The organism is Brachybacterium phenoliresistens (assembly GCF_039530785.1).
Taxonomy (GTDB): Bacteria; Actinomycetota; Actinomycetes; order Actinomycetales; family Dermabacteraceae; genus Brachybacterium; species Brachybacterium phenoliresistens.
The window spans coordinates 110,945-166,865 of sequence record NZ_BAAAOW010000004.1; the positions used below are offsets into that span (position 1 = coordinate 110,945).

The window sequence follows — 55,921 nt, forward strand, 5'->3', positions numbered from 1 at the left end:
CCTCGGGTGCGCCGCTGGGCGACCCGGTGGTCGTCACGACCGATGCCGACGGCAACGTGCCCGAGGGCACCGTCGTCCCCGTCCCCGAGGACGCGGCGCCCGGCACCGACTACTCGATCGTGGGCACGGACCCGCAGGGCGCGACCGCCCAGGCTCCTCTCGAGGTGACCGAGGCCGGCACCATCGCCCCGGTCCTCGAGGCGACGTCCCCGGTCCCGGCCGGCGGCGAGACGGAGCTGACCTCCAGCGGCTGGGCCCCCGGCTCCGAGGTCTCCTTCCAGCTGGTCGACCCCTCGGGCGCCCCGCTGGGCGACCCGATCCCGGTCACGACCGACGACGCGGGCGCCGTTCCGGCCGGCACGATGCTGCCGGTCCCGGCCGATGCCCCGGCGGGTGCCTACACCGTCACGGGCACCGATGCCGACGGCAACTCCGCCGAGGCCGCTGTGGACGTCTACGCCCCCGTGCTGGAGGCCGGCTCGCCGGTCGCCGCGGGCGATGACACCCCGGTGACCTCCTCCGGCTGGCTGCCCAGCTCCGAGGTGTCGCTGCAGCTCACGGCCCCCGACGGCTCGCCCGTCGGCGACCCGGTCGCGGTGACCACCGACGAGGCCGGCAACGTCCCCGACGGCACCGTCATCCCGGTCCCCGAGGATGCGACCCCCGGCCCGGACTACTCCGTGGTCGGCACCGACGCCAACGGCGCCACCGCCCAGGCACCCCTCGAGGTGACCGAGGCCGGCACCATCGCCCCGGTGATCGAGGCGACGTCCCCGGTCCCGGCCGGTGGCGAGACGGAGGTGACCTCGAGCGGCTGGGCTCCGGCCTCCGAGGTGTCCGTCCAGCTGGTCGATCCCTCCGGTGCTCCGGTGGGCGATCCGGTGGCGGTCACGACCGATGACACCGGCGCGATCCCGGCAGGCACCATGCTGCCGGTCCCGGCCGATGCCCCGGCCGGCGCGTACACGGTCACCGGCACCGACGCCGACGGCAACTCCGCCGAGGCCCCTGTGGATGTCTACGCTCCCGTGCTGGAGGCCGGTTCGCCGGTCGCGGCCGGTGGCGAGACCCCGGTGACGTCCTCCGGCTGGCTGCCCAGCTCCGAGGTGTCGCTGCAGCTCACCGATCCCTCCGGTGCACCCCTGGGTGACCCGGTCGCGGTGACCACCGACGAGGCCGGCAACGTCCCCGACGGGACGCTGCTGCCGGTTCCCGAGGATGCGACGCCGGGCCCGGACTACTCCGTGGTCGGCACCGACGCCAACGGCGCCACCGCCCAGGCACCTCTCGAGGTGCTCGAGGCCGGCACCATCGCCCCGCAGGTCGACGCCTCCTCGCCGGTTCCTGCCGGTGGCGAGTCCACGCTGACCTCCGGCGGCTGGGCCCCCGGCTCCGAGGTGACGGTTCAGCTGGCCGACGCCGAGGGCAACCCGGTGGGCGACCCGGTCACGGTCACGACCGACGAGAACGGCGACGTCCCGGCGGGCACGGTCGTGCCGGTCCCGGCGGACGCCCCCGCGGGCCAGTACACCGTCACCGCGTCGGATGCCGACGGCAACTCCGGTGAGGACACCATCGACGTCTACGCTCCCGTGCTGGAGGCCGGTTCGCCGGTCGCGGCCGGTGGCGAGACCCCGGTGACCTCCTCCGGCTGGCTGCCCAGCTCCGAGGTGTCGCTGCAGCTCACCGATCCCTCCGGTGCACCCCTGGGTGACCCGGTGACGGTGACGACCGACGAGGCCGGCAACGTCCCCGACGGGACGCTGCTGCCGGTCCCCGAGGACGCGACCCCCGGTCCGGACTACTCCGTGGTCGGCACCGACGCCAACGGCGCCACCGCCCAGGCACCTCTCGAGGTGCTCGAGGCCGGCACCATCGCCCCGCAGCTCCAGGTCGAGTCCCCGGTCCCGGCCGGTGGCGACTCGGACGTGACCTCCGGCGGCTGGGCCCCCGGCTCCGAGGTCACGATCCAGCTGACCGATCCCGAGGGGAACCCGGTGGGCGACCCGGTCACGGTCACGACCGACGAGAACGGCGACGTCCCGGCCGGCACCGTGGTGCCGATCCCGGCCGACGCCGCGCCCGGCGAGTACACGGTCACGGCCTCGGATCCCGACGGCAACACCGGCGAGGACACCATCGAGGTCTACGCTCCCCAGCTCGAGGCCGGCTCGGCCCCGGCGGGCGGCGAGTCCCCGGTGACCTCGACCGGCTGGCTGCCGGACTCCGAGGTGACGCTGCAGCTCACCGATCCTGACGGCAACCCCCTGGGCGACCCGGTCACCGTGACCGCCGACCCCGAGGGCAACCTGCCCGAGGGCACCGTCGTGCCGATCCCGGCCGATGCCGCACCCGGCACCGACTACGCGATCGTCGGCACCGATGCGAACGGCGCGAACGTCACCGCACCGCTCGAGGTCACCGAGGCGAGCACCGTCGACCCGACCGTCGAGGTCGAGTCCCCGGTCCCGGCCGGCAGCGATGCCGACGTGGACTCCGGCGGCTGGGAGCCCGGCACCGAGGTCACGATCGTGGTGACCGACCCCGAGGGCAACCCCGTGGGCGACCCGGTCACCGTGATCGCCGACGAGAACGGCGACATCCCGGCCGACACCGTGGTGCACATCCCCGAGGACGCGATCCCCGGCGACTACACCGTGGTGGTGACCGATCCCGACGGCAACGGCGGCGAGGACACCATCGAGGTCTACGCCCCGCAGCTCGAGGCGCAGTCCCCGGTCGCGGCCGGTGGCGAGTCCCCGGTGACCTCGACCGGCTGGCTGCCGGAGTCCGAGGTGACGCTGCAGCTGACCAGCCCCGAGGGTGATCCGGTGGGCGACCCGGTCGTGGTCACGACTGACGCCGAGGGCCGCATCCCCGACGGCACCGCCGTGGCGGTCCCCGAGGACGCCGCTCCCGCAGCGGACTACGCCATCGTGGGCACCGATGCGAACGGCGCGAACGCCAGCGCCCCGCTCGAGGTCCTCGAGGCCGGGTCCGTGGCACCGGTCGTCGACGCCTCCTCGCCGGTTCCTGCCGGCGGTGAGTCCGAGGTGACCTCCGGCGGCTGGGCCCCCGGCACCGAGGTGACCGTGCAGCTGGTCGACCCCGAGGGCAACCCCGTGGGCGACCCGGTCGTGGTGACCACCGACGAGAACGGCGACGTCCCGGCCGGCACCTCGGTGCCCGTCCCGGCCGATGCCGGACCCGGCGAGTACACCGTGACGGTGACCGACCCCGACGGCAACGGCGGCGAGGACACCATCGAGGTCTACGCTCCCTCGATCGAGGCCGGCTCGCCGGTCGCGGCCGGTGGGCAGACCCCGGTGACCTCCTCCGGCTGGCTGCCGAACTCCGAGGTCTCGCTGCAGCTGACCGATCCCTCGGGCGAGCCCCTGGGCGACGCGGTCGCGGTGACCACCGATGCCGACGGCAACGTCCCGATGGGCACCATGGTGTCCGTGCCGGAGGACGCGGCCCCGGGCACCGACTACTCCGTGGTCGGCACCGATGCGAACGGCGCGCGGGTCAGCGCACCGCTCGAGGTCGTCGAGGCCGGGACCATCGCTCCGGTGGTCCAGGTCGAGTCCCCGGTCCCCGCGGGTGGTGAGTCCGATGTGGTCTCCACCGGCTGGAACCCGGGCAGCGAGGTGACCGTGCAGCTGGTCGACCCCGAGGGCAACCCCGTGGGCGACCCGATCGTGGTGACCACCGACGAGGACGGCTCCATCCCGGCCGGCACCGCGGTGCCGATCCCGGCGGATGCCGCAGCGGGTCAGTACACCGTGACGGTGACCGACGCCGACGGCAACGCCGGCGAGGACACCATCGAGGTGTACGCACCGACCATCGAGGCCGGCTCGCCGGTCAAGGCCGGTGACGACTCCGCGGTGACCTCCGGCGGCTGGCTGCCGAACACCGAGGTCTCGCTCCAGCTGGTCGATCCTGACGGCAACGCCCTGGGCGCTGCGGTCACGGTGACCACCGACGCCGACGGCAACATCCCCGACGGCACCGTGGTGACCGTCCCGGGCGGTGCCGCAGCCGGCACCGGCTACGCGATCGTCGCCACGGACGCCAACGGCGCCCAGGTCAGCGCTCCGCTCGAGGTCACCGCCGGTGACGACGATGGCGATGGCGATGGCGATGGCGATGGCGATGGCGATGGCAACGGGAACGGCGGAAACGGCGGGAACGGCGGGAACGGCGGGAACGGCGGGAACGGCGGAAACGGCGGGAACGGCGGGAACGGCGGCAATGGCGGGAACGGCGGTGACGGCGGGAACGGCAACGGGAACGGCGGCAACGGCGGGAACGGCAACGGCTCCGGCAACGGCAACGGGAACGGATCCGGCAACGGCTCCGGGAACGGCTCGGACAACAAGGGCGGGTGGGGCAAGCTCCCCCGCACCGGTGCTGAGCTCCTTCCGCTCGCAGGCGTCGGCGCGATCTTCATGATCGTCGGCTCCCTGTTCCTCATCGCCCGCAACCGCGGCATGGGAACGGACGAGAGCTGATCGTTCAGTAGCCCCAGGAAAGGTGGCGGCCCGCGAGAGCGGGTCGCCACCTTTCTCTGTGAGGACCCCCGGGACCACGCGCCGCTGCCGGCCCGTCCCACCCTCCGGCCCGGATTCCCGCGAAGGACATCGGGCCAGGTCAACCGCCCCTCGGCCGCGACGCTGACAGCAATGCCCGGCACGGCGGGTGATAGCGTGGCACGGGCCGCCGAGAATGCTTCGCAGGCCCTCGCCATCGCTTCGCGGCATGGTGGATCCCTATCGGACGAAGAATTCTGGTGACATGACACGATTCGTGACCTGGCCGAGGATCGCGATCGCCGGTGCGGTCGTCCTCGCCCTGTGCATCACCCTCGGTCTCACGCGTCCCTGGGAGCGCCCGCAGCAGGGGCCCGCCGCACCCACCGGGACCGCATCGGCCGCCCCCGCGGACATCACCTGCGAGGACGGCGCGCAGCGCCTGGACCAGGTGCTCTCCAGCGGGGCCACCTGGTCCCTGTGCTCGTCGATCGACCCCGACCTCGGTCTGGTCCTCTCGAACATCCACATCACGCCGCCCGGCGCCGAGCCAATCAGCCTCATCGACACGCTGTCGATCTCCCAGCTCGAGGTGCCCTACGACGACGGCGGCCGCAACACGTACGACATCACCGAGGCCGGCTTCGGCGGCATCAAGATGAAGACCCTCGGCGCGGACGTCTGCCCGGGGGACAGGCTGTCCTTCGACATCCCCAACATCGGCGACGGCACCTACGGCAAGACCGAGCGGCGCGAGGTGCTGTGCTCGAGCGTCGTCGACGGCGGAGTCGCCTACCACTCGAGCGACCGGGTGGCGCCGGCGGCGGCCCGCCGCACCGACCTGCAGCTGTTCACGGTCTCGCGGGTCGGCTGGTACGAGTACCTCACCGAGTACACCTTCGGCGCGGACGGCTCCATCGACGTGCAGCTGGGCGCCACCGGCGACCTCTCGCCGGTGGACTACAGCGACGCGGACCACGGATCCGACATCGGTCAGGACGAGCACGCCACCAGCCACTCCCACAACGCCGTGTGGCGGGTCGACTGGGCGCTCGGCGGCCCGAGCGGCATGCAGGTCGAGCAGTACGACGCCGAGCCCACCGGCGAGATGGGGGAGAACGCCCCCATCATCGCGGGATCCCTGACCCGTCTCGAGCATCCCACCACCGCCGACTGGCAGGAGAGGCGCTGGTGGCGGGTGCTGAACCCGGAGGTCCTGAACGAGGACGGGCGCCCGATCTCCTACGAGATCGATCTGGCCGGCACGGACTCGTTCACGTTCGTCGACGAGCAGACGCAGGACGGGGCGCATGTGCACGATGCCGGCGCCGGCTACGACGTCGCGTTCACCAACGCCGATGACTGCCAGATCTACGCGGTGAAGAACGACGGCCCCTGCGGCGACGGGGTCCCCGACTTCGTCGCCGACGGCCAGGGCGAGCCGCTGGACGACGTCGTCTCCTGGGTCGCGGTCGGCTTCCACCACGTGCCCCGGGACGAGGACCAGTCGCCCATGGAGATGCACTGGCAGGGGTTCGGCCTGGTGCCCCGCGGCCTCACCGCGCAGCGCTTCGACCTCCCGGAGGGCCACGAAGAGGTCAACGGGGTCCCCGACAGCGAGTGGCACGAGGAGCCGACCTGAGCCAGTGCCATCGCCTCGGAGCAGCAGGACGCCCCGCCACGGGATGGCGGGGCGTCCTGCTGCTCCGAGGGGAGGGCGGTCGGGACCATCGGACCCCGGGGCACCGGGACCCGGGCATCGGCCCCGGGAACATCGGGACCCGGGCATCGGCCCCCGGGGCTCACCAGTCGTGCATGGTCCCGTCGGACAGGCGGTTGACCGGCAGGTATGCCGGCGAGTACTCGTAGGAGGCGCCGGCGTCCTCGTGGTACTCGACGCCGAGGCCGGGGGTGTCGCCCGGGTGCAGCAGGCCGTCCTGCCAGGTGTACGAGGTCTCGAAGACGGAGAGCGTCTCGTCGCTGTGGCGCATGTACTCCTGGATGCCGAAGTTGTGGATCGCCAGCCCCAGGTGCAGCGCCGCCGCCTGGCCGACGGGGGAGATGTCGGTCGGGCCGTGGAAGCCGGACTTGATCTGGTAGACCGAGGCGAAGTCCATGATCTTCTTCAGGTGCGTGATGCCGCCGGTGTGCGTCACGGCCGAGCGCACGTAGTCGATCAGCTGCTCGGAGATGATGGTCTGGTAGTCCCAGATGGTGTTGAAGATCTCGCCGATCGCGAGCGGCTGGGTGGTCATCGAGCGCACCCGGCGCAGGCCCTCCTGGTTCTCCGCCGGGGTGCAGTCCTCCAGCCAGAACAGGTCGTAGGGCTCCAGCGCCCGGCCCAGCTGGCCCGCCTGGTTCGGCGTCATGCGGTGATGGCCGTCGTGCAACAGCGGGATCTCCGGGCCGAACTCCGCCCGGACGGCCTCGAACACCGTCGGCAGGTGGCGCATGTAGGCGCGGGTGTCCCAGGTCTCCTCCGTCGGCCGCAGGCCGGGGCGGGCGGGCTCGTAGTCGTAGCGGCCCGCCGCGGTCGCCCCGGCGGCGGCGACGCCGTACACCTGGCCCAGGCCGGGCACCGCCGTCTGCACGCGGATCGCCCGGTAGCCCTCCTCCTGGTGCTCGCGGATCGAGTCGAAGATCTGCGGCAGCTCCGCACCCGAGGCGTGGCCGTAGGCGAGCAGGCCGCGCCGCACCGCGCCGCCCAGCAGCTGGTAGACCGGCTTGCCGGCGGTCTTGCCCTTGATGTCCCAGAGGGCGACGTCGACCGCGGCGATCGCGGCCATGGTGATCGGTCCGCGGCGCCAGTACGCGCCCCGGTACAGGTACTGCCAGGTGTCCTCGATCTGCTCGGGGTCCCGGCCGATGAGGATCGGGGCGACGTGATCGCGCAGGTAGGAGGCGACCGACAGCTCGCGCCCGTTCACCGTCGCATCCCCCAGGCCCGTGACCCCGTCCGAGGTCGTCACCTTGAGGGTGACGAAGTTCCGGGTGGGGTTGGTGATGAGGACGTCGACCTTCTCGATCGTGGCCATGGCGGGGGCGCTCCTTCCGAGCGGGGATGACAGGCAGCATCGGCTGATAGCGGGATTGTGTCCGCCTGGTGCCCCGCGCACCACGGGTTGCCAGCAGTTGCATATCCTTCTGGGGGTGTTCGCCCAGGCGGCGGGCGCGAGCGCAGGGAGGCGGAGCGGATGGCGGAGCATCGGGTGACGATCTACGACGTCGCCGCGCACGCGGGCGTGGCCCCCAGCACCGTCTCGCGCGCCTTCTCCCGCCCCGGCCGGGTCAGCGCCGCGACCCACGCGAAGGTGATGGCCTCCGCGAAGACCCTCGGCTACCGCACCGAGGTCCCGGATCTCCAGGAGCGCGAGGGGCAGCAGCATCGGCTCGCGATCGAGATCCCCGACATCACCAACCCCTTCTTCGCCGAGCTCGTCGCCGGCATGCGCGAGGCCGCCCACGACCTCGACTACCTGCTGCTGCTCGTGGACTCCTCGGAGGACGAGACCCGTGAGCGCCGCGGCCTGGAGCGGGCGCTGGAGATCGTCGACGGGTTCATCCTCGCCGGCTCCCGGCTGTCCGATGCGGCGCTCGCGCAGATGACCAAGCGCCTGCCGGTGCTGGTCCTGAACCGCCGGGTGGCCGGGCTGGACTCCCTGACCCCGGACTACGAGCACGGGATGGCGCAGGTCATCGCGCACCTGGACGAGCAGGGCGTGCGCGAGGTCGTCTACGTCGCCGGTCCCGTGAACTCGTGGTCGGACAGCGAGCGCTGGCGGGCGGCACGCCTCGAGGCGCGGGCGCGGGGCATGAGCATCCGGCGGCGGGGCCCGTTCATCCCCACAGCCAGCGGCGGCGAGGAGGCCTTCGACGAGCTGCGCGGCGAGCTGCCCCACGCCGTCATCTGCTACAACGACCTGATCGCCCTGGGGTTCCTGGTCTCCGCGCTGCGGGCCGGGGTGCAGGTCCCGCAGGAGCTGTCGGTGATCGGCCACGACGACATCCCGCTGGCGCGGCTGGTGGGCGGGGGCCTGACCACCGTCGTCTCGCCCAAGCGCGCGCAGGGCCGTGCCGCGGTGGAGCGCCTGACCCGCCGGATCGAGAACCCCTCCTCGATCCGGCTGCCGGTGGAGGGCGCGCTGCCGGTGCGGCTGGTGCCGCGCGGCTCCTCGGGCCCGCGGCAGGTCTGAGCCGCCGCGGCGGCGCTGCGGGACGGCGCACCGTCCGGGCAGTCCTCGCCGCCGCTCAGCGGCCGGGGCTCTCCCCGGCGGCGAGGGAGCGGGCGTCCTCGATGGCGTCGAGGCAGGCCAGGAAGTGCCCGTGGCTGGCGAAGTGCGGGCTGCGCAGGCGCACCGTCCTGCCCCGATGCGTGATGATCGCGGAGTGCACGCCCTGGGAGGACCGCATCGTGATCCGGCGGATGGCGGCGGGGTCGATCTCCACCAGGCGGCGCGAGGACTCCGAGGCCGGAGCCGTGATGCGCTGCGCGGAGACGACGACCTCCCGTCGGCCGGCGAGCACCAGGCGCAGGAACCCGAGCAGGAGCACCAGGCCCAGCACCATCCCCCCGAGATAGAACCAGCGGGCCACGTCCGCGCCGAAGTGCGCCAGGTACAGCGAGATCCCCCAGCCGTGCACGAGCCCCCATCCGCTCGCGCCGAGGAACACCAGCCCCAGCAGGAGACCGCCCACCGCCGTGCGCGCGCTCACCGCATACGCGAATCGCTGCTCCTGCATGATGCTCCTGCCTCGTCTCCGGACCTGCGCGGGACACGGGCGCCGGACCGCCCGGGCCTCGTCGATCGCTGCGGGCCTGCCCCGAACCTACCGAGATGTCCGGTTCCCGGCACGGGCCGCCCGGACCCCGGGACGACCGGCCGCCGGCCCGGCAACCTGCGGCAACACGATGCCCGGCCCGTCCGCCGTCCGGATGATGAGGCCCATGAGCAACGACGCCTTCGTCCCCCATCCGGACCGCCTGCTGCCCCGCGACCCGGCGGTCCGCGACATCGCGCGCGAACTGTACGGACGCATGGCGTCGCAGCCGATCGTCTCCCCGCACGGCCACGTCGACCCCGCCATGCTGGTCGAGGACACGCCCTTCCGGGACCCCACGAGCCTGTTCATCACCCCCGACCACTACGTCACCCGCCTGCTGCATGCGCGCGGCGTCTCCCTCGCGGATCTCGGCGTGGGCCGCGGCCCGCTCGAGGAGGCCGATGCCCGGCGGGCCTGGCGCCTGCTGGCCGAGCACTGGCACGCCTACGCCGGCACGCCCTCGCGCCTGTGGATGGAGCACGAGTTCCATGACGTCTTCGGCATCGAGAAGGTGCTGACCCCGGGCACGGCCGACGAGCTGTACGACTACATCGCCGCGCGGCTGGCACGCCCCGAGTTCCGCCCCCGCGCCCTGTTCGACCAGTTCCGCATCGAGGTCCTCGCCACGACCGACGACCCCGCGGACGATCTGGCGGCGCACCGGGCCCTGGCCGACGACCCGGACTTCGCCGGGCTGGTCGTCCCGACGTTCCGCCCGGACAAGTACCTCGAGCCGGCCCGCGAGGACTTCGCGCAGCTCGCCGACGCGCTCGGCGAGGCCGCCGGCGTGGACACCGGGGACTACGCCGGCTTCACCGCGGCGATGCGGGCGCGCCGCCTGTACTTCCGGGACCACGGGGCCGTGTCCTCGGACCACTCCCATGCCGACGTGGGCACCGCGCGCCTGGACGAGGCCGATGCGGCCCGCCTGTTCGCCCGGGCCCGCGGCGGGTCCATCGACCCGGCCGACGCCCTCGCCCTGCGCCGTCACCTGCTGGCCGACCAGGCCCGCATGGCCGCCGACGACGGCCTGGTCATGACCCTGCACCCCGCCGTGCACCGGAACCATCACCGGGGCACCTTCGAGCGGTACGGCGCCGATGTGGGCGCCGACATCCCCACCGCGGTCACCTTCGTCGACGGCCTCGCGCCGCTGCTGAACGACGTGGGCCTCGCCGAGGGGTTCCGGCTGGTCCTGTTCACCATCGACGAGACCGTCTTCTCCCGGGAGATCGCCCCGCTGGCCGGGTTCTACCCGAGCGTCTACGCGGGGGCGCCGTGGTGGTTCATCGACGCCCCGGACGCGATCCTGCGCTACCGCAGGGCCGTCTCGGAGACCATCGGCTACACCCGCACCAGCGGGTTCATCGACGACACCCGCGCCTTCTGCTCGATCCCGGCGCGCCACGACATGTCCCGCCGCCTGGACGCGCACCATCTCGCGAGCCTCGTCGCGGAGCACCGCATGCGGATCGAGGACGCCGCCGCGCTCGCGGAGACCCTGCCCTCCCAGCACCCCCGCGAGGTCTTCACGCTGCCCGGCGGCGCCCGATGAGCCCCGCCGGCCCGGCGCCGCGTCCGCGCCTGGTCCACCTCGGCATCGGCGCCTTCGCCCGCGCCCACACCCTGGCCTACACCGCCCGCGCCGGTGGCTGGGACGTCACCGCGTTCACCGGCCGCACCCCGACCATCGCGCAGACCCTCACGGCGCAGGGCGGCCGGTACGGCCTGGTGGTGCGCGGCCCCGAGGCCGACGAGGTCGAGGAGATCGGTGTGATCGACGAGGCCTTCCCGGCCGAGGACCTGCGCGCCCTGCGCCGGGTGATCGCCGATCCCGCCACCGCGGTGGTCACCCTGACCATCACCGAGAAGGGCTACGCGGCCGGCACCGACCCGGCGGCATCGGCCCCGGCCCGCCTGGCGCTCGCCCTGCGGGCCCGCCGCGAGGCCGGCGTCGAGGAGCCGATCGCCCTGGTCTCCTGCGACAACCTCGTCGGCAACGGCGAGGTGCTGCGCCAGGCCGTGCTCGCCGCGCTGGATGCCGGGACCCGGGACTGGTTCGACGCCCACGTGGACGTCGTCTCCACCATGGTCGACCGGATCACCCCGGTCGCCGGGGAGGAGGAGATGGCCCTGGCGAGCGCGGAGCTGGGCTTCCACGACCGCGCCACCGTCGTGACCGAGCCCTTCCACGAATGGGTCCTCGAGGACTCCTTCCGCGGCCGTCGCCCCTGCTGGGAGGCCGCGGGCGCGCAGCTGACCGGCGACGTGGCCCTGCACGAGCGGCGCAAGCTGCGGCTGCTCAACGGCGCCCACACCTTCCTCGCCTACGCGGGCCAGCTCGCCGGGCACGAGCGGGTCGACCAGGCCGTCGCGGACCCGGCGGTGCGCACGGCGATGGAGGAGGTCTGGGCCGAGGCCCGCGCGACCCTCGACCTGCCGGAGGCCGAGCTCGACGAGTACACCTCGGCCCTGCTCACCCGCTTCCGGAACCCGCGGCTGGCCGATGCGCTGCTGCGCATCGCGGCCGACGGCTCCGAGAAGCTGCGCGTGCGGATCCTGCCGGTGATCGCCGAGCGCGGCGGTCCCGGGCGCTCCCCGGCGGGCGTCGCCGCCGTGCGCGCCTGGACCGACTGGGTCACCGCCCGCTCCCGGGCGGGCCACCGGATCGCCGACCCGCGCGCCGAGGAGATCGCCGCCGCGGCGGCGCTCGCCGAGGACGGAGCCCGGGTGCGGGCCCTGGTCGCCCAGCTGGGCGAGGAGACCGACCCGGAGGCCCTGACGGCCGCGGTGCTCTCCGCCGGCGCCTGAGCCGCAGCGGGCGCCTGGACTGCAGCAGGCGCCCGAGCCGCAGCAGGCGGCTGAACGGCAGAGGGCGCCGCCGCAGGAGCCCTCCCTCTATCCGGGCACCGCCCCCGGGGCATCTCGTCCCGGGGCGGTGGCCTCCGTCATGTCCGGAGCGTCCGATTCGTCAGGAGAGGGCAAGCCGAGTGCGGCCGATCACCTGCCAGGACCGAAAAATGTCAACGCGACTAAAGCGTTGGTCAAGAACCCTGCACGGTCGGTTCACAGCGGTTGGCACGGCGCTCGCGGGCTCATAGCGTTGTCGAACGACAGCGGACGCCCCGTCCCTCCGACGCGAGGCACCGCCCCAGGACCAGACGCATACGTGACGCAGGACTGCCCGCCTCCCCGCGGACGACAGAGAAGGAACACCGCAGACATGACCAAGCACAACACCCACCGAGCCGCCGGCCGCGCCCGCAACGGTGCCACCCGCTTCGCCTACAAGGGCATCGGTGGCGCAGCCATGCTGGGCACCGTCGTCGTCGGCTCCGCCTTCGCCGCGCAGAGCGCCTCCGCCGCCCCCGCGGCGCCGGCCGCCCCGGCCCCCGCCGAGCTCACCGCGACCGAGGTCTCGACCACCGCGCCCGACCAGGCGCAGGTCTCCACCCTCCTGTCCTCGACCAAGACCCTCTACAAGGGCAAGAGCGGCGAGCGTGTCGAGGCGCTGCAGTCCCTGCTGAACGACGAGGGCGCCAACCTCGAGGTCGACGGCAAGTTCGGCCCGAAGACCGACGCCGCCGTCCGCGCCTACCAGGACGAGAACGACCTGCAGGTCGACGGCCGTGTCGGTCCCGAGACCCGCGGCTCCCTCTCCGGCGGCGTGTCCGTGAGCTCCTCGGACTCCTCCGCGAAGGCCGAGGTCTCCTCCTCGAAGTCCACCAGCGGCGGCTCCATCGTCGACGCGGCCCGCCAGTACATCGGCGTGGACTACGACTGGGCCGGCAGCTCGCCCAGCGGCTTCGACTGCTCCGGCCTGGTGAAGTACGTGTACGGCCAGTTCGGCATCGACCTGCCCCACAGCTCCAGCAAGCAGGCCCACGGCGGCACCCGGATCTCGCAGTCCCAGGCCCAGCCCGGCGACCTCGTCGTGTGGCCCGGCCACATCGGCATCTACGCCGGCAACAACAAGGTCGTCGACGCGGGCTCTTCCAAGGGCTCCGTCTCCGAGCGCACCATCTGGGGCAACCCCTCCTTCGTGACCTACCGCTGATCGGCCGCTGCCCGCGCAGCACCGCCAGCACCACGCACAGGGCGTCCTTCCTCCGGGAAGGGCGCCCTTCGCGCATCCCAGGCCCCGTCGCCGGGACCCGGGCCCCGGATTCCCGTCAGCGAGACCTCTTCGACGGAACCGCGTCCGCCAGCACCTGGCGGCGGGACCCCGTCAGCAGAACTCGGCGGCGCCGCTGCGCGCGAACCACCCCTCACCCTCGCCCTCGACGTCCTCGCCCTCCTCCGGCATCGGCGCCGATCCCAGCAGGCGCCGGGTCAGTGCGGCCCGGGATTCGAGCAGATCCTCGAGGGAGCGCTCGAGGTCCGCGTCCGAGACCTGCACGGAGGTCGCGTCGGCCCCCGCACCCTCCCGCCCGCCGCGCAGGGCGGCGGCGAGGACCGTCCGTCGCATCAGCTCCTTGGCGAAGGACCCGGTCGTCTGCTCAGCACGGTCAGCGGCGGCGTCGAGCGCCGCCTCCGACAGCGGGAGATCCCGCGCGTAGCGACGGAACAGTGCTCGTCGGGTCGCGGCGTCGGGCAGGGGGATCTCCACGGCCAGGTCGACGCGTCCGGGACGCTCCGCGAGCGCCCTCTCGAGCACCTCCACGCGGTTCGTGGTCATCACGAAGGCGACATCGGCATCGGCGTCGAGCCCGTCGAGCGCATCGAGGACCTCGAACAGCAGCGGCTGCGGGGTGAAGCTCCGCTCCATGGCGACCAGGTCCACGTCCTCCAGCACCACCAGGGACGGCTGGAAGGTGCGGGCCAGCTCTGCGGCCTGCGTGATCGCGGCGATGCTGGATCCGGTGAGCACGATGGCCGTGGTCCCGGGGGTGCGGGCGAGGAGGTGGCGCACGGTCAGGGTCTTCCCCGTCCCGGGCGGCCCGTAGAGCAGGACCCCGCGCTTGAGGTGCTGCCCGGCCGCGAGGAGGGCGCGGCGGTGCTCCCCGATCCCGACGACGTGGTCGACCACGCCGTCCAGGATCCCCGGCTCGAGCACGATCTCCTCGGCGGGCACGTCAGGCCGGGGGAGGAAGGTCGCCCCCGCCTGATCGCCGAACTGGGTGGCCTGCAGGGAGAGGACCTTCCCTCGCAGCACGCTGCGCTCGATCATCAGCCGGCGCAGCGCGGAGAGGAACCGGGACGAGGCGTCCTGGTCGGCGCTGATGACCTCGAGCGCCGCCTTCTCCCGGCCGTACTGCGGCGCGGCACCCCGCTGGGCGATGGCCAGCGGGATCCCGTCGAACTCCAGCAGGCGGATCCCGAAGGACACCGCGCGGCGTTCCTCGCCCGGCCCCGTCGCCCGCGGCTCGTAGGCGACAGGACCCTCCGCGAAGCGGGTGTGCGGGTTCGCGATGAGCTCGGAGAGCGAGCAATGATGGCGCTGCTCCCCGCCGCCGACGCCGACCACCCTCCCTCCGTCCCGGACCGTGATCTCGTCGAGAGCGATGTCCGCATCGACGAATCGGTGATCGTCGATCTGCTCCGTCGTGACGGCGAGGGTGCTCGCGTCGGCGCCGAGGTGCTCGCTGAGCAGGAGGCCGAGCGGCGTGCGCGCGCCCTCGGCCTCCCGTTCGGCGGCCTTCTCGGCCCGCTTCAGATACGCGGCGACCGCGAGCAGCAGTTCCTTGTCGATGTCCTCGGGCATGAAGCGTCCTCCCCATCGGGCGCGGGCGCGTCCCCCGCGCCCGTCCGGTCCATCGTAGGCACCGGACGGGACGGCCGACGCCTCAGGGCAGGCGGTTCGCCGTCGCGAGGTTCGCGCGCAGCTCCTCGGCGTCCTGCCGCACCACGTAGGCCGGGCGATCGCGCTCGACCCGCCAGGACTCGCTGAGCGGGCTCACGTCCACCGCGTCGAAGCCCAGCTCGTCGTACAGACGCGTCACAAGCTCCACGGCCTCGGGGCTGTCGCTCGAGACCGCGAGAGCGCGCCGGCCCGGGGTCCCCGCGGGCGCGGTGTCGGTGAGGATCTCCGCAGCGGCGATGTGGTTGAACGCCTTGACCACGGTGGACTCGGGCAGGTGCTCCTGCAGCATCTGCGAGGTGGTGGTCTCCCCGGCGTCCAGCGCCGGGATGCGCCCGTCCCGCTCGTAGTAGTAGTTGTTGGTGTCCAGCACGATCTTCCCGGCCAGCGGCTCGACCGGGATCTTCGAGATGGCGTGCAGGGGCACCGTCACCACGACGATGTCCCCGGCCGCGCCGGCCTCCTCCGCCGTGGCGGCGCGGGCCTTCGGCCCCAGCTCCGCCACGAGCTCCGCGAGCGTCTCCGGCCCCCGCGAGTTCGCGATGACCACGTCGTACCCGGCGCCGATGACGGCCTTCGCGACCGCACTGCCGATGTTGCCTGCTCCGATGATTCCCACTGTCGTCATGTCCGCTGCAACGACGCATCGGGGCAGAGGCTTCCCGTGTGACGGCGGATGACGGGCCGGCGCAGGTCAGCAGGCGTGTCGTCGCTGCCGGGGGCACCGCCGCGGCGGGGCCGTCAGCGGGCGTCCAGCGGCCTCGAGAGGTCGATGGTGACGCCCGAAACCTCGTCCACGCGGACGCAGGCGGAGCGCTCGCCGAAGTCCATGTCGGTGGGCGGACGCACCTCCCGGGCACCGCGGCCGGTCGCTGCGGCGAAGTCCGCGTCGACATCGTCCGAGGCCAGGTGGATCACGAGACCCTGGGTCGTCGGCTCCCCGGCGGCGGGACGGTTGATCCACAGGGGGATCCCGGCGGGAAGGCGCAGGGCCGCGAAGGCCCCGTAGTCGCTCTCGATCTCCCACCCGAAGATCCGCTGCAGCGCCTGCGCCGCGGCGGACGGGGCCTCCAGGGCGATGGTCAGGGCACGGATGGAGGTCATGCGGCGTCTCCTTCGACGAGGCGTTCTATCCGGGCCGGTCCCCACCGGAGCGGCCCGTCCCCACGGGAGCGGCCCTGCCCGCCGGACGGCCGATGGTCGCAGCGCCCGAGGAACGGGCCCTGCTGCCGGTTTCGGGCCGCCGGCCCCGGCGTCGCCGCACGTCCCCGCGATGCCACGCGTCTCGGCACGGCCGCGCCTCGCGGCACACCGGGATCGCATCCCGGCATGCCACAGCTCAGACGGGCGGGACCCGCTCGAACACGAGGCGATGCACCGCGCCGCTGCTGGACGGCGAGGACTCCGAGACCAGCCGGTAGCCGCGCTCGCGCGCTCCCTGCTCGACGACCTCCCGCGGGGCGGAGGTGTGGTGCACGGTGATCTCCGCCTTCTCCCGACCGTCGAACACCTCGTCGAAGAGGGCCGGCGCCTCCCGCAGGGCCTGGCGGCGGGCCCGGTCCGTCATCAGGACGACGAGGACGACGACCGCTGCCCCGACGGGGGAGAGCGGGATGGCGATCAGCGCCAACAGCACCAGCAGCGACTCCATGGGGTGAGCGTGCCACGAGATGCCCCCGGCCCGGCAGGGCCTCAGGCCGGTCGCGGGCCCGGCCCCCCGGCCGGTCGCGGGGCGGCCCCGCGGGGCATCGGCGCGCCGGGCAGCGGGCGGCGGCGCGGGATCCAGCAGCGCACCTGCGAGCGGTACATCTCGTAGGGGGCGCCGAAGCGCTCGGAGAGGTCGCGCTCCTCGTGCGGGCGCACCAGCAGATGCCAGATCGCCCCGCCGGCGAGGGCGTAGGCGACCACCATCCACGACCCGGCGACCATGCCGACGGCCACGGCCTGGCCGACCCCGGACACGGCCATCGGGTTGCGCACCCAGCGGTAGGGGCCGGCGATCACGAGCGCGCGCGGCATCGCCGAGGGCAGCGGGGTGCCGCGGCCCAGGGTGGACATGACATAGGCGGCCCACAGCCCCAGCGCGCTCGCGCCGATCAGCACCAGCGCGCCGGCGGCCGTGATCGACCAGGAGGCGATCGACCAGGCCAGAGCCGCCCCGTCGGTCGAGCCGTCGGGGAGGGTGAGATCCAGGCGCCATCGGCGCTCGAGCAGCACCACCGGCAGGGGGATGATCGCGAGGAACAGCGGCCAGAACACGAGGATCTGGGCGAACGTCGCGGCGAGATGCTCGCGCCGATCCCGTCGCGGCGCGGAACGGAAGGCCAGGGGGCCGATGAGCACGCGCTCCGCGGGGAGGCGCCCGTGGAGCACCACCACGCCCGCGAGGACGCTCGCCACGGTCGCCGCGATCATGAGCACGGCGCCCGCCCCGGCCGAGGTCGTCACCGTCGCGTACACGGCCATGCCCAGCGCGACCAGCGCGGTCCAGCCGAGGACGACGGGCACGGCCCGCCGCACGTCCAGCGCCACCAGCGCCGAGCCGAGCACGAAGAGCAGGACGTCCGCGATGGCGATCGGCAGGGCGGGCAGCTCGCCGAGGGTCGCGGTGCGGACGCCGGGGACGGTCGCGACGCCGAGCCACCACAGGGCACCGGCCACGGACTGCAGGGCGAAGTAGGCGCGGGCCGTCCGGCGCGGGGTCATCGGCCCCACGAGCGGAACCTCGTGCACCGTGCGGCTGGCCCTGCTGGTCATCTCATCGCCCTCCCGATGGTGCCATCGTACGACCGCGGGACCGGTGCGGAGGGCCGGATCGCCGTGGCGGCCCGGCGTGTCCCGGCCGCAGCCCGGACCGGCGGCGGACCGGGCGCCTGCGCCGTCGTCAGAACTCGGGGATCGCCACGGGCGCCTCCGTGCGTGCCGACTCGTACAGCCCGTTGATCACCGCGAGGGCGGTGCGGGCCTCTCGGGTGCCGACCCGCACCGCGCCGCCGGTGCGGATCGCCCGGACCAGGTCCTCGTACTGGAGGCGGTGCGCGTGGGTGAAGTCCGGGGCGGGGGCGGCGGCCTCGGCGGTGCCGCCGGTCCCGATCGTGCCGCCGGTGCCGTCCGATGTCCCCGCATCGGCCCCGGCGTCGTCGGCGTCGCGGCAGGTCAGGGCGATGAGACGGTCGGATTCGATGGTCGCCCCGCCCTGGTCGCCGTGCACCTGCAGGCGCACGCCGGAGCCGGGGAAGGAGGCGGTGGTCGCGTGGATGAGCCCCAGGGCGCCGCCGTCGAAGCGGATCACGCCCGCGGCGGTGTCCTCGACCTCGATGCCCTCGTGGGCCAGCAGAGCCGTGTAGCCGAACACCTCGACCGGCCGGCCCAGGAAGGCGCACAGCAGGTCGACGGTGTGCACGCCCTGGTTCATGAGGGCGCCGCCGCCGTCCAGGGCGAGGGTGCCGCGCCACTGGCCGGAGTCGTAGTACTCCTGGGACCGCCACCACGGCACCGAGGCGACGGCGCTGGTGACGCGGCCCAGGCGGCCGGCGGCGATCGCGGCGGCGACCTGCTCGGTGGACTCGTCGAAGCGGTGCTGGCTGATCACGGCGGCCTGCACCCCGGCGGCCCGGCGGGCCTCGTCGATGCGGGCGGCCCGCTCGTCGACCACGTCGATGGGCTTCTCGATGAGCACGTGGCGCCCGGCCTCCATCGCCTCGATCGCGAGGACGGCGTGCAGCCCCGAGGGCGTGCACACGGCGACGATGTCGATGGCGTGCTCCGGGGCGAGGGCCTCGGCGAGGGAGCCGACGGCAGGGGCGTCGTGCTCGGCCGCGAGGGCCCCGGCCCGCTCGAGGTCGACGTCCACGACGGCGCCCAGCTCGATCCCGTCGGTGGTGGCGATGACCCGGCAGTGGTGGGCGCCGATCACCCCGGCGCCCACCACGGCGACCCGCAGCGGATGGTCGGGGCGGGGGACGGCAGGGGAGGGGGAGGTCATGCGGGGTGTCTCCTTCGACAGGCGGGGCGCGCGGGACGGGTCATCGGGCGCGAGGGGAGGAGTGGTCCGGTGCGCGGCGGCGGCCTCAGGCGAGGTCGCCGAAGGCCTCGAAGCGCGCGAGGCGCTCGCGGTAGTAGGCGGCGTGCGCGGCGACCGGCTCCACCCGGCGCAGCACCGGCACCTCGGCGCGGGGCACGTCGGGGGCGACCTGCTCGAGCGCCAGCAGCGTGCCGCGCATGGTGGAGCGGGAGATCGCCACGTGGTCCACGGGCATGCCCAGCGCATCGGCCAGCAGATGCAGCCAGCCGGGCACCACGTCGGTCATGCCGCCGGAGAGCACGATCCGCTCGGGCTCGCCGCTGATCTCGCGCAGCTGGTCGGCGATCCGCAGGAAGGACAGCGCCAGGCCCTCGAGCGCCCCGCGCAGCAGGTCCTCCGCGGTGGTGGAGGCGGAGACGTTCGCGATCACGGCCCGTGCGCCGTCGCGCCACTTCGTGCCGCGCTCGCCGGAGAGGAACGGCACCACCAGCGGCGTCCCGGCGCTCGGCGGGGAGGACAGGAGCGTGTCGGTGTCCAGCTGCGAGAGATCCCCGGGCAGGGACGTCTGCGTGCGGATCCAGTCCAGCAGGCGCCCGCAGTCGCTCATCGCGGAGCCGACCAGGGTGCGCCCGGCGTCGACGCGGTACGCCCACAGGCCGCTGGGGAGGGTGCCGATCTCGGTGTCGACGAGCTGGCGGATCGCCCCGGACGTCGCCGTGGAGATGCCCCAGGTGGTGGCGCCCAGCGCGCCGATGCCGAGGTTCGCGGTGAGCCCGTCGCCGACCACCGGCACCCAGCGGGCGCCCTCGAGCTGCGGGAACTCGCGGGCCAGCGGCGTGCCGGCGACGTCCACCGTGTCCTGCGGGTCGCGCGGGGCGCCCAGCAGATCGGCCGAGGCGCCCGCGGCCTCCAGAAGCTCCGGCACGTACTGCCCGGTGCGGCGGTCGATCATCCCCGACCAGGCGGCCGATGCGGTGCCCAGCGCCGCCGTGCCCAGCAGGCGCAGGGCCACGTACTCGCCCAGGGCCATCACGCGGTGGGCGCGCTCGAGGATCTCGCCGTGCTGCTCGCGCAGCCACAGCAGCCGCGGCGCCAGGTAGGAGGAGTGCAGCCGCGCGCCGGTGCGGTCGTGCAGGGCGGCGGTGTCCAGCTGCTCGCGCAGCCGCGCCACCTGGTCGCGGCAGCGGGTGTCGGCGTAGGTGATGCAGGGGGTGATGGCGCGGCCGGCCTCGTCCACGACCACCAGGGAGGAGGCGAAGGTGTCGATGCCGATCCCGGCCACCGGCCCGGGCGCGCCGTCCAGGACGGCGGCGATGCCGGTGCGCAGCTCCTCGACTACCTGGTCCGCGTCGATGGTGGAGGTGCCGTCGTCCGCCGTGGTGAAGTCGTGGGGGACCTTGTGCTTGCGCCGGTCCACCTCGCGGCCGCTCGCGTCGTACAGCGCCGCCCGGGAGCCGCCGGACCCCACGTCCAGCCCGATCACGTACGGCGCGCGGGCCTCGTCGGCGGGGGTGTGGAAGCGAGGGGTCACGGGATCCTCCGGGTCGACGGCGTCGTACGTGCGATCCCCCAGCCTACGGAGCTTCGCCGCGGCCGGGAATGCGCTGGCCGCTTGTTGCCACGGCGCGTCGGGACGCCCGACCCGCCCCGGGGGCGGCCAGGCCGCTCCTGCTCGACGGGTCCGCGGCGCGGCAGAGGTCACGGCCCGCCCCGGGGGCGGCCGGGCCGCTCCTGCTCGACGGGTCCGCGGCGCGGCAGAGGTCACGGCCCGGCCGGAGCTCCCGCCCGGCCGGGCCGCGTGCCCTCACTCCAGCACGGACTGCCCCAGCATCTCGCCCTCGGCCGCGCCCGGCGGGATCGCGAAGACCGCCGAGCCGATGGGCGTGGTCCACTGGTTCAACAGGTCCAGCTCCGCCAGGCGCTCCTGGATGGGCAGGAACTGGGCCCGCGGATCGGCCTGGTAGGACGCGAAGATCAGGCCCGACTCCGAGATCTCGGCCCCGCCCGGATCCGGGGCGACGTCGTAGTTGTAGGCCCGGCGGAAGATCACCTGGCCGCCGTCGGCCGCATCGACGCCGCGGGCCCGCCGCACGTGGGAGAACTCGGCGATCACGGGGAACCCGTTCTCCGTCCGCGCCGCGAAGTCCGGCGCGTCGTGCTCGCCGCCGCCGGTCAGCGGGGCGCCGTCGGCGAGGCGGCGGCCCATGGCCTCCTCCCGCCCGGTGCGGTCCAGCTCGTCCCAGGTGTCCACGTCCATCCGGATCCGGCGCAGCACCAGGGAGGTGCCGCCGGCGAAGGGACCCTCCGGGATCCACACGGCCCGATCGAAGGCCGGCGTCCCCGGCTGCGGGTTCGCGGTGCCGTCGACCTGCCCGAACAGGTTGCGCATGGTCGTCCCCGGGCGGACGGTGCCGTGGGCGCGCCGGAATCCCTGCTGGCGCCAGCGCACCGTCGCGGCGCCGCGCAGGCCCTTCAGCAGCATTCGGGCGGCATGGGCGAGGGCGAGCGGATCCTCGGCTCCGACCTGCAGCATCAGATCCCCGTCGCCGAGCTCCGGGCGCAGCGCGTCGATCGCGAAGGCGGGCAGCGGCGCCAGCCAGGCCGGCGCCTCCCGCCCCGCCCGCTGCAGCAGGCCCGGGCCGAAGCCGACGGTCACCGTGAGCCGGGCCGGGGCGGCGGCGAGCTCCGGCTCGGTGTCGGCCAGCGGCGCGGTGCCCGCCGTGAGCCGGGCCGCGTCGTCGGTGAGCACCCGCAGCATGCGCAGCACGGCGTCGCGGTCCGTCTCCGGGCGCAGGTCCAGACCCAGGAAGACGGCATGCGCCGGGGCAGGCGTCGCGATGCCCGCCTGGTGGGTGCCGTGGAAGGGGATCGTCTCCTCGCCGATGAGGGCGGTCGGCGCCGCCTCCGCGTCCGCCGCGGAGCCGGCCGCCGTGCGCCCGAGGGCGTCCTCGCGGGTCCGGACGGCGCCGGCGCCGAGGACTCCCGCCCCCGCGCCGATCCCCGCCCCGACCCCGGCGATCGCGCCGGCCCGCAGCAGGCGGCGACGGTCGGCGTCGTGGTCGCCGCGGCTCATCGGCCCATGCCCTCGTGGCCGGCGTGCTCGCCGCCGCCGTCGGAGGCGCCGCCCATGCCCTCCATGTCGCCCATGCCGTCCATGTCGCTGGCGTACTCCTCCTGGGCGCCCGCGAAGTCGCGGATCTGCGCCGTGCACGGCACCTCGGCGCCGTCCTCGAACAGCAGCACGATCTCGACGGCGTCCCCGGCCAGCAGCGGCTCGGCGAGGTCGAGGAGCATGATGTGGTCGCCGCCGGGCTCGAGCACCAGGGTGCCGCCGGCGGGGATCTCGAACCCGCCCTCCTTCTCCTGCATGGACATGCCGCCGGAGCCGTCGGACGCGGTCTCGTGCAGCTGGATGGTGGGCGCGGCCTCGCTGCGGGCGCCGACCAGGCGCATCGGCGCATCGGCCGTGCTGGTCAGGGTCGCGAAGGCGGCGGTCATGCCGGACTCGGCGGCCTTGACCCAGGCGTCGGCCACGGCGATCGGGGCATCGGCCGGGGCGGAGCCCGCCCCGGAGGAGTCGGCGGCGCCCCCGCCGTCCGAGGCGGCGGAGCCCGGGGCAGGGGTCGGATCGGAGTCGTCGGGGCCCGTGCAGGCGGCCAGGCCCAGCAGGCCCAGGGCGAGCAGGACGGGACGGCGGGCAGGAACGGATGCAGTCATCAGAGGGGTCCTTCGCAGGATCGTCGGATGGCGCCGGGACAGGATGTCCGGGCGCCGCTTCAGGAACCGACGAGCTGCGGGGGACCGCGCCGCAGCAGCGGGCGCAGCAGGGCGCGACGGCGCCGCGGCAGATGCGAGACCGGCGCGGACGGGCGGCGTCGCGCCGGGAGATGGAGATCGGGAACGCGCAGCGGCGTCAGCACGCGGGCGAGGATCGCGCCCACCAGCGTGGCCAGCTCGAGGGCGCGCAGCAGCACGCTCTCGCCGCGATGCAGGACGGCGACGGTCGCCGCGGTGGCGGCGAGGTGCCCCAGCAGCATCGGCCCGCTGAGCTGGGCGGCATGGGCGAGATGCTCCGCCCCCAGCGATCCGGCGGGCTGGGAGGCGACGGGGAGGGAGGCGCCGAGGTGCAGGTGCACGCCCGGGGCGTCGGAGAGGGCCGCGGCGCCGCGGCTCGGCGTGCCGACCACGAACAGCAGGTGGAAGAGCCCCTGGCTGGCCGCGACCGCCATGGCCAGGCGCGCCACCGAGAACCGCGAGCCGGCCAGCACCGTGCAGACGGTGATCGACAGCCACCAGGGCAGGGCGATCCCGGCCCAGGCGGGCACATCCCCGCCGCCGAGCACATGGCCCAGCAGCGCGACGGCGGTCGCGAGGGTGGCCGCGAGCGCTCCGCGCACGAGGCGCAGCGGCTCCCGTCCGGTGCTCATGCCCCCAGTGTGGCCCCTTCGCGCGGAGCTGTCAGATCCAGGACGTCCGGCACGGACCTCACGTAGTCCCGGGCCATCTCCCGGGTGCGGCGGATGATGTGCTGCGCGGCGGGGTTGTGCTGGACGCCCTCGTGGACGATCACGCGCAGGCGGCGGCGCGGGCCCATGCCGTCGAGCGGGATCGCGACGACGTCCGGGCGCAGCCCCAGGGTGATCAGCGTGGGCTGCACGCTCACGAAGTCCCCGGAGGCGACGAAGCCCAGCACCACGGAGAAGTCCGGCGGGTTGACCTCGATGTTCGGCGAGAAGCCCGCGGCGCGGCAGGCGGAGCCGATCCGGTCGAACCACACCGAGTCCGGCGGGTCGTCGGTCGCCCACGCGTACTCCGCCAGGGCGGAGATCGGCACGCTGGAGCGGCCCGCCAGCGGGTGGTCGAGCCCCACCAGGGCGCTGTACCCCTCCTCGATGAGGTCGATGACCTGGTAGCGCGGGGTGGGCAGGTCCGTCGAGTCGTCGCAGATGACGACGTCCGGCACGTACCCCGGCGGCCAGCCGCGGGTGCAGTCGCGCAGCGTCAGCTCGAGGGCGAGATCCGGGAAGCGGGAGCGGACGTCCTGCGCGATCACCGGCACCCACTGCGCCGCGACGGAGCTCGCATAGGCGAAGCTGAGGCTGCCGGTGCGCCCCTCCCGCAGGTTCCGGGCGGTGCGGGCCAGGGCGTCCAGCGCCTCCAGCGCCGCGCCCGCCTCCTCGGCGAGCACCCGGCCGGCGGGGGTGACGACGATGCCGCGCCCGGAGCGCTCGATGAGCTCCAGGCCGGTCTCGCGCTTGAGCGCGGACAGGTGCTGGCTCACCGCCGACGGGGTGTACCCCAGCGCCTCGGCGCTCGCGCGGATGCTGCCGGTCTCCACGACGGAGCGCAGCACGCGGAGCTTGAGCGGGTCGATCATCGCCCCATGCTACGTCCGATGGGACCCGAGACTGTTCATGATCGCTGAACGGAGGGGTAGGAACGTTCGCTTGTCCTTCCGCATCGGCGGGCCCAGGATCGAGACATGACCTCCTTCGCCATCGGCCTCGCCCTCATCCTCCTCATCGCCGTCGTGACCGTGGCCCTCGGCGCCCTCTCCCACCGCATCGCCGCCCGGATCGACGGAGGCCGGCCCGGTCGGATCGCCGCTGAGCTGCGGCCCGACGCCCTCCAGCCCCGCTCGCGCCTGGTCGGCGAGGACGGTCGGGCCCGCGAGCCCATGCCGCGCCTGTCCGACCTCGAGCGCGACGGCCTCCCGCACCACACCATCACCTTCGTCGGCCTCCGCTGACCCCCTCGGCCGGTGCCACGGCCCGACGCGCGGCCCGCCCCGCGGCCCGCCGCCACGATCGCCGCGCGGCCCGCAGTGGCGACCGCCGCCTGACGAGCCAAATCCGGCCGAATCTGGCTCGTCAACCGGCGGTCGGCGGCAGGAACCGGGGGAGCGGGGAGGAGGAGGATCGGTCCTGGCGTGCGAGTGCCGGGGAGCTCTCCTCGGTATCGTGCGGCGATGAGCCGCGATCAGCCGACCACCTCCGATCAGCCGACCACCCGCGTGTTCCTGGCCCGCCACGGCGAGGCCGCCCCCGCGAGCAGCGCCGGGGACGAGGCTGACGGCGGCATCCTGACAGAGCTCGGCCAGGACCAGGCGCGCGCCCTGGGCCATGAGCTGCGGGACCAGGGAGTCTCCAGGGTCGTGAGCTCGGGCCTGTCGCGCGCGGAGCAGACAGGTCGGATCGCCGCGGACATCCTGGGCCTGGAGGTCGACGTCCGGAGCGGACTGCACGAGTACGTCGCGGGAGAGGAGCCCTACAGCACCCGCGCGGTCGGCGCGGCCCTGCTGAGCTGGCTGGCCGGCGACCTGCAGGTGCGGGTCCTCGGTGGAGAGAGCGGCGCCGAGGTGGCTCAGCGGGTCTTCCGCGTTCTCGACGACCTCGTGCCGCGCCGCGCCGGCGAGGCGGTGCTCGTCGTCGCGCACGGGGGCGTCATCATCTCGGTCCTCGGAAGCATCGTGCCCGGCCGGGCCGGGCCGCCGAGCGGCAACAACCCCGACCATCTCGATCGTGACATCGCCGGCGGTGTCTACTTCGCCCTGGAGCACGGTCCGGGCGGATGGCGCATGAGCCCGTCGCCGCATCTCGGCTGATCCTCCTTCGCAGCACGGCCGACGGAGCGGCGCGTCCCCTCGGGCCGCCGCACGCACCGCGCGGGCTCCCGCCGGACCCGGGCGCCACCGTCGCCGAGGTCCCCGGTCGGATGCTCGAAGGGGAACGGTCGTCCGCCGCCTGACGAGCCAGATTCGACGGTGGTCTCAACCGGTCGCCCCCGTACCCTCGAGGGGTGAAGATGAGTCGTGGTCGCGCAGTGGGGAGTGCTTTCTCCGCGAAGGAGAAGGCGTTGCTGGATCTTCTGTGCAGCGGGGATCACCCGTACCGTGAACTGGCCCGGGAGCAGCTCCGCGTCGCGTCTTGGGGTGGGTACCAGCTCGACGAGTGCGACTGCTTCCTCATCTCGGTTCCCCAGCTGCCAAAGGCAGCCCGAATCCGGCACGGTGGCGGCCCGTTCTCCACCGTGGATGTTTCGCGCGCCGGAGAGGGGCTCGGCCAGCTCGATCTGTGGGTCGTCGACGGTTACCTGCACTCCGTGGACTACATGACCTACGACGATCACGAGATGCTCCCTGACCTCGAGGACGACACTCTCGAGCCGCTCTCCTGAGCCCCTCGGGCTCCCGCCGGACCCGGGCACCATCGTCGCCGAGGTCCCCGGTCGGATGCCCGACAAGGAACGGTCGAGTGCCGCCTGACGAGCCAAATCCGGCCGAATTCGGCCGGATTTGGCTCGTCAGGCGGCACTCGGCGGGCTGGTCGTCAGCCGTCAGCCGCCTGCCGTCGCCCCGCCTGCTCGCGGCCGCCCGCCCGGGTCAGCTCCGGCCGAAGCGGGCCGGGGGCAGCGGGGGTGCGACGGCGGCCGGGCGCTCCTGGAGGAGGGCCAGGGTCTCGGCGACGCCCCGTTCCAGCTGCGGATCGGTGCCCGCGACCCAGGCGTTCGGCGGGAAGGGCACCTCGATGTCCGGCTCGACGCCGTAGTTCTCGATCGACCAGTCCACGCCCTCGAACCAGCTGGCGTACTTCGGCTGGGTGACGCCGGTGCCGTCCACCAGGTCGAAGCGGCCGTCGATGCCGATCACGCCGCCCCAGGTGCGGGTGCCGATCACCGGGCCGATCCGCATGGCCTGCGCGACGGCGTTGACGATGTCGCCGTCGGAGCCGGACTCCTGGTTGGTCACCAGCACCACCGGGCCGCGCGGGGCGAAGGACGGATAGGTGTCGGGGCGCTCGTGGCGGGGATAGCCCCAGGACAGCACCCGGCGGGCCAGCCGGTCGGTGACCAGCTGCGAGGTGTGGCCGCCGTTGTTGTAGCGCACGTCCACGACGATTCCCTCGCAGGCGGTCGCCTCGCGCAGGTCCCGGTGCATCTGCGCCCAGCCGCCGGAGACCATGTCGGGGATGTGGAGGTAGCCCAGGCGCCCGCCGGACAGCTCGCGCACCGCCTCGCGGCGGGAGGCGACCCATGCCTGGTAGCGCAGCTGGGTGTCATCGGCCAGCGGCACCACGACCACGCGGCGCTGCGTCCCCTCGCGCTCGAGGACGATCTCGGTGGGCCGGCCGGCGGAGCCGATCAGCAGCTCCTCCACGCCGCGGCGCGGATCCACCGGGCGCCCGTCCACGCGGACGACCGCGTCGCCGACCTGCGCGGCGACGCCCGGGGCCAGCAGGGGGCTGCGGGCCTCGGGGTCCGTCGACTCGCCGGGGAGGATCCGGGCGATCACCCAGCGCTCGCCGTCGCGGCGCAGGTCCGCCCCCAGGTGGGCGGGGGTCTCGGGCAGGTCGGTGTGCAGGGCGCGAGGCATGACGTAGGCGTGGGAGGTGCCGAGCTCGCCGACGGTCTCCCAGAGCATGTCGGCGAAGTCGTCGTCGGTGACCACCCGATCCACGGTCTCGTCGTACCAGCTGGTCATGGCGTGCCAGTCCTGGCCGTCCATGTCCTCGCGCCAGTACTGCTGCGCCATGATCCGGTAGTTGTCCCACAGCATGCCGCGGCGCTCGGCGACCGGATCCACCGTCAGGCGCAGGCGGTCGGTGCCGATGGCGATGCGCGCCGGGTCCTCGTCCTCGACCTTGCGGTCGGAGGGGACCGCGGCCCAGGAGCCGCCCTGCCGGATCACGAGCACGTCGCCGCTGCCGGAGACCTCGAGGTCGTCCACGCCCTCGGCGAGCACCGTGAGCTTGCGGTCGGCGAGGTTCCAGTGCTCGAGGACGGGCCGCGGGGGCTCCGCCTCGACCCCGGCCCGGGCGGTGCCCAGCACGCCCTCGGCGGGATGCCGGAGCCAGACGAATCCGCTGGTCACGGCCCGCAGGTGGCTCATGTGCCCGGACTCGACGGGGAAGGGGACCACGCGCTGCTCGGCGTCCTCGGGGTCGATCACCGTGCGCGGCGGGGTGTGGGCGTCGCGGGCCCCGGCGGCGCGGCCGGCGCTCGCGGCGGCGCGCGTGTCCTCCCCGCTGCCGGGGATCGGGTGCTCGAGGTCGTGGGATCCGCCGGCGGGCGAGGCGGAGGCGGCCTCGGCCGCCGCGCCCTCGGGGGCCGCGGCGCCGCCGTCAGGGCCTCCGCTCCCGGCGTCGCCGCCGGAGCCGGCATCGGCCGCGGTGGTCCAGCCGTCCGCATCGGGGCCGAAGGGGTCCCGGGTGGTGCGCTCCAGCGGCAGCAGGAACGGGCGCTCGGAGGCGATGAAGGACAGGTCGAAGACCATGTCGTCGTACTGCGTCTCGAAGGTGCGGGCCGAGAGGAACGCCAGGTGGCGGCCGTCGGCGCTGAAGGCGGGGGCGAAGTCCGAGGTGCGGCCGCTGGTCAGCGGGCGCACCGCCGTCTCCGCATCGGCCTCCGTGTCCAGCAGCATCAGCCGGCCCAGCTGCCAGCTGTTGGGCTCAGTCCACACCAGGTGGCGGCCGTCCGGCGACCAGGCCAGGTGGCGGATCTCGCCGCCCTCGCTGCGCGAGACCTCGCGCACGGAGGCGAGCACCGGAGGCGTCGGCTCTGCGGTGCCCGGCGCGGGCGCGGTGTCCGCCGCCGGCGCGCCCGACGTCTCCGCGGCCGATGCTCCGGACCCCGATGCCCCGGAGTCCGATGCCCCGGCTGCCGTCGTTCCGGCAGCCGATGCCCCGGAGTCCGGCGCCCCGGCTGTCGTCGTTCCGGTGGCCGATGCCCCGGCGGGGTCGGCCACGCCGGTGAGCTCGGCGAGCCAGAGACGGTTGTCGTGCGTGGACAGGGCGACGCGGGACCCGTCGGGGGAGGGCACGGCATGCAGGATCCGGCCGATCCCGCCGTCGGCGAGATCGGCGATGCCGAGGGCGATCTCCTCGCCGCCGGCGTCCAGGCGCCGCACGTGCAGGTCATCGGAGCCGACGCCGCCGTCGGTGCGATCGGACTGCGCCGCCGCATCGGAGACCAGCAGGGCGAAGGGCGACCGGCCCAGCGGGCGCACCTCGCGGATGCGCAGGCCGGAGCGCCCGGCCAGCAGCCGCGCCGGGCCCCCGCGGTGGGTCAGCAGGTGCGCGGTGCCGCGCCATTCGACGAGGCTCGCGCGGGCGTCGTGCGTGGGCCGCATCGCCAGCAGCGTGTCCGAGGGGTCGATGCGGCGCGGCCGGCGGTGGGCGGCGACGCCGGCGGTGCGCACCTCGACCTCGCGGGGAGCGGCGTCCAGGGAGTCCATCGCGAAGAGCCGGCCGCGGGAGGTGAACACGATGGTGCGGCCATCGGTCGCGGGCTCGCGCAGGTAGCCCTGCGCGCTGGTGAGGTCGGTGTGCCGGCGCAGGTCGGTGCCGGAGGCGTCGACCGACCACAGGTTCCCGCTCGCGCGGTCGGTGCGCTCCGCGCCGGGGCCGGGGGTGTCGGAGGCGAAGATCAGGCGGTCCCCGTACCAGGCCACGCGGGTCTTCCCGGCGAGGATCTCGTCCAGCAGCGGCTCCCAGCGGCGCGCGGCATGCTGCTCGCGCGGGGCGTCCAGGGCCAGCGGCTCGCGGGAGATCCACAGCTTGGGGGCGGTGCCGCCCTGGTAGTGCTTCCAGGCTGCGGGCTCGCGGCGCCACATCGTCACCACCACGGTGGTGCCGTCCTCGTGGATCGCGGCCTCGCTCGAGCGGCCCAGGGGCAGCAGCTCCGCGGTGCCCTCGAGGTCGATCGCCCACAGCTGGGCGTCGCGCAGGGACAGCGGGGCGCCGTGCGGGGTGGTCACCAGCACCCGGCCGTCGTCCAGCCAGCCGGCGACGCGGGTGTTGCGGTTGCCGGTGACGGTCAGCCGCACGGGGGAGCCGGAGCCGTCGGTGCGCACGACGAACACCTCCGGGCTGCCGGTGCTCAGCGAGACGTATGCGACGTGCTCGCCGTCGGGGGAGAAGCGCGGGTAGCGGACGGGGGCGCCGTCGTCCGTGAGGCGCCAGCCCTGGCCGCCGGCCAGCGGGGCGAGCCAGATGTCGTCCGCGGCGGTGAACACCACCAGGTCGCCGTGCACGTCGGGGTGGCGCAGGTAGCTGAGGGCCGGGGCGGTTGCAGGGGTCGCGGAAGGCAGCGATGTCATGCGCCTCACCCTAGGACGTGAGGCGGACAGCGCTCACCCGCTTTTCCCAGAAGGCGGCCGATGCTCAGGAGCGCAGCGGCTCTCGGGAGCGCAGCTGCTCTCAGGAGCGCAGCAGCTCCTGCATCGCGTGCAGCGCCACCGCGAGCTCGGCGCGGGTCGTGCCGCGCTGGGGGACGAGCAGGTTCTCGCCCGGGCCTGTCGCGTCGGCCAGCGCCGTGCCGTCGGCGGCGACGGTGCTGCGCTCCAGCGCCCCGGCGGCGGTGGCCCAGCGCAGCGGGACGGTCGAGGCGGCCGCGTCGTCGACGTCGGAGAACGGCGTCGAGGCCGCCGGCTGCACGGCGCGGCCGGTGGCGGCCAGGCCCCCCGCGAAGGCGGCCATCAGCGCGGCGGCCAGGTCCGAGCGGGTGAGCGGAGCCCCCGCTCGCACGGCCATGTCCCCGTCGCCCCACAGGATCCCTCGGGCCCCGGCCCACTGCAGGGCGGCGGCGAGGTCCGCGTCCCCGGGCAGGTCGGTGAAGACGGGGGAGTCCGTCGCGGTCTCGGGCGCGCCGGCGTAGCGGTGCAGGGCCAGCGCGAACCCGCCGCGGGACATGGTCTCGTCCGGGCCGAAGGTGCCGTCCTCGCGGCCGGGGAGCACCCCGGCCCCGGCCGCCCATTCGACCGCGTCGCGGGCGGGGTGGGCGGCGCCGACGTCGGAGAACATCGGCGGATCGGGTGTGGGCACCGGGGAGGACGCCGCCGGGGCGGCCGAGGGCGCCCGGCCGGTGCTCGGCGCGGCGTCGGGGGCGCGGGAGGTGCCGTTCAGGGCGGCGGCGACCATGCCTCCCAGGGGCACGAGCGCCACCGCGCCGATGCCGGCGGCGGCCACGCGGCGGCTGATGCGGCGTCCGCCGCGCCCCGTGCTGCGGACGGCCGGGGCGGCGGCATCGGTCGCGATGCCGCGGGCGCCCGGGGCGGCGACATCGGTCGCGATATCGCGGGGGCCCGGGGCGACATCGGCCGCGATGCCGCGGGGGCCCGGGCCGCGGACGCCGGGGATCCGCGGCGGGACGGGCCGGCGCATCACAGCCACCTCAGCTCCTTCATCCGCTGCAGCAGCAGGTCCAGCACGAACAGGTTCCCCCACCCGTTGAGGTGGATGTCGTCGGAGCCCATCAGCTCCGGGGGCGCGATGCCCTGGGCGATGGCGTCGTGCGTGCCGCCCTGCTCCATGAGCCGCAGCGCGGCGACGGGGCCGCGGGAGAGGGCCTCCGGATCGGCCAGGGCGCCGGCGATGTCGAGGAAGCGGTCGCCGTAGCGGGAGGCCTGCTCCGCGTTGACCGCGCGCAGGGCGTCGCCGGTGTCCGAGCCGTGCGGGTCCGAGGGGGTGGGCCACTGGCCGAGGACCAGCGAGTCCTCCGCCGGGGAGTCGGCCGCGTCCCACATGGCCTGGGTGTGGGCGAGGACGCCCTGCACGTCGCGGATGTTGTTCTTCCCGATCCACAGCAGGTGGCGGCTGCCGGCGGATTCCGCCCCGAGGTGCGAGGTGAGGATGCCGGTCGGCGTGGCGGCCGCGGGATCCTCCGGGGTGAAGGACCAGGCCGATGCCGAGCAGGTGACGCGCCCGGCGACACCGGCGATGTCCGCCGGGAACTCGATCCCCGCGCGCGGCGGGATCTCGGGGTCCAGGGCGATGCGCACGGTGCCGGCCCCGCTGCTGGCCGGCGTGGCCGTCGGCGTCTCCAGGCCGCGCTGCAGCAGGGAGTGGATGCTCAGCGTGGCGCCCACGGCGTGGTTGGCCACCGGCGCGGGGGCGAGGGCCAGGGCGAGGCGGTCCGAGAGCCGCGCCGTCAGCGGCGTGCCCTCGTCGGCGCGGCCGAAGGCCATCGAGGAGGAGCCCCAGCAGGTCAGGGCGCGGGTGTCGCGCGGGAGGGAGAAGAAGTCCGATGCCGCCGAGGTCCCGATCGAGGTGCCGCCCTCCGAGGGGACGGGACCCGCGGGGTTGGGCGGCATGCTCTTCCTTCGACGTGGGGAGGGGCGGGGCGGGAGCGCCGGGGTGCGGCGTCTCGACGGTGCCACCGTACGGAATCGGCCCCCGCCGATCGCGGTGCCACGCCGCATCCACCGGGAAGTTCACCGAGATCACACGCCTGCGTCGCCCTCGCGCCGCCAGGCCCCGCGGGGGCAGGCGCCGCGGCTCCGCGAGCCCCGGCGGATCGGGCCCCGGCGGGCGCGGGTCGCTGCCGACCGCGGGCTCAGGCGCCCAGCAGGCGTCGCAGCAGCCGAGCCACCTCCGCCGCGTCCAGGGGGACGGGCCCGGCCTGGGCCAGGGCCCATTCGTCCAGCCCCCGCAGCAGGCCCATCGCCGCAGCCGCCTGGACCGCCGGGTCGGGCCGATCCTCCACAGCGCCGGCCCGGCGGCCCGCCGCGATGACCGCGGCGATCCATCGGCCCACGTCGTCGAGGACCGCGGAGCGGGCGTCGTCACCCTCCGCGGCGGGCAGGTAGAGGATCCGTCCCAGCAGCGCGGCCTCCCGCGAGCCCGCCACGAGGCCGGCGAAGCCCTCCAGCACGTCCTGGACCTGCTGCCAGAAGTCGCCGTCGGCGAAGCTCTCCGCGGGAGGCGGGGACCACTGCGCCCGGATCTCGTCGACGAGCGCGCGGACCACGACGTCCAGGAGCTCGGCCTTCGAGCCCGCCGCGTGGTAGAAGCTGCTCTTGCTGATCCCCGCGGCCCGGATGATCCGGTTCAGGGACGCGCCCTGATAGCCGGCGGCCGCGAACTCGTCGACGGTCGCCTCGAGGAGTGCCCGGCGATGGGGGCCGGCGAGGTCGCGGGATGCCATGGACCGAGTCTACTGGACCAGGTGGTCCACACGGCGTACGGTGGAGTGGACCAGGTGGTCCACACGGCGTACGGTGGAGTAGACCAGGTGGTCCACTCCGGAGGTTCCCATGATCCACGACGTCCCGCTCGACACCCAGCTCGCCGCCCAGGCCGGTGATCGACTGCGGGTCCTCGTAGTGGGGGCCGGGATCGCGGGGCTCACCATCGCCCAGATGCTGCGACGCGACGGACTGCACCCCGTGCTCATCGACCGCTCGCCGATCCAGGAGCATCCCGGCTACATGCTCGCGCTGATGCCCGCCGTCGACCAGGCCTTCGAGGACCTCGGGGTGCGCGCGCAGTACCGCGCCGCCGGCGTCCCGCTGACGCGCTTCCGGTTCCGCTCCCACCGCGGGGCGGTGCTGCGCACCGACGACGTGGGCGAGCTGATGCGCGTGCACGGCGACTACCAGGGCATCTCCCGCGGAGCGCTGATGGACGTGCTCGCCGCGCCGGGCTGCCCGATGACCACCGGGCTGACCGTCGCCGCGGTGGCCCGCACCGCGACCGGCTCCCGGGCCGAGCTGGTGACCCGGGACGGCGAGGCGGTCGCCCAGGAGACCTTCGACCTGGTCATCGGGGCTGACGGCATCGGCTCGCGGATGCGCGGCCTCCTGGATGCGCCGCAGGCGCAGACCCTCCGCACCGGATGGTCGGGCTGGGTGGCCTGGGCGCCCCTGCACGGCGACCCGGGCCTGGCCGAGGAGACCTGGGGAGACGGGTTCTTCCTGGGCGCCTACCCCGTCCGGGACCGGCTCGGCGTCTTCCTCGGCGGGCCCGATGCGGATCTCGACTCCGGGCGCGAGGAGTTCTGCCGCACGGTGCGCGCGCGACTGCCCTGGATCGACGCGCGGCTGACCGGCGCCCTCGACGCCATCGCCGCGCAGGAGGACCCCTACCGGTGGCGGCTGGACGATGCCCGCTGCCCCCGCTGGGTGATGCCGGCCGGGATCCTGCTGGGCGACTCCGCCGCCGGATTCCTGCCCACGGCCGGCATCGGCGCGGGCATGGCCCTCGAATCCGCGTGGATGCTGGGGCGGATCCTCGCCCACGCCGACCGCGAGGAGCTGCCCGCGCTGCTGGAGGCGTGGGAGGCCGTCCAGCGCCCCCGCGTCGAGGCCGCGCACGGCAACTCCCGATCCCTGGCCCGTCTGATGTTCCGGCGCAGCCGGCTGGTGGCCCTGGCGCGTGAGGAGATCACCCGGAGGCTGAGCGTGCGCGCGGCGCTCGGGCCGATCCTGGGCCTGCTGGAGTCGCGTCCGGACCCGGACGAGGTCGCCCGCGCGGCCCTGGCGCGGCGGGACCTGCCTGCCGCCCGCCCTTGACCTCAAGCTCGCCTGAGGTCCTAGCGTCGGCGCCATGACCCTCGATCCTGCCGGACCTCCCGAGCAGACCCCCGGCGCCGCCGTGCGCACCGATCCCTCCCGGGCCGCGGAGCCCACCGGCAGCTGGCGCGAGCTGCTGGGCCCCGAGCACCTGGCCGCCTCCCTCGTCCTCGCCGGCGGCGTCGCCGTCTACGCCATGAGCGCCTTCGTGACGGCGGCGCTGCTGCCCTCGGTGATCGCGGACATCGGCGGCAGCGCCTACTTCGCGTGGGTGACCACCTCCTACATGGTCGCCAGCGTGCTGACCTCGACGCTCGTCGCCCGCACGGCCGCGCTGCTGGGCCCCTCCCGCGCCTACCTGCTGGCGTTCCTCCTGTTCGCCGCCGGATCCGTCGGCGCGGCGCTGGCCCCGTCGATGGCGGCGCTGCTGGGCGGTCGCGTGATCCAGGGGATGGGCGGCGGCCTGCTGGCGGGCCTGGGCTACGCGGTGATTCGCGACGCCCTCCCGACGCACCTGTGGACCCGCGCCACCGGGCTCGTCTCCGCGATGTGGGGCGTGAGCACCCTGGTGGGGCCCGTCCTCGGCGGGGCGTTCGCGCAGCTGCAGATCTGGCGCGGGGCGTTCTGGCTGCTCGCCCTCGTGGCCCTCGCCCTGGGCCTGACGTCCCTGCGCAGCCTCCCCGGACGCGGTGACCGCACGCGCAGCGTCGGCCCGCTCCCGGTGCCGTCCCTGATCACGATCGTCCTGGCCGCCGCGGCGTTCAGCATCGCCGCGGTGGCGCCGTCGGGCGGGCCGATGCTGCTGTGGCTGCTGGCCGGGGTGCTGCTGCTGGGCGGCTTCGTCGTGGTGGAGCGGGCGGCGCCCTCCTCCGTGCTGCCGCGCATGACCTACCGGCGCGGCAACCCCCTGAAGTGGCTGTACATCCTGCTGGGGATCCTCAGCGCCACCGCGATGGTCGAGATCTTCCTGCCCCGCTTCGGCCAGGAGCTCGCGGGGATGACGCCGCTGCTGGCCGGGATCTTCGGCGCCACCGTGTCCATCGGCTGGAGCTTCTCGCAGATCTTCAGCGTCGGCGCGGAGCGCGAGCGCAGCCGCCGGATCCTCATGATCCTGGGGCCGGTGCTGGTGACCGGCGGGCTGCTCGTGTTCACCGCGACCCAGCACGCCGCGCCCGCGGGATGGGCGATCGGCCTGTGGGTGGTGGGCCTGGTGCTGGCCGGCACTGGCGTGGGGCTCGCCTTCCCCCACCTCAGCGTCGCCGCGATGCGCAGCAGCGACGACCCGGTCGAGGGGGCCAAGGCCGCGGCCGGCGTGAACACCGCCGAGCTGATCGCCACCACGATCGCCTCCGCGCTCGTGGGGCTGCTGGTCGCCGTCGGCGGCTCGGCGCTGATGGGTGCGGGCATCGCGGCGCTCGGCGCGGTGGGCATCGGCGTCGCCGTGCTCGCCCTGCGACGCCGGCGGTCGTGAGGACGGGATGCGGGGGCCGTGGATGGTCCTCAGGTCTCGGTGCGTGGGGCGGGAGTCCCGCCCGTGGTCCTCGGGTCCCGAAGAATGCCCGAGAAGCTCGTTTCTCCGTGGAATTCTTCCTCGATCGAGCCGATGCTCACGACCTCTATGGCTTCAGCCTGCGGCTCGTCGTCGACGACGGCGGGTCCATCTCGAGAGTCCCCCTGCCCCCGATCCTCGTCGGGTACATGGACATGTCGATGGACGTCGCGCGTCGAATCCTGGATCGTCGATAGTCCGGCCGATGATCCGCGCAGAGATCACCATCGGAAACCGCAGCACGACCGTGGGAGATAGGCACATATGGTCACAGAGGGAGTAGGAGAGGTCAGGGACGGGGAGCGTGGATCGCCGCCGCCCGGGTGGGCGGTCCAGGCGAACCGATCGACGCCCTGGCTGCTCATCATGCTCGGCGTATGGATGATCGTGACGAACTTCCTCAGCGCCGGGTCCCGGTTCGAGGCGAGCGCGATCATTCCCTTCCTCCTCAGCGCGGGACTGTATGCGGCGTCTGCCGTCGTGCTGCGGCGACATCGAGGAGAAGGGCCGGGCTGACGCGATCCGGCTTCTCCGGCGGCCCGCACCCGTGGAGGGACCGCATCGATGACCGCTGGGGCGGTCATCCCCAGTCGTAGTCGACGACCACCGGCGCATGATCCGACAGCCGCTGCCCGCGGAACTCCCGGTCCACCTCGGCGCGCACGGCGGTGCGGGCGAGGCGGGGCGTGGCGAGGTGGTAGTCCAGGCGCCATCCCGCGTCCTTGGCGAAGGCCTGCCCCAGCCACGACCACCACGAGTAGGGGCCGTCCAGATCGGGGTGCAGGTGCCGCACCACGTCCACGAGCGTGCGCGGGGAGAGCTGCTGCCCGAACCATTCGCGCTCCTCGGGCAGGAAGCCGTCGCTGCCCTGGTTGCGGCGCCATGCCGCGAGGTCCTGGCGCGTATGGGCGATGTTGAGGTCGCCCATCAGCAGGTACTCTCGGCCGGCCGCCGCGGCGGCCCGGCGGGTGCGGGTGAGGTAGCGGGAGAACGCCGCCATGAACGCCATCTTCCGCAGGTACCGGGCGCCGCCGTCGGGCGCCTCGCGCATCCGCTCGGGGCGCTGCATCTCCGCCGGCAGGCCGCCCTTGGGCAGGTAGAGGCAGGCGATGGTCAGCGGAGCCTCGGCGAGGTCGACCTCGAGATAGCGGCCCTGGGCGGCGAAGGGCCCCAGGCCCCGCGCGAGAGGGATCCGATCGGGCGCCGGGACCGCGGCGAGCTCGCCGGCACCCGGCCGGCCCGTCGCCTCGGGCGGGCCGCCCACCAGCGCCGTCCCGCTCCACGTGCGCACCGCGGCGGGCGGCGTGCGGGTCAGCACCGCGACGCCGTTGCGCCCGGGGAGGGTGCCGGTGTCCAGGGCGACGTGCAGGTGCCCGAAGGCGCCCTCGGGGAGCTTGTCCGCCTGCGCTCGCACCTCCTGCAGCGCGACCACGTCCGCGTCGCGCCCCGCCAGCCAGTCGCCGAAGCCCCGGCGGTGCGCGGCGCGGATCCCGTTGACGTTCGCGGTGGCGATGCGGAGCATGCCCTGAGGTTATGCGCTCGCGCCGCCGATCGGGTCCGGGTCCGGGCCCTCTCCCGGGGCGGGACGGCTCAGGCGCGGATCTCGAGATGCAGGAGCGGATAGGGGCGGCCGTCCCCGTCGAGCGCGCTCCGGCCCACCTGCACGAACCCGCGGCGGAGGTAGAAGCCGAGCGCAGCCGGATTCTGCTCGTTGACATCCACCCGGGTCACGCCGTGCCGGGTGACGGCCTCCTCGAGCAGCGCCGTCCCCACGCCGGTGCCGCGGGCCGCGTCCGCGACGAAGAGCATCTCCAGGCACCCCTCGGCGACCCCCGCGAAGCCCACCGGGTCTCCCCGGCTCTCGGCGACGAGCATCGAGACGGCCGGGAAGTACACGGGGATCAGGCTGGCCTCGATGCGCTCGAGATCGGACTCCTCGAGGAAGTCGTGGGTCGCGTGCACGGCGCTGCGCCAGATCTCGACGAGCTGCGGATGCTCCGCCGCGCCGCCCGATGGACGGATGACGACAGAAGGAGCAGGCTTGTTCACCGGTCCATCATCGCATCGCGCTCAGGAGACCGGCTGCCCTGCGACCGGCCCTTCCGTGTTCGGCTTCCAGCCCAGGGCCGGGGCGACGTGCTCGGCCACGTTCTGCAGGATGCGCAGGTTCAGCTCGACGCCCATCTGCGAGGGGATCGTGAGCATGACCGTGTCCGCGGCCTGCACGGCGGCATCGGCCTGCAGCTGGGCGATGAGCTCGTCGGGCTCGCCGGTGTAGGTGCGGCCGAAGGTCGAGCGGAGCCCGTCGATGATGCCGATCTGGTCCGAGCCCTCGCCGGGGCGCATGCCGAACAGCATGCGGTCCTCGCCCGTGACCACGGGGAAGATGCTGCGGGAGACCGAGACGCGCGGCGCACCGGTGTGGCCGGCCTCGCGGTAGGCGGCGCGGAAGCGGTCGATCTGCTCGCGCTGGAGGTCGCCGAAGGACTCGCCGGTGGCCTCGGTGAGCAGGGTCGAGCTCATGAGGTTCAGGCCCTGGCGGCCCACCGACTCCGCGCTCTCGCGCGAGCCGGCGCCCCACCAGATCCGGTCGATGAGGCCGGGGGAGTGCGGCTCCACCCGCAGGCCGGCGCCGGGGGCGACCGGAGCGCCGTAGGGGGACTGCGCCGCCCGGGCCATCGGCCGGCCCCGGACCGCGTCGAGGAAGATCTCGAACTTCTCGCGGGCGATGTCCGCGCCGCGCGGGTCGGTCGAGCCGGTGTACCCGAAGGCCTCCCAGCCGCGCTCGGCGGGCTCGGGGCTGCCCCGGGAGACGCCGAGCGCCACCCGGCCGTCGGCGATGAGGTCCAGTGCGGCGGCCTCCTCGGCGAGGTAGAGGGGGTTCTCGTAGCGCATGTCGATGACGCCGGTGCCGACCTCGATGTGCCGGGTGCGGGCGGCGACGGCCGCGAGCAGGGGCATCGGCGAGGCGGACTGGGTGGCGAAGTGGTGGACGCGGAAGTAGGCGCCGTTGACACCGAGGTCGTCCGCCCCCTGGGCGATGTCGATGGCGTCGTGCAGCATGCGGCGGGCGTCGACGCCGTGCACGCCGCCGCCGTTGCCGTAATGGCCGAAGCTGAGGAATCCGAAGGCTCTCATGATGGGTCCAACCCTAGCCGGTCGTTGAATATTCCACCAGTGACTGCGGCGGAGTCGGCGCGCGGAGCCGAGGTGGGGCCGATGCCCGAGAGGACGCGGCCCCGCGCCCACACGATGTCGTCCCGGCCGGCGCGCTCCCGGCTGGTGCCCGCGGCACGGATCTCGCCGGGCAGATGGTCCGCGACGCCGAAGGCGGTCATGGAGGTGGCCTCCCAATGGGTCGGGACGGCGAACTCCGCCTCGATCGCCTGCCGGTCGAAGGCACGGAACTGGTGCGCATCCAGGCCGATGGACAGTCCCTGCACGGTCATGTGCGCGACGGCCTGGCCCAGGTCGTAGCGGGCGAACTCCGAGTACTCCCATTCCGGCTCCCCCTCGACCTGGACCTGGGCGAGGTTCACCATCAGCAGCGAGGCCGACGGCGCCCACTGCGAGGAGCTGCGGGCGAGGTGCGGCAGGAGCCGTGCGTGGACATCGTCGCCGCGGATGCCGGCGATGAACATCCACGGCTGGGAACTGCCGGCCGAGGGTGCCCTCCGTGCCGCCTCCAGGAGCGTGTCGACATGCTCGGAGGTCACCGCCGCTTCGAGGTCGAAGCGGACCGGGCTGAATCTGCGCTCCAGGGCGGGATGCAGCTCGGGCACGGCAGGAACCTCGCAGGTCGACATGGGCTCACCATAGATCCCGCAGGAGATCGCGAGAATCGCTCCAGGGGGCGCGGTGCCTGCCCCTTGACGCGTGCCCCGGCCCGCCGGATAGTCGAGGTGCGCGCTGGGCGCGACGCGCCGCCGCGGCCGCGGCAGGCGCCCCGATCGGGAGAGGCCGCCCCATGGGACTTCTGACCTTCAGCATCAACGTCACCCTGGACGGATGCGTCGACCACCGGGAGGGCGTCGCCGATGACGAGTCGCACGCCTTCTACACCCGCCTGATCGAGGCGGCCGGCGCGATGCTCTGGGGTCGCGTGACCTACGAGATGATGGAGAGCTACTGGCCCCTGGTCGCCCGCGGCGAGGTCGAGGCCCCGCAGGCGATGCGCGACTGGGCGCTGACGCTCGAGGACATGCCGAAGTACGTCGTCTCCTCGACGCGGTCCGACTTCCCGTGGACCGGGAGCCACCACCTCCAGGGGGACCTGCGCACGGCGGTGCAGGAGCTCAAGGACCGCACGCCGGAGGGCGTGCTCCTGGGCAGCGGGGCGCTGGCGACGCAGCTGGACCGGATGGACCTCATCGACGAGTACCGGCTCATGGTCCACCCGATGATCGCCGGCCACGGCCCCACCCTGTACGGCGCCGGGCTGCCCTCGACGCGGCGCCTGGAGCTGATCTCGGCGCAGCCGCTGAGCAGCGGGGCGGTCGCCCTGCACTACCGACGGGCGCGGTGACCGGAGCGGCGGGCCCCGCAGGATCACCCGTCGATCGGTGAGAAGCCGTGCCCGGCGTCCGTGCCGCCGGCGATGCGGGCGGCGACCTCCGCCGCGCGGTCCAGGCTCTCCGGGTCGCCGCCGATCGCCGCGCACATCTGCGCCCCCTCGTACAGCTGATGGACCAGCTCGCCGCGCCGCGCATCCCCGGCGAGGGCGACGAACAGGCGGCGCATCCACGCCTTCTCCGCCTGCACGACCTGCGCGGCCTCACCCGGCAGCGCGCTGACCTCCGCCCACGCGCCCAGGAAGGTGCAGCCGCGCCGCGGATCCCGCGTCCACTCCCGGGCCGCGGCGAACACGAGACGCACGGCCTGGTCGGGAGGCACGGCCGGGGCGGCGTCGAGCTCCTCGAGGAGGTGGACCTGCCAGTCGTGCGCCCGCTGCGCCAGGCAGGCCGCGACGAGCGCCTCCTTCGCCCCGAAGCGCTGGTACAGGGTCCGCTTCGTGATCCCGGCGTGCTGGGCGATGAGGTCGACCCCGGTCGCCGTGATCCCGCGCTGGGCGAACAGGGACGAGGCCGCCTCCAGCAGCGCCGCGCCGGCCGGGGTGGTGCGCGGGGCGGGCAGCGGCATCAGGTCCTCGAGAGCAGCGGGCATCGCGCTCCTGCCTTCCCAGTCCTTACGCCGGTATACCGATCGGTGAGTATACGTCAGATGGGACGCAAGGGTGCAGGTCAGCGCACGACGAGCGCCCCATGTCCCGAGCGTCGGGACATGGGGCGCTGCGATGCGGGCCGATGGGGCCCGGGACGGCTCAGGCCTCCTGGCCGGGCGCGCCCTCCGGGCCGGAGCCGCCGACGACGAGGGCCCAGAGCACGCCGTAGCGGTCCTTGACCTGGCCGTAGTGGTCGCCCCAGGGGGCGAGCTCGAAGGGCATGGCCACCTCGGCGCCGGAGGAGGTCATCGCCTCGATGAGGGCCTCGGCCTGCTCGACCGTGTCCAGACCGATGAGGTAGGAGTACACGTCGCTCTCCAGGCCCGGCAGCGCCTGGCCCTCCATGGCCATGCCGTCACCGCCGGCGAGCGTGACCAGCCCGCCGTGCAGCTGGGCGTGGGCCACCGATCCGGGCGGCGGGGTGAAGGGGAACCCGGACATGTCGGGGAAGTCGTCGTACTTCGAGAGCTCGAGCTCGCCGCCGAAGATCTCGGCGTAGTAGGCGAAGGCCTCAGCGGCGTTGCCGGGGAAGCTGATGTAGGGGCTGAACTGCGGAGCGGGCATGGTCGTCTCCCTCGGGATCGGTGCAGGGTCCCGGGCCTGTCCCCGGGGTCGGCACCTCGTCGCACGCGGCGGGTCGCCGCGCGCCCAGTGTGGCACGGGCCACCCCCGGACGGAACCGTCCCCCGAGGATCTCCCGGGGCGGCGGGGCCCGGAGCCGCGCGCCGCTCCGGGCCCGGCCCGCGACGGATCAGGCCTCGTGCAGGCCCGGCTCCCCGGCGGGCACGAGGTAGCTGCGGTCGATGCTCACCTCCGCATCGGGAACGGTCACCGCGGAGACGGTCTTGTAGTCCACGCGCAGCGCGTCGGTCGAGTACTCCGAGAGGACGTAGCCGCGCCGACCGCGGATGTACCGGATGTGCGGGTTCTCGGCGTAGACCGTCTCCTCGCCGCGCACCACGTCGGAGCCGTCCCCGCCGGAGGTGATCGAGCTGGTCACCAGCTCGACGCCGACGGTGGGGGAGTCCGGCTCCCAGAAGTCGGCCTTGAGCTCGTTGGCGAAGTGGACGTGGACGTCGCCGGTGAGGACCACCGGGTTGGCGATGCCGCGCTCGCTCCAGGCGCTGACGAGGGCGTCCCGGGAGGCGCGGTAGCCGTCCCAGCCGTCGGAGCTGAGCGTCGTGGTCGGGCCGTCGGCGTTGTCCCGCTTGGCGAAGAAGACGCTCTGCGCGAGCAGCTGCCAGGTCGCCGAGGACTGCGTCATGCCGTCGATCAGCCACTGCTGCTGGGCCTGCCCCAGGAGCGTGCGGGACGGGTCGGCCTGCTCGGCGCAGTCCGTGAACCACCAGGTCTTCCCGCCGTCGTGGCAGGCCTGCAGGTCCCGGTACTGGCGGGTGTCCAGGACATGGAAGGTCGCCAGGTCGCCCCAGCTCAGGCGGCGGAACAGCTGGATGCTGCCGCCGGAGGGCGCACTGCTGCGGCGCAGCGGCATGTTCTCGTAGTAGGCCTGCTCCGCCGCGATCTTCCGGGCGACCCAGGCGTCGGTGGGCACGCCGTCCTTGGGGTACACGCCGGCCCAGTTGTCCTGGATCTCGTGGTCGTCCCAGGTGACGATCCACGGGGCGGTCGCGTGCAGCAGCTGCAGGTCGGGGTCGGTCTTGTAGGTCGCGTAGCGCAGCCGGTAGTCCTCGAGGGTCGTGCAGGTGGACCCGGGGTGCCGGCGCACGCGCCCGTCGACGCCGCGGCCCTCGTAGATGTAGTCGCCCAGCCCGAACACCAGGTCGGGCCGGTCCTCGGCGGCGCGGCGGTAGGCGGTGAAGTAGCCGCCCTCCCAGTGCGAGCAGGACACGTGGATCATGCGCAGGCTGCGGGTGTCGCCGTCGGCCGGGGTGGTCAGGGTGCGGCCGACGGCCGAGACGTGCTTGCCCGTGCGGAAGCGGTAGTACAGCTCGGTGCCCGCGGGCAGTCCCTCGAGCTCGACGTGGACGCTGTGCGCGGCCTCGGGCAGCGCCTGCTCGGTGCCGCGACGGAGGATCACCGCGAACCGCTCGTCGCGCGAGAGCTCCCAGTGCACGGGGATCACCTGGTCGGGCATGCCGCCGCGGCCGTCGGTCGCGTGCGGGTCCACGGCCAGACGCGTCCACAGCACCACGGAGCTGCTGGTCGGGTCGCCGGAGGCGATGCCGAGGGTGAAGGGGTCCTTCGCCTTCCAGGTGGCATCGGCCGCCGCGGGCAGGACGCCCAGCACGCCCGAGGCGGCGAGGGTGGTGAGGCCCGCGGCCGTGAAGTGCCGTCGGGTCAGGCGACGCTGCGCGGCGAGGTTCGCGCGGCGGTCGGGGGCGATGAAGCGGGTGGGCTCGTGCGGGTCGTGGCCGAGGAGGCCGCCGGAGAGGTCGCTCATGGGGGGGGTCCTGTCTGCGATGCGGGGGAGGGGGCGGGACCCCAGCCTGGACGCGACCGCGCCGTCGCGGGGTGCGCCGCCCGGCGCCGCCCGCGCATCGTCATCGGATGTTCACCCCGAGGTGGGGTGCTCCTCCCGCGCTCGTCATGGGCGTCCGGGCACGAGGAAGGGCCCCGGAACCGTCCGCACGGTTCCGGGGCCCTTCGCGATGGTGGGGGAGGTCAGTCCTCCTCGCCCTCCCCGCGGCTGCCGAGCTCGGCGTCGATCCGCAGGAGGCCGGAGCCGTCCTCGCCGACCAGCCGCAGGCGGCCGATGATCTCGGAGACGGTGGACTCCTCCTCGACCTGCTCGTCGACGAACCAGTTCAGCAGCGGGCGGGAGTCGTAGTCGCCCTCCTTGTCGGCGCTGCGGTACAGCTCGCGGATCGACTCGGAGACCTTCTGCTCGTGCGCGAGCGCGGCCTCGAAGATCTCGAGGACGGTCAGGCCCGGGGCGACGTGCGGGGCGTTGATGGTGCCGATCGCGGCGTGGTTGCCGCGGTCGATCACGTGCTGGATGAACTTGTCGGCGTGCTCGAGCTCCTCCGCCGCCTGGTTGCGCAGCCACGCGGCGATGCCGGTGAGGTCCTGCTCCTCCGCTTCGATGGCGAGCTGGCGGTAGGTCACGGAGGCCGCGTACTCGAGGGTGATCTGGTCCTGGAACTTCTTCTCAAGGTCGTTGCTGAGCTTCATGACCTCGACAGTAGACCCGCTTCCGCGCGCTGTCACCCATGGTGAGGCTTCCCTGGTTCTCGCAGGTCACGCAAGGAAAGCCTTCCCTGGGCGGGGCGCGGGGCGCGGGGCGCGGTGAGGGGGATTCATTCCCCGGCGGCTCCCGGCTCCCCGCGGGCCCTGGTCTCCTCGCGGGCCCCGGTCTCCTCGGCGGCCTCCGGCTCCCCGGCGGCCTCCGGCTCCCCGGCGCTCCCGGCGGCCTCCGGGTCTCCGGCGGCCTCCGGGTCTCGGGCGGCCTCCGGCCCTCCGGCGGGGATCGACTGGCGCACGCCCGCGTAGTGGGCCGAGAGCCGGCGGTACTGCGGGGAGGCGAAGGCGACCAGCACCGCCCCGAGCATCACCACCGAGCCGCCCAGGAAGATCAGCGCGATGCCGCGGGCGGAGCCCTCGCCCAGCAGCCAGCCGAGGGTCTCCTGCCCGGAGCCCTCGCGCATCCACGGGATCACCCAGAACTCCGCGAGCGGGGCGACGACGAAGGCGGAGACCGGTGTCGCCGCGGATTCGATGCTCTGCGCGAAGCCGAACACGCGGCCCTGCCGGGAGAAGGGGACCACGCGCTGGAGGATCGTCTGCTCGGCGGCCTCCGCGGCGGGCATCATCGTCATGAACACGAGGATGCCCACCGCGAACAGGACCCACGACTCGCGGATCGCGAAGGTCCCGCCGATCACGGCCACCCCCACGTTCACCAGCAGCAGGGTGCGCACGGGATTGCGGCCCAGGCCCGTCCTCGCGATGATCGCGCCGCCGATGAGGAATCCCGTGCTCGTCACCCCCAGGACGATGCCCCAGGCCTGCGGGCTCAGCAGCTCCAGGCCGTAGGGGTCCATCAGCGCCATGTAGATGCCGCCGACCAGGTTGTTGAAGCAGGTGAAGGCGATCAGGGCGGTCAGCCCGGGCACGCTGCGCACCACCGCGACCGACCCGGCCAGGTCCACGCGGCCGCGCAGGGCCGCGAGCATCGAGACCTGCGCGGGCGCCGCGGCCGCGGCCTCCGCGCCGACCGGCGCCCCCGGAGCCGCAGGCGTCCCGCCGGCACCCGGAGCCGCAGGCGTCCCGCCGGCACCCGGAGCCGCGGGCGTCCCGCCGGCCGCCGAGGCCGCGGCGCCGTGGGGCTGCTCGGCGGCGGCGGCGACCCGGTCCTCGGGGATGCGCACCGAGGTCAGGTGGATCAGCGCCCCGCCGGTGGCGAGGATCGCGATGAGCAGCGTCGGCCCCATGCCCAGCAGGCCGATCGCGAGCCCCGAGAACACGGAGGTCACCATGAAGGCGATGCCCTGCACCGCGCCGACCAGGCCGTTGGCTCGGTCGCGCTCGCCGTCGGGCACCAGCAGCGTGACCGTGGTCGACAGCGCGATGTTGCGCATGTTCTCGACCACGCTGCCGCCGAGGATCACCAGGATGAACAGCCAGAAGGCGGGGGAGTCCACGCGCAGCAGCGACTCGCGGGGCAGGGCGACGAAGATCCCGCCCGCCAGCAGGTAGGCGCCGAAGGTGATGACGGAGCTCAGCATCATCACGTTCTTCTTGCGCATGTGGTCGACCACCACGCCGAAGCCCAGCGAGCACAGCGCGACCAGCGCCATGTACGAGCCGCCGATGATGCCGGTGGCCAGCACCGAGCGCGTCTCGATGTAGATCCAGAAGGTCAGTGCGAACCACAGGAAGCTCGTGGTCACGTTGGCGAGGAGAGTGTTGACAAGGACGTGATGGAAGGACTTCACGGCGGCCTCGGCTGTCGGGTCGGAGGGGTCCGATGCGCCCGCCCCGGGATGACGGTGCGGACGGACAGTGTCCCGCGAGATGCGGACGGATCCCGTCCGCAGGGCGAGGGGTGGAGGCGGCCGATCGCGCGGCCGCCGGACGCTCAGGGCGGCGGCGCGTCCCAGGCGCGGGCGACGAGCTCGCGCAGGACGGTCTCGTCGACGTCCTTCAGGCCGTTGACGTAGACGCAGCCCGCGCCGAGGCGATGCTTCCCCAGCCTCGCGAGCAGCTCCCCTGCGGCGGGGGAGTCCTGCAGGCCGTAGAAGGAGAGGGCGGCCCTGCGCGGGCTGAAGCCGACGCGGAACCAGGTGCCGCCGTGGCCGGAGGCGTACCGGTACTCGTGGCTGCCGTAGCCGATCATGCTGGGTCCCCACATCACGGGCGCCTCGCCGGTGACCTCGCCGAACAGGGCCAGCAGCCGCGCTCCCTCCTCGCGCCGGCGGGCGGTGGGCAGGGCGGCGCAGTACGCGGCCGGGTCCTCCCCGGTGGGGGCGGTCTTCACCTCGTGGGCCATGGCAGGAGCCTACGGCGCCGGGTCCCGCGCGTCACCGTCGATTAATCCCTTGCCCCGGCCGCGGGGACGGTCCTAGCGTGGAGGCACACAGAGAGGAGGTGATCCGAGGAATGATTTCCCATCGGACGCGTGAGGTGGCTCGCCGCTGAGGCGACCATCGGTTCTGAAGAATCGACGGACGCGCAGCGAATACCACCGAGCTGCCCGGACCCGCAGGCGTCGGCCTCGTCCTCCGACACGCGCATCGCGCAGCCTGCGGGTCTGCCCATGCCCGGGCCCCGGTCCTGCGCGGTCAGGCGGTGCCGAGGGTGCGCCCGGGCACGAAGGTCCCCGCGTGCAGCGCGTGGCGCACCGGCAGCGGCGCCGGGGCCGCGAGGATCTCGCCCATCCGCCCCATGGCATCGGCCGCGAGCGCGGCCACGGGAAGGCGCACGGTCGCCAGGCCGATGATGTCCAGGCCGTCGGCCAGCCCGTCGAAGCTCACCACGCTCACGTCCTCGCCGATGTCGGTCCCGCGCACGGCCGCGGCCCGCAGCAGGTCCAGCGCCACGAAGTCCACCGGGCAGACGATGCAGGTCAGGCCCTGGTCCCAGGCCGCGTCGAGCGCGCGGACCACTCCCTCCTCCACCGGCAGCAGGTCCAGCGGCACGGCATGGACGCTCCGCTCCCGGGCCCGCTCGAGCACCGCGCGCGAGCGCAGGTCGAACACCCGCGAATACAGCAGGGGCGCGGTGAGCACCCCGATCCGGCGGTGGCCGCGCGCGGCGACCTCGTCGAGGACCATCCGCCCGTGGGCGCGCTCGTCGTAGCTGACCGACTCCAGGCGCGGATCCTCGTTGGGGCGGCCCAGGACCATGGTGGGCACGGCCGCGGTGGCGCGGTGCAGATCCTCCGGGCCGGTCACGCCGGTGCCCACGAACACGCCGCCCACCCGCAGGCCGATCAGCCGGCGCAGCCCCTCGACCTCCGCGCTGCCGTACTCGTGGCGGAACGCGGTGACCGAGACCAGGGTGCGCCCCGAGCGGGTCGCGGCGCGGTGCATCTCGGCGTGGAGGTGCCCGTAGGCCGGGTTGGTGGCGTCGCGGATCAGCAGGCCCAGCTGCTGGCGGCTGCCGCCGGCGAGGCCGGAGGCGACGAGGTTGGGGACGTATCCCAGGGAGGCGGCGGCCTCGCGCACGGCGATCTGCGCATCGGGGGAGACGCTCCCGCCGTCCTGGAACACGCGCGAGACCGTCGAGCGGGAGACGCCGGCGGCCCGCGCGACGTCCTCCATGGTGGGCTCGCGTGCGGCGACCATCGGACTCCTCTCCGCCTGCTGGTGCCGGAAGCATAGCCACCTGCGGCGCCCGCGCACGCCGAGGCATCCGAGGGCGGACGGCGGGTGACGTCGAGATGAATGTCCGATGCCGTATCGCGTCCGGGACCCGCCGGGCCGGGCAAGCGGCCGATGAACGTCCCGGGGCGAGCTGGCGACGCCCGGGCGAACATCGGGTGGACCGGCCCCCGGAAACGGGGAGGACGGGCGGCGGGCCGCGACGTCGCGGCACGCTGGGAGCGCTCCCACCAGCGGGGTTCCGTGCTGTTCAACCCCCGTTCACTGAGCAGCGAGCGCGCTGGTCAGAGCCGGATCCCGGGCCTAGCGTGGGCTCCGGCCGCGGGCAGGACCCCGCGGCGGACCCATCGGAGGAGGCGAATGGCGTGCCCGTCACGATCACCCAGGACCCCGGGACCGCACCCGGGGCCGTGAGCGCGAAGCCCGTCCCCGCGGCGGCCGCGACCCGGCCCCCGTCCCGGCCCGTCGTCACCGCCGAGCAGCGACGCCGCTCCCCGCAGCGCCGCCGCCGCGTGCGCCGGGACGCGATGCTGTTCCTCGCGCTGATCGCCCCGAACTTCCTGGCGATCCTCGTCTTCTCGTACTACCCGGCGCTGTACAACATCGGCCTCAGCTTCTTCGACTGGGACTTCGTGGCCCCGCGCCCCGAGTTCGTCGGGCTGGAGAACTACCTCAGCCTGCTCACGGACCCGAGCTTCGGCGAGGTCCTGCGGAACACGCTGGTCTTCTCCGGGGTGAGCGTGGTCGTCTCGATCGCCGGCGGCCTGCTCCTGGGCAGCCTGATGGCCACCAAGGTCCCGCTGACCGGCTTCGCGCAGACCATGGCCTTCGCCCCGCACATGCTGCCGGGCGCCGCCGTCGGCACCCTGTGGCTGTTCATGTTCGACCCCAACTACGGCCTCTCCCGCTGGCTGTTCTCGCAGCTGGGCCTGGCCTCCCCGGACTGGACCACCACCTCGGACTGGTCCCTGTGGGCGATCACCATCGCCTACACCTGGCAGCGCCTGGGCTTCGTCACGGTGATCTGCTACACCGCGATCCTCGACCTCCCGAAGGACCTCTACGAGGCCGCGGCCCTGGACGGCGCGCACGGCTGGAGCCTGTTCCGCCACATGACGCTGCCGCTGCTGAGCCCGATCACGTTCTTCCTCTCGATCACCGGGATCATCTCCGCCGCGCAGGCCTTCGACATCATCTCGATCATGACCAACGGCGGGCCCGGCACCTCCTCCTCGACCCTGAGCTGGATGGTCTACGAGGAGGCGTTCAAGACGTTCGACATCGGCACGGCGTCCTCCGCCGCGACGATCCTGCTGATCATCCTGCTGGTGATCACCTGGATCCAGGTCCGTGCCGGGGAGAGGACCGTGAACTACGCATGAGCACCCTGCCCGCCCCCGCCCCCGCCCCCTCCGCCGCGTCGGCCGCCGCCGAGGCGACCCCCGCCCCCGCCCCCGCTGCCCCGTACCGCGGCCGCGCCCGCGGCCCGCGCCGGCCCCTATGGCGCACCGCCCTGCTGATGGCGGGCGTCCTCGCCACCATCGCCGTCTTCCTGGTCCCGATCTACTGGCTGTTCTCCTCCGCGCTGAAGCCGCGCCCGGACATCTACACCTGGCCGCTGCAGTGGATCCCCACCCGGCTGACCCTCGACAACTTCGTCGCGGCGTGGACCTCCGCCCCCTTCGGACGCTTCTTCCTGAACTCGATCATCACCACCGGCGTCGGCACCGTCCTCGAGATCACCCTCGCGGTGATGTGCGCCTACGCCTTCGTCTTCGTCGACTTCCGGTACAAGAAGATCTTCTTCGGCCTCATCGTCGCCTCGCTCATGCTGCCCGGCCACGTGACGCTGATCGTCAACTACATGACCATCGCCAACCTGGGCTGGCTGAACACCTACCAGGGCCTCATCCTGCCGGGGATCGCCAGCGCCTTCGCGATGTTCCTGCTGTACCAGTTCATGCGCACCATCGACAAGGACATCCTGCAGGCCGCGGAGATCGACGGCGCGGGCCACCTGCGCCGCATGCTCACCATCGTGGTGCCGCTGTCCAGCCCGATGATCCTCACCTCCACCCTGATCGTCATGGTCGGCAAGTGGAACGAGTACGTGTGGCCGCTGATCGTCACCAGCACCGCCGACATGCGCACCCTGCCCATCGGCCTGCAGTTCCTGCGCCAGCAGGAGGGCATGTCGAACTGGGGCGCCATCATGGCCGGCGCCGTGTTCGTCTCCCTGCCGATGCTGATCCTGTTCTTCCTCGCCCAGAAGCGCATCATCGGCGGCCTCGCCGCCGGCGCCCTCAAGTGACCCGACCCCTCTGCAGCGGTCCCGCCCCGATCGGGGAGACCGCCGGGCACCCCTGCCCGAGACCTGCCGACCCTCCCACCACAAGGAGCATCACCATGACCCGCAGCCCCCTGGATCTCAGCGCCCTGGATCTCTCCCGACGCCGCGTCCTGGCCGGCCTCGGCCTCGGCGCCACCGCCGCGGGCCTGGCCGCCTGCGGCGCCCCCGCCGGAGGCGCCGGCGACGCCGGCAGCCCCGTGCGCGACGGCTTCTCCCAGGCCGACCTCAAGATCCCCTCCGGCTACGAGGGCCGCACCCCCGTGCTGTTCTGGGCCCCGTGGACCGCGGAGCTCTTCGCGGCGCTGCAGGGCCTGATCACCGAGTTCAACGAGTCCCAGGAGGACATCGTCGTGGTCGCCGAGTCGGTGGGCGGCTACGCGGACCTCAACCAGAAGTTCACCGCCGCGCTACAGGCCCGCGCCGTCCCGGACATCGTCTGCTTCCCCGAGATGCAGTGGCTCCAGTTCTACTTCTCCGACGCGCTCGCCCCGCTGGACGACTACTTCGACGACTCCTGGAACCTGGACGTCTACCTGCAGAACTACGTCGCCGAGGGCAAGGCCGCCGGGAAGACCTTCGTCGTCCCCTTCGCCCGCTCCAACCCGCTGTTCTACTACAACAAGACCCGCTACATCGAGGCCGGTCTGCCTGAGGAGGGACCCTCCACCTGGGAGGACCTCGCCTCCTTCGCGCCAGAGCTCGCCAAGATCCAGGTCGACGGCCGCCCGCTGGCGGCGATGGCCTTCGGCTCCGACGACGCCTGGTTCGCGCAGGCCGACATCTGGGGCTTCGGCGGCGCGAACTCGAACGCGGACTTCGAGGTCACCATCAACGAGGCGCCCGGCGTCGAGTGGCTCGAGTTCCAGCGGAAGTTCATCCACGACGACAAGTTCGGCTACCTGGCCCAGTCCGCCGGCACCGACTTCACCTCCGGCATCACCGCCGGCATGCGCGGCTCCACCGCCAGCCTGACCGGCCTGACCGCCGCCTCCGAGGGCGTGTTCGAGGTCGGCGCCGCATTCATGCTCGCCAAGGAGGGCCAGGAGAAGGCCGTCCCCACCGGCGGCTCCGGCCTGTCCATCGTCCGCGCGGACTCGAAGGACCGCCAGGACGCGGCCGCCGCCTTCTTCCGCTTCCTCGCCGGCCCGGAGCAGTCCGCGACCTGGCACGCCGCCACCGGCTACGTGCCGATCGTCCAGGCGGCCGCCGAGACGAAGACGGTCACCGACCTCGTCGCCGCGAACCCGAACTACGGCGTCGCCCTCGCGCAGCTCGACAACGCCCGCACGGCCGACTACACCAACTGGAACCAGGGCTCGGTCACCCAGATCGGCGCCGCCCAGGCGACCGTCTACGGCGACAACACCCCGGCCCAGGAGGCCCTGGACGCTCTCGCCCCGAAGCTGCAGGAGGCCCTGGACGACAACCGCGAGGACTACGAGTCGGTGCAGTTCGAGGGCTGGAAGTGACCTCGACCCCGCCGAGGCCCCCGCGCTCCGCGATGCCCGACCGGCCCCTGGTGGTCGGGCATCGCGGGGCCGCCGCGGTGGCCCCCGAGAACACCCTCGCCTCCTTCCGCCGCGGCGTGGCCGACGGCGCCCAGCTGCTCGAGTGCGATGTCCATCTGAGCGCCGACGGGCACGACGTGGTCATCCACGACGGCACCCTGGACCGGACCGCGCAGGCGGACTCCCCGCTGCGCACCGGCGCCGTCTCCACCTTCTCCCGCGCCTCCCTGGACACCGTGCTGGTGGGCGAGGGGGAGGGCATCCCCGACCTCTCCGGGGTGCTGGACGCCGCGGTCCGCGAGGACGGGACCCGCATCCCGCTGCTGGTCGAGGTCAAGGCCGCCGCGGCCGCGGCAGTCGTCGCGCAGGTGCTGCGCGAGCGCTTCGGGGCCGATGCCCTGGCCGACGAGCAGACCTCCCCGGCCTGGGTCATCTCCTTCGACGCGGAGGCGCTGCGCACCGTCCGGGAGCTCCTGCCCGAGGTCCCGCTGCTGCTCACCTGCACCCGCACCACCCCGGAGCTGTTCGCCGCGGCCGAGGAGCTGGGCGTCGCCCAGATCGGCATCGGCATCGCCGAGGCCCGCCAGGCCGATGTCGCGCGCTGCCTCGCCCTGGGCGTGCAGCTGAACCTGTGGACGGCGCGCTCCGAGGTCGAGCTGGACCGGGCCCTGGAGCTGGGCTGCGACACCCTCACCGTCGACGATCCGGCCTGGGCCCTCGCCCAGCTGGACGCCCGCCGCTGAGCGCCCTCCCCGCACCGGTCCCCCGCCCTCCCCGAACCGCTCCGCGCCGGCACCGCCGGCCGCTAGCCTGACCGGACGAACCCATCCCAGGAGAATCGATGTCCCAGGTCCTCGCCCCGCCGACCGCCCGCCCCCGTATCGTCGGCCACCGCGGCGCCGCCACCCACGCCCCGGAGAACACCCTGGCCTCCTTCCGCCGGGCGATCGCCGACGGCGCCCAGCTGCTCGAGTGCGACGTGCACCTGAGCGCCGACGGCCATGTGGTGGTGCTCCACGACGAGACCGTCGACCGCACCGCGCAGCCGGACTCGCCGCGGCGCGGCGGCGCCGTCGCCGAGCTCACCCGGGCCGAGCTGGACGACGTCCTCGTCGGCGACGGCGAGCGGATCCCCTCCCTCGAGGAGCTGCTCGAGCTCACCACGGTGCCGGTGTTCATCGAGGTCAAGGCCGCCGCGGCGGCGGAGGCCGTGGCCGCGCAGCTCGCGGCGCTGCCGGAGGGCTCCCCGGCGAAGGCCTCCAGCGTGATCACCTTCCACCCCGAGGCGATCGCGCCGATCCGCCGCCTGTCCCCGTCCACGCCGATCTCCTACCTCGTCACGCGCGTGGACGAGGACGCGCTGCGCACGGCGGCGGAGCTCGGCGCCGTCGGCATCGGGCCCTGGATCGGCGGGCTGTCCCTCGCGGCCGCGAGGGCGGTCCGGGAGGCCGGCCTCGCGCTGAACCCCTGGACCATCAACCGGGCCGATGAGCTCGCCGTGGCCCTGGCCTGCGGCGCGGACACCATCACCACCGACGACCCGGCCTGGGTCGCCGCGCAGCTCGACGCCCGCGGCCTCTGAGGCCGTCCCCGTCCACCGGCGCGGCCGCGGACGCGGGCGGTCGCGGCCGGGGACGTCACCCGGCCGTCGGGGGAGCAGCCCGGCGGGAAGTCACCCGGCCGCGGTGACGGCGGCCTGACGGGAGGTCACCCGGCGGCGGGGACGGCGGCCTGACGGGAGGTCACCCGGCGGCGGGGACGGCGGCCTGACGGGCGGCGCGGGCCTCGGACATCACGAGGTCCGCGTTGATCTGCGCCCCGGCCATGCCGCCCGCGGCCGATGCCGGAGCGACCTGCGCCATCGGATTGGTGAGGTTGCCCGCCGCCCAGACGCCCGGGACCGCGGTCGCCCCGGTCATCGGATCGGCCACCAGGTACGTGCCCATGCCGGAGGGGTGCTCCTCCAGCGCCAGGCCCAGGCCCGGAAGGATCGCCTCGCCCATGGCCGGCAGCGGGGCCAGGCGCGTCTGCACGGCCAGAGCCGTGCGGGGCAGCACGCGCCCGTCCTCGAGCTCGACGCCGGTGATCGCATCATCGGCCGTGAGCACGCGCCGCACCCGGCCCGGCTCGACCCGCACGCCCCGGGCCGTCAGCAGCGCGAGGCCCTCCGCGTCCAGCCCCTCGTAGCCGTTCTCCAGCAGCACGACGTCGGCGCTGAGCTGGCGGAACATGAGGGCGGAGTGGACGGCCATGGGGGAGGAGGCGATCACGCCGATGGCCTGGTCGCGCACCTCGTAGCCGTGGCAGTAGGGGCAGTGGACGACGTCCCGGCCGAAGCGCTCGGCGAGCCCGTCGATCGCGGGCAGCTCGTCGCGCACCCCGGAGGCCAGCAGCAGGCGGCGCGCCCGGTGCTCGGCGCCGGAGGCGGCGGTGACGGTGAAGGTGCCGTCCTCCTCGCGGCGGGCGGCGACCGCCGGATCCTCGAGGACGCGGCCGCCGTAGCGGCGCACGTCCTCGCGGCCGCGGGCCAGCAGCTCCGCCGGGGCGATCCCGTCCAGGGCGAGCAGGGCGTGGACGCCGGGGGAGGGGGCGTTGCGCGGGGCGCCGGCGTCGAGCACGAGGACGTCGCGGCGGGATCGGGCGAGCATCAGCGCGCCGGCCAGGCCCGCGGCGCCGCCGCCGATCACGAGGGCGTCGAGCACGGGGGCAGAGGCGGCGGTGGCGGCTGAGGTGTCGGTGGGGGCTGAGGTGTCGGTCATCGGGAGTCCTTCCGAGAGAGGCGGGAACATCCCGAGTGTGCGCCGCATCCCCGATACTGGCAAGCATGCTTGCAGCTATGGCAAACTGCCGGCATGACACCGCGCAGCACCGACCACGCCGGCCACGCCCCGCGACGGCGCACCCCGGCACCGCCCTTCCCGGCGACCGCGACCGCGGCGCCGGCCGCAGCGGCCGGCGACGGGGACCCCCTGGCCGCCCTCGGCCCGCATCTGCGCGCCCTGCGCACCCGCCGCGAGGCGACCCTGCGCGAGGTGTCCGAGGCGACCGGGATCTCCGTGAGCACGCTGTCCCGGCTCGAGTCCGGCGGGCGCCGCCCCAGCCTCGAGCTGCTCATGCCGCTGGCGAAGGTCTACGGAGTGAGCCTGGACGAGCTGGTGGATGCCCCCACCACCGGTGATCCGCGCATCCACATGCGCCCCGTGCGCCACGAGGGGATGACGATGATCCCGCTGACGCATCGGCCCGGCGGCATCCAGGCCGTGAAGATGATCTACGAGCCCGGCCCGGATCCCACCCCGGAGGACCTGCGCGTCCACGACGGATACGAGTGGTTCTACGTGCTCAGCGGCTCGCTGCGGGTGATCCTCGGCGGGCACGACCTGGTGCTCGGCGCCGGGGAGGCGGCGGAGTTCGACTGCCGCACCCCGCACTGGTTCGGCGCCACGGGCGGCGAGAGCGTCGAGGTGCTCAGCCTGTTCGGCCCGCAGGGCGAGAAGGCGCATCTGCGGGCCCGCCCGCGCCGCGCCGGGGCGTGATCGGCGACGTCAAGGAATCTTGACTTTTCTGGTCAAGGACCCTTGACCTTCATGTCAAGGTCGCCTTACATTCGAGGCATGGACACCACGCAGCTCCCCACCGCTCCCGAGACCCGCACCCCTCCTGATGCCCCCCTCGTCCCCGTGCTCCGCGTCGTCAGCGTCCTGGCCGTCCGCCCCGTGCTGATCCTCGCCCTCGGGCTCGGCCTCCTGGCCGCGCACGCCTCGCTGCTGTACGCCAACGCCCTGGTGGTCCTCGTGGACCTGGCCGCGCTCGCCGTCCTCGCCGCGGCGCTGCGGGCCGAGGGTCGCAGCCTGCTGGACCTGCTGCGCCCGTGGCGCTGGGTCGATCTCGCCTGGGGTGCGCTGATGCTGGTCATCCTGCTGATCGGCTTCCTGGCCTCCAGCTTCGTCGCCAACCTCCTGGTGTACGGCGGTGCGCCGCCGATGCCGCGGAGCATGCCCGACATCCCGCTGTGGGTGGGCCTGGTCGCCGTGCTCGTGGCGCC

The 55,921-nt window shown here is 74.0% G+C and carries 49 protein-coding genes (2 of these 49 cut by a window edge); 20 read left to right on the top strand and 29 right to left on the bottom strand.

Going from position 1 to position 55,921, the window contains the following annotated elements; genetic code table 11:
* On the top strand, nt 1-4,517 hold the 3' portion of the coding sequence (locus tag ABD234_RS10830; protein ID WP_344356030.1) for a hypothetical protein. Its footprint begins 2,518 nt before the window's first position; 4,517 of the gene's 7,035 nt are visible here — the last part of the coding sequence; its start codon lies beyond the left edge, outside the window; its stop codon occupies nt 4,515-4,517.
* Between the two features lie 283 nt (nt 4,518-4,800).
* Nucleotides 4,801-6,177: a copper amine oxidase gene (locus ABD234_RS10835; RefSeq protein ID WP_344356032.1), complete on the top strand. Its 1,377-nt coding sequence runs from the start codon at nt 4,801-4,803 to the stop codon at nt 6,175-6,177.
* 160 nt (nt 6,178-6,337) lie between these two features.
* Here ABD234_RS10835 and manD read toward each other — a convergent pair whose 3' ends face one another.
* Nucleotides 6,338-7,570: a D-mannonate dehydratase ManD gene (gene manD / locus ABD234_RS10840; protein WP_038372742.1), complete on the bottom strand. Its 1,233-nt coding sequence runs from the start codon at nt 7,568-7,570 to the stop codon at nt 6,338-6,340.
* A gap of 159 nt (nt 7,571-7,729) precedes the next feature.
* On the opposite strand from manD, the gene ABD234_RS10845 reads away from it, so the two are divergent.
* Complete coding sequence (locus ABD234_RS10845) at nt 7,730-8,728, top strand: LacI family DNA-binding transcriptional regulator (protein WP_038372741.1); 999 nt, start codon at nt 7,730-7,732, stop codon at nt 8,726-8,728.
* 55 nt (nt 8,729-8,783) lie between these two features.
* On the opposite strand, the gene ABD234_RS10850 is transcribed toward ABD234_RS10845, so the two are convergent.
* Nucleotides 8,784-9,275, bottom strand: a complete 492-nt coding sequence (locus ABD234_RS10850) for a hypothetical protein (protein WP_038372739.1) — start codon at nt 9,273-9,275, stop codon at nt 8,784-8,786.
* 205 nt (nt 9,276-9,480) lie between these two features.
* Between ABD234_RS10850 and uxaC the strand changes: the two genes are divergently transcribed.
* The 3 genes from uxaC (at nt 9,481) to ABD234_RS10865 (ending at nt 13,413) form a co-directional block, all read left to right on the top strand.
* Nucleotides 9,481-10,911, top strand: coding sequence for a glucuronate isomerase (gene uxaC / locus ABD234_RS10855; RefSeq protein WP_344356038.1), 1,431 nt, complete (start codon nt 9,481-9,483; stop codon nt 10,909-10,911).
* The gene (locus ABD234_RS10860; RefSeq protein WP_344356040.1) at nt 10,908-12,167 is read left to right on the top strand and encodes a mannitol dehydrogenase family protein; all 1,260 of its coding nucleotides are present in this window, start codon (nt 10,908-10,910) and stop codon (nt 12,165-12,167) included. The genes uxaC and ABD234_RS10860 overlap by 4 nt, the downstream gene beginning before the upstream one ends.
* Before the next feature lie 412 nt (nt 12,168-12,579).
* Nucleotides 12,580-13,413 carry a C40 family peptidase gene (locus ABD234_RS10865; RefSeq protein WP_344356042.1) on the top strand — a complete coding sequence of 278 codons (834 nt, stop codon included), beginning with the start codon at nt 12,580-12,582 and terminating at the stop codon, nt 13,411-13,413.
* Between the two features lie 171 nt (nt 13,414-13,584).
* On the opposite strand, the gene ABD234_RS10870 is transcribed toward ABD234_RS10865, so the two are convergent.
* From ABD234_RS10870 to ABD234_RS10920, 11 genes are all read right to left on the bottom strand, one after another.
* Entirely contained in the window at nt 13,585-15,060 is a 1,476-nt protein-coding gene (locus ABD234_RS10870; protein ID WP_344356044.1) for an AAA family ATPase, read from the bottom strand.
* 82 nt (nt 15,061-15,142) lie between these two features.
* Entirely contained in the window at nt 15,143-15,784 is a 642-nt protein-coding gene (locus ABD234_RS10875) for an NADPH-dependent F420 reductase (protein WP_344356046.1), read from the bottom strand.
* Nucleotides 15,785-15,897: 113 nt separating this feature from the next.
* A complete protein-coding gene (locus ABD234_RS10880) occupies nt 15,898-16,260 on the bottom strand; it encodes a VOC family protein (RefSeq protein WP_344356048.1) in 363 nt (120 codons plus the stop codon).
* Between the two features lie 235 nt (nt 16,261-16,495).
* Nucleotides 16,496-16,807, bottom strand: coding sequence for a hypothetical protein (locus tag ABD234_RS10885; protein WP_344356050.1), 312 nt, complete (start codon nt 16,805-16,807; stop codon nt 16,496-16,498).
* Between the two features lie 41 nt (nt 16,808-16,848).
* Entirely contained in the window at nt 16,849-17,913 is a 1,065-nt protein-coding gene (locus tag ABD234_RS10890) for a methyltransferase family protein (protein ID WP_344356052.1), read from the bottom strand.
* A gap of 127 nt (nt 17,914-18,040) precedes the next feature.
* The gene (locus ABD234_RS10895) at nt 18,041-19,141 is read right to left on the bottom strand and encodes a Gfo/Idh/MocA family protein (RefSeq protein ID WP_344356054.1); all 1,101 of its coding nucleotides are present in this window, start codon (nt 19,139-19,141) and stop codon (nt 18,041-18,043) included.
* 85 nt (nt 19,142-19,226) lie between these two features.
* On the bottom strand, nt 19,227-20,711 hold the full coding sequence (locus tag ABD234_RS10900) for a gluconokinase (protein ID WP_344356056.1): 1,485 nt from the start codon (nt 20,709-20,711) through the stop codon (nt 19,227-19,229).
* 273 nt (nt 20,712-20,984) lie between these two features.
* Nucleotides 20,985-22,253 carry a Dyp-type peroxidase gene (locus ABD234_RS10905; RefSeq protein ID WP_038372730.1) on the bottom strand — a complete coding sequence of 423 codons (1,269 nt, stop codon included), beginning with the start codon at nt 22,251-22,253 and terminating at the stop codon, nt 20,985-20,987.
* On the bottom strand, nt 22,250-22,897 hold the full coding sequence (locus tag ABD234_RS10910; protein ID WP_051486866.1) for a copper chaperone PCu(A)C: 648 nt from the start codon (nt 22,895-22,897) through the stop codon (nt 22,250-22,252). The genes ABD234_RS10905 and ABD234_RS10910 overlap by 4 nt, the downstream gene beginning before the upstream one ends.
* Before the next feature lie 59 nt (nt 22,898-22,956).
* Entirely contained in the window at nt 22,957-23,607 is a 651-nt protein-coding gene (locus tag ABD234_RS10915; RefSeq protein ID WP_038372729.1) for a hypothetical protein, read from the bottom strand.
* Nucleotides 23,604-24,557, bottom strand: coding sequence for a LysR family transcriptional regulator (locus ABD234_RS10920; RefSeq protein WP_051486865.1), 954 nt, complete (start codon nt 24,555-24,557; stop codon nt 23,604-23,606). Before ABD234_RS10920 ends, ABD234_RS10915 begins: the two co-directional genes overlap by 4 nt.
* A 105-nt stretch (nt 24,558-24,662) precedes the next feature.
* Here ABD234_RS10920 and ABD234_RS10925 point away from each other — a divergent pair, with 105 nt between their 5' ends.
* The 3 genes from ABD234_RS10925 to ABD234_RS10935 all read left to right on the top strand — a co-directional run bounded on the left by ABD234_RS10925 (nt 24,663) and on the right by ABD234_RS10935 (nt 26,356).
* The gene (locus ABD234_RS10925) at nt 24,663-24,929 is read left to right on the top strand and encodes a hypothetical protein (protein WP_038372728.1); all 267 of its coding nucleotides are present in this window, start codon (nt 24,663-24,665) and stop codon (nt 24,927-24,929) included.
* A 219-nt stretch (nt 24,930-25,148) separates the two neighbouring features.
* Nucleotides 25,149-25,784, top strand: a complete 636-nt coding sequence (locus ABD234_RS10930; protein WP_344356061.1) for a histidine phosphatase family protein — start codon at nt 25,149-25,151, stop codon at nt 25,782-25,784.
* Nucleotides 25,785-25,978: 194 nt separating this feature from the next.
* Nucleotides 25,979-26,356: a hypothetical protein gene (locus tag ABD234_RS10935; protein ID WP_344356063.1), complete on the top strand. Its 378-nt coding sequence runs from the start codon at nt 25,979-25,981 to the stop codon at nt 26,354-26,356.
* 205 nt (nt 26,357-26,561) lie between these two features.
* Here ABD234_RS10935 and ABD234_RS10940 read toward each other — a convergent pair whose 3' ends face one another.
* The 4 genes from ABD234_RS10940 to ABD234_RS10955 form a co-directional block, all read right to left on the bottom strand.
* Entirely contained in the window at nt 26,562-30,275 is a 3,714-nt protein-coding gene (locus ABD234_RS10940) for a S41 family peptidase (RefSeq protein ID WP_344356065.1), read from the bottom strand.
* A 100-nt stretch (nt 30,276-30,375) separates the two neighbouring features.
* Complete coding sequence (locus tag ABD234_RS10945) at nt 30,376-31,338, bottom strand: S-layer homology domain-containing protein (RefSeq protein ID WP_344356401.1); 963 nt, start codon at nt 31,336-31,338, stop codon at nt 30,376-30,378.
* A complete protein-coding gene (locus ABD234_RS10950) occupies nt 31,338-32,267 on the bottom strand; it encodes a hypothetical protein (RefSeq protein ID WP_344356067.1) in 930 nt (309 codons plus the stop codon). Before ABD234_RS10950 ends, ABD234_RS10945 begins: the two co-directional genes overlap by 1 nt.
* Nucleotides 32,268-32,509: 242 nt before the next feature.
* Nucleotides 32,510-33,100, bottom strand: a complete 591-nt coding sequence (locus ABD234_RS10955) for a TetR/AcrR family transcriptional regulator (RefSeq protein ID WP_344356069.1) — start codon at nt 33,098-33,100, stop codon at nt 32,510-32,512.
* Nucleotides 33,101-33,209: 109 nt separating this feature from the next.
* On the opposite strand from ABD234_RS10955, the gene ABD234_RS10960 reads away from it, so the two are divergent.
* The 3 genes from ABD234_RS10960 (at nt 33,210) to ABD234_RS10970 (ending at nt 36,212) form a co-directional block, all read left to right on the top strand.
* A complete protein-coding gene (locus tag ABD234_RS10960) occupies nt 33,210-34,466 on the top strand; it encodes an FAD-dependent oxidoreductase (protein ID WP_344356071.1) in 1,257 nt (418 codons plus the stop codon).
* A 34-nt stretch (nt 34,467-34,500) separates the two neighbouring features.
* Complete coding sequence (locus ABD234_RS10965) at nt 34,501-35,937, top strand: MFS transporter (protein ID WP_344356073.1); 1,437 nt, start codon at nt 34,501-34,503, stop codon at nt 35,935-35,937.
* 107 nt (nt 35,938-36,044) lie between these two features.
* On the top strand, nt 36,045-36,212 hold the full coding sequence (locus tag ABD234_RS10970; RefSeq protein WP_344356075.1) for a hypothetical protein: 168 nt from the start codon (nt 36,045-36,047) through the stop codon (nt 36,210-36,212).
* A 383-nt stretch (nt 36,213-36,595) separates the two neighbouring features.
* On the opposite strand, the gene ABD234_RS10975 is transcribed toward ABD234_RS10970, so the two are convergent.
* The 4 genes from ABD234_RS10975 to ABD234_RS10990 form a co-directional block, all read right to left on the bottom strand.
* Nucleotides 36,596-37,537, bottom strand: a complete 942-nt coding sequence (locus tag ABD234_RS10975; protein ID WP_344356077.1) for an exodeoxyribonuclease III — start codon at nt 37,535-37,537, stop codon at nt 36,596-36,598.
* Between the two features lie 68 nt (nt 37,538-37,605).
* Nucleotides 37,606-38,064: a GNAT family N-acetyltransferase gene (locus ABD234_RS10980; protein ID WP_344356079.1), complete on the bottom strand. Its 459-nt coding sequence runs from the start codon at nt 38,062-38,064 to the stop codon at nt 37,606-37,608.
* 21 nt (nt 38,065-38,085) lie between these two features.
* A complete protein-coding gene (locus ABD234_RS10985) occupies nt 38,086-39,153 on the bottom strand; it encodes an LLM class flavin-dependent oxidoreductase (protein ID WP_038372719.1) in 1,068 nt (355 codons plus the stop codon).
* Nucleotides 39,150-39,821: a nitroreductase family protein gene (locus tag ABD234_RS10990; RefSeq protein ID WP_344356082.1), complete on the bottom strand. Its 672-nt coding sequence runs from the start codon at nt 39,819-39,821 to the stop codon at nt 39,150-39,152. Before ABD234_RS10990 ends, ABD234_RS10985 begins: the two co-directional genes overlap by 4 nt.
* A gap of 161 nt (nt 39,822-39,982) precedes the next feature.
* Here ABD234_RS10990 and ABD234_RS10995 point away from each other — a divergent pair, with 161 nt between their 5' ends.
* A complete protein-coding gene (locus tag ABD234_RS10995; protein WP_038372718.1) occupies nt 39,983-40,540 on the top strand; it encodes a dihydrofolate reductase family protein in 558 nt (185 codons plus the stop codon).
* A 23-nt stretch (nt 40,541-40,563) separates the two neighbouring features.
* Here the strand turns inward: ABD234_RS10995 and ABD234_RS11000 are convergent, their stop codons facing one another.
* From ABD234_RS11000 to ABD234_RS11030, 7 genes are all read right to left on the bottom strand, one after another.
* On the bottom strand, nt 40,564-41,178 hold the full coding sequence (locus ABD234_RS11000) for a TetR/AcrR family transcriptional regulator (RefSeq protein ID WP_084148485.1): 615 nt from the start codon (nt 41,176-41,178) through the stop codon (nt 40,564-40,566).
* 157 nt (nt 41,179-41,335) lie between these two features.
* Nucleotides 41,336-41,800: a VOC family protein gene (locus tag ABD234_RS11005; protein WP_038372716.1), complete on the bottom strand. Its 465-nt coding sequence runs from the start codon at nt 41,798-41,800 to the stop codon at nt 41,336-41,338.
* Nucleotides 41,801-41,987: 187 nt separating this feature from the next.
* Nucleotides 41,988-43,637 (bottom strand): alkaline phosphatase D family protein, encoded by a 1,650-nt coding sequence (locus tag ABD234_RS11010; protein WP_084148484.1) that lies wholly within the window; start codon nt 43,635-43,637, stop codon nt 41,988-41,990.
* 221 nt (nt 43,638-43,858) lie between these two features.
* Nucleotides 43,859-44,368, bottom strand: coding sequence for a ferritin (locus ABD234_RS11015; RefSeq protein ID WP_038372715.1), 510 nt, complete (start codon nt 44,366-44,368; stop codon nt 43,859-43,861).
* Nucleotides 44,369-44,493: 125 nt separating this feature from the next.
* The gene (locus ABD234_RS11020) at nt 44,494-46,131 is read right to left on the bottom strand and encodes an MFS transporter (RefSeq protein ID WP_344356088.1); all 1,638 of its coding nucleotides are present in this window, start codon (nt 46,129-46,131) and stop codon (nt 44,494-44,496) included.
* A 143-nt stretch (nt 46,132-46,274) separates the two neighbouring features.
* Entirely contained in the window at nt 46,275-46,685 is a 411-nt protein-coding gene (locus ABD234_RS11025) for a DUF1801 domain-containing protein (RefSeq protein ID WP_344356091.1), read from the bottom strand.
* A 292-nt stretch (nt 46,686-46,977) separates the two neighbouring features.
* Nucleotides 46,978-47,982: a LacI family DNA-binding transcriptional regulator gene (locus ABD234_RS11030; protein ID WP_038372711.1), complete on the bottom strand. Its 1,005-nt coding sequence runs from the start codon at nt 47,980-47,982 to the stop codon at nt 46,978-46,980.
* A 401-nt stretch (nt 47,983-48,383) separates the two neighbouring features.
* On the opposite strand from ABD234_RS11030, the gene ABD234_RS11035 reads away from it, so the two are divergent.
* The 5 genes from ABD234_RS11035 (at nt 48,384) to ABD234_RS11055 (ending at nt 53,458) form a co-directional block, all read left to right on the top strand.
* The gene (locus ABD234_RS11035) at nt 48,384-49,400 is read left to right on the top strand and encodes a carbohydrate ABC transporter permease (RefSeq protein WP_232226339.1); all 1,017 of its coding nucleotides are present in this window, start codon (nt 48,384-48,386) and stop codon (nt 49,398-49,400) included.
* Nucleotides 49,397-50,329, top strand: coding sequence for a carbohydrate ABC transporter permease (locus tag ABD234_RS11040; RefSeq protein WP_344356096.1), 933 nt, complete (start codon nt 49,397-49,399; stop codon nt 50,327-50,329). Before ABD234_RS11035 ends, ABD234_RS11040 begins: the two co-directional genes overlap by 4 nt.
* Before the next feature lie 95 nt (nt 50,330-50,424).
* Nucleotides 50,425-51,837 carry an ABC transporter substrate-binding protein gene (locus tag ABD234_RS11045; RefSeq protein ID WP_344356099.1) on the top strand — a complete coding sequence of 471 codons (1,413 nt, stop codon included), beginning with the start codon at nt 50,425-50,427 and terminating at the stop codon, nt 51,835-51,837.
* 32 nt (nt 51,838-51,869) lie between these two features.
* The gene (locus tag ABD234_RS11050; RefSeq protein WP_038372778.1) at nt 51,870-52,619 is read left to right on the top strand and encodes a glycerophosphodiester phosphodiesterase; all 750 of its coding nucleotides are present in this window, start codon (nt 51,870-51,872) and stop codon (nt 52,617-52,619) included.
* 98 nt (nt 52,620-52,717) lie between these two features.
* Nucleotides 52,718-53,458: a glycerophosphodiester phosphodiesterase gene (locus ABD234_RS11055; protein ID WP_051486862.1), complete on the top strand. Its 741-nt coding sequence runs from the start codon at nt 52,718-52,720 to the stop codon at nt 53,456-53,458.
* Nucleotides 53,459-53,618: 160 nt separating this feature from the next.
* On the opposite strand, the gene ABD234_RS11060 is transcribed toward ABD234_RS11055, so the two are convergent.
* Nucleotides 53,619-54,635 (bottom strand): NAD(P)/FAD-dependent oxidoreductase, encoded by a 1,017-nt coding sequence (locus ABD234_RS11060; protein WP_344356103.1) that lies wholly within the window; start codon nt 54,633-54,635, stop codon nt 53,619-53,621.
* 93 nt (nt 54,636-54,728) lie between these two features.
* On the opposite strand from ABD234_RS11060, the gene ABD234_RS11065 reads away from it, so the two are divergent.
* Both ABD234_RS11065 and ABD234_RS11070 read left to right on the top strand, forming a co-directional pair.
* Nucleotides 54,729-55,412 carry a helix-turn-helix domain-containing protein gene (locus tag ABD234_RS11065; protein WP_344356105.1) on the top strand — a complete coding sequence of 228 codons (684 nt, stop codon included), beginning with the start codon at nt 54,729-54,731 and terminating at the stop codon, nt 55,410-55,412.
* Nucleotides 55,413-55,490: 78 nt separating this feature from the next.
* Nucleotides 55,491-55,921, top strand: the 5' portion of a protein-coding gene (locus tag ABD234_RS11070) for a CPBP family glutamic-type intramembrane protease (protein WP_344356108.1). Its footprint extends 304 nt past the window's final position; only the first 431 of its 735 coding nucleotides appear in the window; the start codon lies at nt 55,491-55,493; the stop codon falls past the right edge of the window.

What these genes read in the sequence shown, in the direction of transcription:
- ABD234_RS10835 (WP_344356032.1), top strand. Translation starts at nt 4,801, where the DNA reads ATGACACGATTCGTGACCTGGCCGAGGATCGCGATCGCCGGTGCGGTC.
- manD (WP_038372742.1), bottom strand. Translation starts at nt 7,570, where the DNA reads ATGGCCACGATCGAGAAGGTCGACGTCCTCATCACCAACCCCACCCGG.
- ABD234_RS10845 (WP_038372741.1), top strand. Translation starts at nt 7,730, where the DNA reads ATGGCGGAGCATCGGGTGACGATCTACGACGTCGCCGCGCACGCGGGC.
- ABD234_RS10850 (WP_038372739.1), bottom strand. Translation starts at nt 9,275, where the DNA reads ATGCAGGAGCAGCGATTCGCGTATGCGGTGAGCGCGCGCACGGCGGTG.
- uxaC (WP_344356038.1), top strand. Translation starts at nt 9,481, where the DNA reads ATGAGCAACGACGCCTTCGTCCCCCATCCGGACCGCCTGCTGCCCCGC.
- ABD234_RS10860 (WP_344356040.1), top strand. Translation starts at nt 10,908, where the DNA reads ATGAGCCCCGCCGGCCCGGCGCCGCGTCCGCGCCTGGTCCACCTCGGC.
- ABD234_RS10865 (WP_344356042.1), top strand. Translation starts at nt 12,580, where the DNA reads ATGACCAAGCACAACACCCACCGAGCCGCCGGCCGCGCCCGCAACGGT.
- ABD234_RS10870 (WP_344356044.1), bottom strand. Translation starts at nt 15,060, where the DNA reads ATGCCCGAGGACATCGACAAGGAACTGCTGCTCGCGGTCGCCGCGTAT.
- ABD234_RS10875 (WP_344356046.1), bottom strand. Translation starts at nt 15,784, where the DNA reads ATGACGACAGTGGGAATCATCGGAGCAGGCAACATCGGCAGTGCGGTC.
- ABD234_RS10880 (WP_344356048.1), bottom strand. Translation starts at nt 16,260, where the DNA reads ATGACCTCCATCCGTGCCCTGACCATCGCCCTGGAGGCCCCGTCCGCC.
- ABD234_RS10885 (WP_344356050.1), bottom strand. Translation starts at nt 16,807, where the DNA reads ATGGAGTCGCTGCTGGTGCTGTTGGCGCTGATCGCCATCCCGCTCTCC.
- ABD234_RS10890 (WP_344356052.1), bottom strand. Translation starts at nt 17,913, where the DNA reads ATGACCAGCAGGGCCAGCCGCACGGTGCACGAGGTTCCGCTCGTGGGG.
- ABD234_RS10895 (WP_344356054.1), bottom strand. Translation starts at nt 19,141, where the DNA reads ATGACCTCCCCCTCCCCTGCCGTCCCCCGCCCCGACCATCCGCTGCGG.
- ABD234_RS10905 (WP_038372730.1), bottom strand. Translation starts at nt 22,253, where the DNA reads ATGAGCCGCGGCGACCACGACGCCGACCGTCGCCGCCTGCTGCGGGCC.
- ABD234_RS10910 (WP_051486866.1), bottom strand. Translation starts at nt 22,897, where the DNA reads ATGACTGCATCCGTTCCTGCCCGCCGTCCCGTCCTGCTCGCCCTGGGC.
- ABD234_RS10915 (WP_038372729.1), bottom strand. Translation starts at nt 23,607, where the DNA reads ATGAGCACCGGACGGGAGCCGCTGCGCCTCGTGCGCGGAGCGCTCGCG.
- ABD234_RS10920 (WP_051486865.1), bottom strand. Translation starts at nt 24,557, where the DNA reads ATGATCGACCCGCTCAAGCTCCGCGTGCTGCGCTCCGTCGTGGAGACC.
- ABD234_RS10925 (WP_038372728.1), top strand. Translation starts at nt 24,663, where the DNA reads ATGACCTCCTTCGCCATCGGCCTCGCCCTCATCCTCCTCATCGCCGTC.
- ABD234_RS10930 (WP_344356061.1), top strand. Translation starts at nt 25,149, where the DNA reads ATGAGCCGCGATCAGCCGACCACCTCCGATCAGCCGACCACCCGCGTG.
- ABD234_RS10940 (WP_344356065.1), bottom strand. Translation starts at nt 30,275, where the DNA reads ATGACATCGCTGCCTTCCGCGACCCCTGCAACCGCCCCGGCCCTCAGC.
- ABD234_RS10945 (WP_344356401.1), bottom strand. Translation starts at nt 31,338, where the DNA reads ATGCGCCGGCCCGTCCCGCCGCGGATCCCCGGCGTCCGCGGCCCGGGC.
- ABD234_RS10950 (WP_344356067.1), bottom strand. Translation starts at nt 32,267, where the DNA reads ATGCCGCCCAACCCCGCGGGTCCCGTCCCCTCGGAGGGCGGCACCTCG.
- ABD234_RS10955 (WP_344356069.1), bottom strand. Translation starts at nt 33,100, where the DNA reads ATGGCATCCCGCGACCTCGCCGGCCCCCATCGCCGGGCACTCCTCGAG.
- ABD234_RS10960 (WP_344356071.1), top strand. Translation starts at nt 33,210, where the DNA reads ATGATCCACGACGTCCCGCTCGACACCCAGCTCGCCGCCCAGGCCGGT.
- ABD234_RS10965 (WP_344356073.1), top strand. Translation starts at nt 34,501, where the DNA reads ATGACCCTCGATCCTGCCGGACCTCCCGAGCAGACCCCCGGCGCCGCC.
- ABD234_RS10975 (WP_344356077.1), bottom strand. Translation starts at nt 37,537, where the DNA reads ATGCTCCGCATCGCCACCGCGAACGTCAACGGGATCCGCGCCGCGCAC.
- ABD234_RS10985 (WP_038372719.1), bottom strand. Translation starts at nt 39,153, where the DNA reads ATGAGAGCCTTCGGATTCCTCAGCTTCGGCCATTACGGCAACGGCGGC.
- ABD234_RS10990 (WP_344356082.1), bottom strand. Translation starts at nt 39,821, where the DNA reads ATGTCGACCTGCGAGGTTCCTGCCGTGCCCGAGCTGCATCCCGCCCTG.
- ABD234_RS10995 (WP_038372718.1), top strand. Translation starts at nt 39,983, where the DNA reads ATGGGACTTCTGACCTTCAGCATCAACGTCACCCTGGACGGATGCGTC.
- ABD234_RS11000 (WP_084148485.1), bottom strand. Translation starts at nt 41,178, where the DNA reads ATGCCCGCTGCTCTCGAGGACCTGATGCCGCTGCCCGCCCCGCGCACC.
- ABD234_RS11005 (WP_038372716.1), bottom strand. Translation starts at nt 41,800, where the DNA reads ATGCCCGCTCCGCAGTTCAGCCCCTACATCAGCTTCCCCGGCAACGCC.
- ABD234_RS11010 (WP_084148484.1), bottom strand. Translation starts at nt 43,637, where the DNA reads ATGAGCGACCTCTCCGGCGGCCTCCTCGGCCACGACCCGCACGAGCCC.
- ABD234_RS11015 (WP_038372715.1), bottom strand. Translation starts at nt 44,368, where the DNA reads ATGAAGCTCAGCAACGACCTTGAGAAGAAGTTCCAGGACCAGATCACC.
- ABD234_RS11025 (WP_344356091.1), bottom strand. Translation starts at nt 46,685, where the DNA reads ATGGCCCACGAGGTGAAGACCGCCCCCACCGGGGAGGACCCGGCCGCG.
- ABD234_RS11030 (WP_038372711.1), bottom strand. Translation starts at nt 47,982, where the DNA reads ATGGTCGCCGCACGCGAGCCCACCATGGAGGACGTCGCGCGGGCCGCC.
- ABD234_RS11040 (WP_344356096.1), top strand. Translation starts at nt 49,397, where the DNA reads ATGAGCACCCTGCCCGCCCCCGCCCCCGCCCCCTCCGCCGCGTCGGCC.
- ABD234_RS11045 (WP_344356099.1), top strand. Translation starts at nt 50,425, where the DNA reads ATGACCCGCAGCCCCCTGGATCTCAGCGCCCTGGATCTCTCCCGACGC.
- ABD234_RS11050 (WP_038372778.1), top strand. Translation starts at nt 51,870, where the DNA reads ATGCCCGACCGGCCCCTGGTGGTCGGGCATCGCGGGGCCGCCGCGGTG.
- ABD234_RS11055 (WP_051486862.1), top strand. Translation starts at nt 52,718, where the DNA reads ATGTCCCAGGTCCTCGCCCCGCCGACCGCCCGCCCCCGTATCGTCGGC.
- ABD234_RS11060 (WP_344356103.1), bottom strand. Translation starts at nt 54,635, where the DNA reads ATGACCGACACCTCAGCCCCCACCGACACCTCAGCCGCCACCGCCGCC.
- ABD234_RS11065 (WP_344356105.1), top strand. Translation starts at nt 54,729, where the DNA reads ATGACACCGCGCAGCACCGACCACGCCGGCCACGCCCCGCGACGGCGC.